Annotated in this window: 48 protein-coding genes and 7 tRNA genes (1 of these 55 running past the window's edge); 31 read left to right on the top strand and 24 right to left on the bottom strand. The window is 67.0% G+C overall.

Annotated elements, in window-relative coordinates; genetic code table 11:
- Positions 1 to 11 precede the first annotated feature (11 nt).
- The 6 genes from dld to AC5P9F_RS08635 all read right to left on the bottom strand — a co-directional run bounded on the left by dld (position 12) and on the right by AC5P9F_RS08635 (position 6,890).
- A complete protein-coding gene (gene dld, locus AC5P9F_RS08610) occupies positions 12 to 1,712 on the bottom strand; it encodes a D-lactate dehydrogenase (RefSeq protein ID WP_049442216.1) in 1,701 nt (566 codons plus the stop codon).
- Positions 1,709 to 2,848 (bottom strand): FMN-dependent L-lactate dehydrogenase LldD, encoded by a 1,140-nt coding sequence (gene lldD / locus AC5P9F_RS08615; RefSeq protein WP_099527644.1) that lies wholly within the window; start codon positions 2,846 to 2,848, stop codon positions 1,709 to 1,711. Before lldD ends, dld begins: the two co-directional genes overlap by 4 nt.
- 4 nt (positions 2,849 to 2,852) lie before the next feature.
- Positions 2,853 to 3,617, bottom strand: coding sequence for a transcriptional regulator LldR (lldR, locus tag AC5P9F_RS08620; RefSeq protein WP_012480578.1), 765 nt, complete (start codon positions 3,615 to 3,617; stop codon positions 2,853 to 2,855).
- 53 nt (positions 3,618 to 3,670) lie between these two features.
- On the bottom strand, positions 3,671 to 5,329 hold the full coding sequence (gene lldP / locus AC5P9F_RS08625; protein ID WP_164225419.1) for an L-lactate permease: 1,659 nt from the start codon (positions 5,327 to 5,329) through the stop codon (positions 3,671 to 3,673).
- Between the two features lie 223 nt (positions 5,330 to 5,552).
- Positions 5,553 to 6,005, bottom strand: coding sequence for an MgtC/SapB family protein (locus tag AC5P9F_RS08630; protein WP_005413774.1), 453 nt, complete (start codon positions 6,003 to 6,005; stop codon positions 5,553 to 5,555).
- 126 nt (positions 6,006 to 6,131) lie between these two features.
- Positions 6,132 to 6,890, bottom strand: a complete 759-nt coding sequence (locus AC5P9F_RS08635; RefSeq protein ID WP_164225418.1) for an SDR family NAD(P)-dependent oxidoreductase — start codon at positions 6,888 to 6,890, stop codon at positions 6,132 to 6,134.
- A 447-nt stretch (positions 6,891 to 7,337) separates the two neighbouring features.
- Between AC5P9F_RS08635 and AC5P9F_RS08640 the strand changes: the two genes are divergently transcribed.
- Complete coding sequence (locus AC5P9F_RS08640; protein WP_005413776.1) at positions 7,338 to 8,291, top strand: helix-turn-helix transcriptional regulator; 954 nt, start codon at positions 7,338 to 7,340, stop codon at positions 8,289 to 8,291.
- Between the two features lie 218 nt (positions 8,292 to 8,509).
- On the opposite strand, the gene AC5P9F_RS08645 is transcribed toward AC5P9F_RS08640, so the two are convergent.
- From AC5P9F_RS08645 to AC5P9F_RS08655, 3 genes are all read right to left on the bottom strand, one after another.
- On the bottom strand, positions 8,510 to 10,420 hold the full coding sequence (locus AC5P9F_RS08645) for a CocE/NonD family hydrolase (RefSeq protein ID WP_062607261.1): 1,911 nt from the start codon (positions 10,418 to 10,420) through the stop codon (positions 8,510 to 8,512).
- A gap of 221 nt (positions 10,421 to 10,641) precedes the next feature.
- Positions 10,642 to 11,028 (bottom strand): DUF4440 domain-containing protein, encoded by a 387-nt coding sequence (locus tag AC5P9F_RS08650; protein ID WP_060380261.1) that lies wholly within the window; start codon positions 11,026 to 11,028, stop codon positions 10,642 to 10,644.
- Positions 11,028 to 12,386, bottom strand: a complete 1,359-nt coding sequence (locus AC5P9F_RS08655) for an MFS transporter (protein ID WP_099524390.1) — start codon at positions 12,384 to 12,386, stop codon at positions 11,028 to 11,030. The genes AC5P9F_RS08650 and AC5P9F_RS08655 overlap by 1 nt, the downstream gene beginning before the upstream one ends.
- A gap of 105 nt (positions 12,387 to 12,491) precedes the next feature.
- Between AC5P9F_RS08655 and AC5P9F_RS08660 the strand changes: the two genes are divergently transcribed.
- Positions 12,492 to 13,388: a LysR family transcriptional regulator gene (locus tag AC5P9F_RS08660; protein WP_005410042.1), complete on the top strand. Its 897-nt coding sequence runs from the start codon at positions 12,492 to 12,494 to the stop codon at positions 13,386 to 13,388.
- A 101-nt stretch (positions 13,389 to 13,489) separates the two neighbouring features.
- Here AC5P9F_RS08660 and AC5P9F_RS08665 read toward each other — a convergent pair whose 3' ends face one another.
- Complete coding sequence (locus AC5P9F_RS08665) at positions 13,490 to 16,285, bottom strand: beta-glucosidase family protein (RefSeq protein ID WP_099562638.1); 2,796 nt, start codon at positions 16,283 to 16,285, stop codon at positions 13,490 to 13,492.
- Positions 16,286 to 16,622: 337 nt separating this feature from the next.
- On the opposite strand from AC5P9F_RS08665, the gene AC5P9F_RS08670 reads away from it, so the two are divergent.
- Both AC5P9F_RS08670 and AC5P9F_RS08675 read left to right on the top strand, forming a co-directional pair.
- The gene (locus tag AC5P9F_RS08670; RefSeq protein ID WP_005410044.1) at positions 16,623 to 17,057 is read left to right on the top strand and encodes a VOC family protein; all 435 of its coding nucleotides are present in this window, start codon (positions 16,623 to 16,625) and stop codon (positions 17,055 to 17,057) included.
- A gap of 287 nt (positions 17,058 to 17,344) precedes the next feature.
- Positions 17,345 to 18,049 (top strand): AraC family transcriptional regulator, encoded by a 705-nt coding sequence (locus AC5P9F_RS08675; protein WP_114619058.1) that lies wholly within the window; start codon positions 17,345 to 17,347, stop codon positions 18,047 to 18,049.
- Positions 18,050 to 18,058: 9 nt separating this feature from the next.
- Here AC5P9F_RS08675 and AC5P9F_RS08680 read toward each other — a convergent pair whose 3' ends face one another.
- The gene (locus tag AC5P9F_RS08680; RefSeq protein ID WP_224481911.1) at positions 18,059 to 18,937 is read right to left on the bottom strand and encodes a sterol desaturase family protein; all 879 of its coding nucleotides are present in this window, start codon (positions 18,935 to 18,937) and stop codon (positions 18,059 to 18,061) included.
- A gap of 142 nt (positions 18,938 to 19,079) precedes the next feature.
- Here AC5P9F_RS08680 and AC5P9F_RS08685 point away from each other — a divergent pair, with 142 nt between their 5' ends.
- The 7 genes from AC5P9F_RS08685 (at position 19,080) to AC5P9F_RS08715 (ending at position 27,884) form a co-directional block, all read left to right on the top strand.
- Positions 19,080 to 20,030: a LysR family transcriptional regulator gene (locus AC5P9F_RS08685; protein WP_181453421.1), complete on the top strand. Its 951-nt coding sequence runs from the start codon at positions 19,080 to 19,082 to the stop codon at positions 20,028 to 20,030.
- 92 nt (positions 20,031 to 20,122) lie between these two features.
- Positions 20,123 to 20,773, top strand: a complete 651-nt coding sequence (locus tag AC5P9F_RS08690; protein WP_012480588.1) for a DsbA family oxidoreductase — start codon at positions 20,123 to 20,125, stop codon at positions 20,771 to 20,773.
- A 35-nt stretch (positions 20,774 to 20,808) separates the two neighbouring features.
- The gene (locus AC5P9F_RS08695) at positions 20,809 to 21,816 is read left to right on the top strand and encodes a cyclase family protein (protein WP_100438621.1); all 1,008 of its coding nucleotides are present in this window, start codon (positions 20,809 to 20,811) and stop codon (positions 21,814 to 21,816) included.
- 219 nt (positions 21,817 to 22,035) lie between these two features.
- Complete coding sequence (gene imuA / locus AC5P9F_RS08700; RefSeq protein WP_005413787.1) at positions 22,036 to 22,650, top strand: translesion DNA synthesis-associated protein ImuA; 615 nt, start codon at positions 22,036 to 22,038, stop codon at positions 22,648 to 22,650.
- 9 nt (positions 22,651 to 22,659) lie between these two features.
- Positions 22,660 to 24,069: a Y-family DNA polymerase gene (locus tag AC5P9F_RS08705; protein WP_099480120.1), complete on the top strand. Its 1,410-nt coding sequence runs from the start codon at positions 22,660 to 22,662 to the stop codon at positions 24,067 to 24,069.
- 6 nt (positions 24,070 to 24,075) lie between these two features.
- Positions 24,076 to 27,186: an error-prone DNA polymerase gene (locus AC5P9F_RS08710; protein ID WP_043035199.1), complete on the top strand. Its 3,111-nt coding sequence runs from the start codon at positions 24,076 to 24,078 to the stop codon at positions 27,184 to 27,186.
- Positions 27,187 to 27,377: 191 nt separating this feature from the next.
- Positions 27,378 to 27,884 carry a hypothetical protein gene (locus tag AC5P9F_RS08715; RefSeq protein ID WP_005410054.1) on the top strand — a complete coding sequence of 169 codons (507 nt, stop codon included), beginning with the start codon at positions 27,378 to 27,380 and terminating at the stop codon, positions 27,882 to 27,884.
- Between the two features lie 32 nt (positions 27,885 to 27,916).
- Here AC5P9F_RS08715 and ptsJ read toward each other — a convergent pair whose 3' ends face one another.
- Positions 27,917 to 29,203 carry a MocR-like B6 salvage transcription factor PtsJ gene (ptsJ, locus tag AC5P9F_RS08720; RefSeq protein WP_005413790.1) on the bottom strand — a complete coding sequence of 429 codons (1,287 nt, stop codon included), beginning with the start codon at positions 29,201 to 29,203 and terminating at the stop codon, positions 27,917 to 27,919.
- Positions 29,204 to 29,279: 76 nt separating this feature from the next.
- On the opposite strand from ptsJ, the gene AC5P9F_RS08725 reads away from it, so the two are divergent.
- The 9 genes from AC5P9F_RS08725 to AC5P9F_RS08765 all read left to right on the top strand — a co-directional run bounded on the left by AC5P9F_RS08725 (position 29,280) and on the right by AC5P9F_RS08765 (position 37,159).
- The gene (locus AC5P9F_RS08725) at positions 29,280 to 30,053 is read left to right on the top strand and encodes a YggS family pyridoxal phosphate-dependent enzyme (RefSeq protein WP_005410056.1); all 774 of its coding nucleotides are present in this window, start codon (positions 29,280 to 29,282) and stop codon (positions 30,051 to 30,053) included.
- A complete protein-coding gene (locus AC5P9F_RS08730) occupies positions 30,050 to 30,751 on the top strand; it encodes a glutamine amidotransferase (protein WP_005410057.1) in 702 nt (233 codons plus the stop codon). The genes AC5P9F_RS08725 and AC5P9F_RS08730 overlap by 4 nt, the downstream gene beginning before the upstream one ends.
- Entirely contained in the window at positions 30,748 to 30,972 is a 225-nt protein-coding gene (locus AC5P9F_RS08735) for a hypothetical protein (RefSeq protein ID WP_164225567.1), read from the top strand. Before AC5P9F_RS08730 ends, AC5P9F_RS08735 begins: the two co-directional genes overlap by 4 nt.
- Positions 30,973 to 31,066: 94 nt before the next feature.
- A complete protein-coding gene (locus tag AC5P9F_RS08740) occupies positions 31,067 to 31,573 on the top strand; it encodes a hypothetical protein (protein WP_059034713.1) in 507 nt (168 codons plus the stop codon).
- Positions 31,574 to 31,697: 124 nt separating this feature from the next.
- Positions 31,698 to 32,207: an RNA polymerase sigma factor gene (locus AC5P9F_RS08745; protein ID WP_164225568.1), complete on the top strand. Its 510-nt coding sequence runs from the start codon at positions 31,698 to 31,700 to the stop codon at positions 32,205 to 32,207.
- On the top strand, positions 32,204 to 33,130 hold the full coding sequence (locus AC5P9F_RS08750; protein WP_005413795.1) for a FecR family protein: 927 nt from the start codon (positions 32,204 to 32,206) through the stop codon (positions 33,128 to 33,130). Before AC5P9F_RS08745 ends, AC5P9F_RS08750 begins: the two co-directional genes overlap by 4 nt.
- 64 nt (positions 33,131 to 33,194) lie before the next feature.
- Positions 33,195 to 35,666, top strand: a complete 2,472-nt coding sequence (locus AC5P9F_RS08755) for a TonB-dependent receptor (RefSeq protein ID WP_164225569.1) — start codon at positions 33,195 to 33,197, stop codon at positions 35,664 to 35,666.
- The gene (locus tag AC5P9F_RS08760) at positions 35,653 to 36,453 is read left to right on the top strand and encodes a ChaN family lipoprotein (RefSeq protein ID WP_164225570.1); all 801 of its coding nucleotides are present in this window, start codon (positions 35,653 to 35,655) and stop codon (positions 36,451 to 36,453) included. The genes AC5P9F_RS08755 and AC5P9F_RS08760 overlap by 14 nt, the downstream gene beginning before the upstream one ends.
- A complete protein-coding gene (locus tag AC5P9F_RS08765; RefSeq protein WP_164225571.1) occupies positions 36,446 to 37,159 on the top strand; it encodes an energy transducer TonB family protein in 714 nt (237 codons plus the stop codon). Before AC5P9F_RS08760 ends, AC5P9F_RS08765 begins: the two co-directional genes overlap by 8 nt.
- On the opposite strand, the gene AC5P9F_RS08770 is transcribed toward AC5P9F_RS08765, so the two are convergent.
- The 8 genes from AC5P9F_RS08770 to AC5P9F_RS08805 form a co-directional block, all read right to left on the bottom strand.
- Entirely contained in the window at positions 37,156 to 37,590 is a 435-nt protein-coding gene (locus tag AC5P9F_RS08770; RefSeq protein WP_005410065.1) for a RidA family protein, read from the bottom strand. The two genes, AC5P9F_RS08765 and AC5P9F_RS08770, sit on opposite strands and share 4 nt — an antisense overlap.
- A gap of 180 nt (positions 37,591 to 37,770) precedes the next feature.
- Positions 37,771 to 38,673: a cation diffusion facilitator family transporter gene (locus AC5P9F_RS08775; protein ID WP_005413800.1), complete on the bottom strand. Its 903-nt coding sequence runs from the start codon at positions 38,671 to 38,673 to the stop codon at positions 37,771 to 37,773.
- Positions 38,674 to 38,701: 28 nt separating this feature from the next.
- Positions 38,702 to 40,990, bottom strand: coding sequence for an Orn/Lys/Arg family decarboxylase (locus tag AC5P9F_RS08780; protein ID WP_164225572.1), 2,289 nt, complete (start codon positions 40,988 to 40,990; stop codon positions 38,702 to 38,704).
- Positions 40,991 to 41,010: 20 nt separating this feature from the next.
- The gene (gene adiC / locus AC5P9F_RS08785) at positions 41,011 to 42,363 is read right to left on the bottom strand and encodes an arginine/agmatine antiporter (RefSeq protein ID WP_005410068.1); all 1,353 of its coding nucleotides are present in this window, start codon (positions 42,361 to 42,363) and stop codon (positions 41,011 to 41,013) included.
- A gap of 76 nt (positions 42,364 to 42,439) precedes the next feature.
- Positions 42,440 to 43,873: a DcaP family trimeric outer membrane transporter gene (locus AC5P9F_RS08790; protein ID WP_043034673.1), complete on the bottom strand. Its 1,434-nt coding sequence runs from the start codon at positions 43,871 to 43,873 to the stop codon at positions 42,440 to 42,442.
- Between the two features lie 512 nt (positions 43,874 to 44,385).
- Positions 44,386 to 45,228 (bottom strand): thiol:disulfide interchange protein DsbG, encoded by an 843-nt coding sequence (gene dsbG / locus AC5P9F_RS08795; protein WP_005410070.1) that lies wholly within the window; start codon positions 45,226 to 45,228, stop codon positions 44,386 to 44,388.
- A 30-nt stretch (positions 45,229 to 45,258) separates the two neighbouring features.
- Positions 45,259 to 46,062, bottom strand: coding sequence for a TlpA disulfide reductase family protein (locus AC5P9F_RS08800; protein WP_043034672.1), 804 nt, complete (start codon positions 46,060 to 46,062; stop codon positions 45,259 to 45,261).
- Between the two features lie 80 nt (positions 46,063 to 46,142).
- Entirely contained in the window at positions 46,143 to 47,210 is a 1,068-nt protein-coding gene (locus AC5P9F_RS08805) for a GlxA family transcriptional regulator (protein ID WP_005410072.1), read from the bottom strand.
- A gap of 187 nt (positions 47,211 to 47,397) precedes the next feature.
- Here AC5P9F_RS08805 and AC5P9F_RS08810 point away from each other — a divergent pair, with 187 nt between their 5' ends.
- The 7 genes from AC5P9F_RS08810 (at position 47,398) to AC5P9F_RS08840 (ending at position 48,732) form a co-directional block, all read left to right on the top strand.
- Positions 47,398 to 47,808 carry a heavy metal-responsive transcriptional regulator gene (locus tag AC5P9F_RS08810; protein ID WP_005410073.1) on the top strand — a complete coding sequence of 137 codons (411 nt, stop codon included), beginning with the start codon at positions 47,398 to 47,400 and terminating at the stop codon, positions 47,806 to 47,808.
- Between the two features lie 89 nt (positions 47,809 to 47,897).
- Positions 47,898 to 47,973, top strand: a tRNA-Ala gene (locus AC5P9F_RS08815).
- Between the two features lie 54 nt (positions 47,974 to 48,027).
- Positions 48,028 to 48,103 (top strand) — tRNA-Glu (locus AC5P9F_RS08820).
- Between the two features lie 184 nt (positions 48,104 to 48,287).
- Positions 48,288 to 48,363: transfer RNA gene (locus AC5P9F_RS08825), tRNA-Ala, on the top strand.
- 49 nt (positions 48,364 to 48,412) lie between these two features.
- A tRNA-Glu gene (locus tag AC5P9F_RS08830) sits at positions 48,413 to 48,488 on the top strand.
- 45 nt (positions 48,489 to 48,533) lie between these two features.
- Positions 48,534 to 48,609 (top strand) — tRNA-Ala (locus AC5P9F_RS08835).
- Between the two features lie 47 nt (positions 48,610 to 48,656).
- Positions 48,657 to 48,732 (top strand) — tRNA-Glu (locus AC5P9F_RS08840).
- Between the two features lie 165 nt (positions 48,733 to 48,897).
- On the opposite strand, the gene AC5P9F_RS08845 is transcribed toward AC5P9F_RS08840, so the two are convergent.
- On the bottom strand, positions 48,898 to 49,314 hold the full coding sequence (locus AC5P9F_RS08845; protein ID WP_005410074.1) for a GNAT family N-acetyltransferase: 417 nt from the start codon (positions 49,312 to 49,314) through the stop codon (positions 48,898 to 48,900).
- 77 nt (positions 49,315 to 49,391) lie between these two features.
- Here AC5P9F_RS08845 and AC5P9F_RS08850 point away from each other — a divergent pair, with 77 nt between their 5' ends.
- Complete coding sequence (locus tag AC5P9F_RS08850) at positions 49,392 to 50,348, top strand: SOS response-associated peptidase family protein (protein WP_033833934.1); 957 nt, start codon at positions 49,392 to 49,394, stop codon at positions 50,346 to 50,348.
- Positions 50,349 to 50,358: 10 nt separating this feature from the next.
- Here AC5P9F_RS08850 and AC5P9F_RS08855 read toward each other — a convergent pair whose 3' ends face one another.
- Complete coding sequence (locus AC5P9F_RS08855; RefSeq protein WP_005410076.1) at positions 50,359 to 50,739, bottom strand: response regulator; 381 nt, start codon at positions 50,737 to 50,739, stop codon at positions 50,359 to 50,361.
- A 132-nt stretch (positions 50,740 to 50,871) separates the two neighbouring features.
- Between AC5P9F_RS08855 and AC5P9F_RS08860 the strand changes: the two genes are divergently transcribed.
- Both AC5P9F_RS08860 and AC5P9F_RS08865 read left to right on the top strand, forming a co-directional pair.
- A tRNA-Leu gene (locus AC5P9F_RS08860) sits at positions 50,872 to 50,957 on the top strand.
- 200 nt (positions 50,958 to 51,157) lie between these two features.
- On the top strand, positions 51,158 to 52,591 hold the full coding sequence (locus AC5P9F_RS08865) for a GGDEF domain-containing protein (protein WP_308678792.1): 1,434 nt from the start codon (positions 51,158 to 51,160) through the stop codon (positions 52,589 to 52,591).
- On the opposite strand, the gene AC5P9F_RS08870 is transcribed toward AC5P9F_RS08865, so the two are convergent.
- The gene (locus tag AC5P9F_RS08870) at positions 52,588 to 54,414 is read right to left on the bottom strand and encodes a methyl-accepting chemotaxis protein (protein WP_099474607.1); all 1,827 of its coding nucleotides are present in this window, start codon (positions 54,412 to 54,414) and stop codon (positions 52,588 to 52,590) included. The genes AC5P9F_RS08865 and AC5P9F_RS08870 overlap by 4 nt on opposite strands.
- A 254-nt stretch (positions 54,415 to 54,668) precedes the next feature.
- A complete protein-coding gene (locus AC5P9F_RS08875; protein WP_181453360.1) occupies positions 54,669 to 55,214 on the bottom strand; it encodes a GNAT family N-acetyltransferase in 546 nt (181 codons plus the stop codon).
- A gap of 152 nt (positions 55,215 to 55,366) precedes the next feature.
- On the opposite strand from AC5P9F_RS08875, the gene AC5P9F_RS08880 reads away from it, so the two are divergent.
- Positions 55,367 to 56,204: the 5' portion of a DUF5694 domain-containing protein gene (locus AC5P9F_RS08880; protein ID WP_087803652.1), read on the top strand. It continues 251 nt past the right edge of the window; the window shows 838 of its 1,089 coding nt (coding positions 1-838); its start codon is at positions 55,367 to 55,369; its stop codon lies beyond the right edge, outside the window.

Here is a 56,204-nt window from a genome sequence, read left to right on the forward strand (position 1 = left end):
GCGGCTCTACATCATCCGCAATCGCAGCCACCCCAGCCCTTGGCCTTCGAGGTCTGGCCGATACCGGGATTGAACGTGTTGCTCGGGTCCAGCTGCCTGTAGAACCCGGCCAGCGCCGGCTTGGCCGGGTACAGGTGACCGACATTGTGCTCGGCCGGGTACTCGGCACCGCGCTGGTCCAGCAGCGCCCACATCGCGTGCTCGATCGCCATCGGGTCTTCACCCTTGCGCGCGATGTAGTCCTGGTGGAACACGTGGCACAGGAAGTGCCCGTAATACAGCTTGTGCAGCAGGCGGCCGTCGACATCGGCCGGCAACTGCTCGAACCAGTCGGCATCATCTCGGCGCAGGGCAATGTCCAGCGCCACGATGTCCTGCACCTGCCCGCGATGCACTTCGCGGTAGCGCACCGCGGCACCGGCCACGGCGAAGCGATGCAGGAACGCCTTGCGCCCCTCCTCGGCCGTGCAGTGGAAAAAGCCGCCTTCGTGCCCGGCGAAGAAGGCGCGCAACCAGGCCTCGGTTTCCGCAGCGTCCTGGGCAGAGACCTTCAGCAACAGGTGATGCTCGTAGCGCTGGCGGAACTCGCCCATGCGCTTGGGCAGGTGCGAGGGCAGCAGGCCGGTCAGAACCTGCATCACCCGGTCAGTCACCCCACGCAGGCCCAGCCGTTCGAACCAGCCGTCGACGCGGCTCTTCAATGCGAACGCGGCAGGTACACGTGCGGTGCCGAGGCGATCGATCAGCAGGAAGCTGTCCTTGCCGTAGCGCTCGCCGATGTCATAGGCATCGCGGTGGATGTACTCACCGGCAATCGGCAGGCGCTCGAAGCCGGTCAGCAGCTGGCGCCGGATCGCCGTGAGGCTGTCGGTGCGGTTGCTGCCGATGTAGAAGACTTCGGCGGCCTCCTTTTCGAAGGTATCCAGGCGCACCGCGAACACCGCCAGCTTGCCGGCCGAACCGGCAGCCTCGTAGTGGCGGCTGGGATCAGCATTGAAGCGCGCCGGGGTATCGGCGTCGACCTTGCGCACTTCGTCGGCGTAGCGCGGATCGGAGGCCGCGCGGCCGTCGCCGTCCCCCACATCCGACGCACTGTAGTCGCCGGCCTGCAGGCGCTGCAGGATCTGCTCGGGCGTATCGCCCAGCGCGATGCCGAGATGGTTGACCAGCTGTAGTTGGCCCTGCGCATCGACCCGCGCGTACAGCGCCAGCTCGGTGTAGGCCGGGCCACGGCGCACCAGCGCGCCGCCGGAGTTGTTGCAGATGCCGCCCAGCACCGAGGCGCCGATGCAGGACGAGCCGATCACCGAATGCGGTTCACGGCCCAGCGGTGCCAGCGTCTGCTCCAGGCGGTCGAGCGTGGCACCGGGCAGGCACAGCACCTGGCGGCCTTCGTTCAACAGCTGGATGCCGGTCAGGCGCAGCGTGCTGACCAGCACGATCGGCCGGCCGTAGTCATCGCCGTCCGGGGTCGAGCCACCGGTCAGCCCGGTATTGGCCGCCTGCAGGATGACCGCCGCCCCACCCTGCACCGCTGCCTGCAGCACGCGCCACAGTTCCAGCAAGGTACCCGGGCGCACCACTGCCAGTACCGGGCCATCGCCGAAGCGGTAGCCGCGACGGAAGCGGCGCGTGGCCTTGTCGCCGGTCAGTACATGGCGGCTGCCGACCGCGTCGCGCAACTGTGCCAGCACGGCATCGTGGCCATTCATGGCAGGCTGACCAGCGAATCGCGGCCGATGTCAGCGATGCGACGCGCACCGGTCAGTGTCATCGCCACGCGCATCTCCTTGGCGATCAGGTCCAGCAGGTTGGCCACGCCGGCCTCGCCCTGCGCGGCCAGCGCATAGACGAAGGCGCGCCCCAGCAGCACGGTATCGGCACCGAGCGCCAGCATGCGCACCACGTCCAGGCCGGTACGGATGCCCGAATCGGCGAGAATCTTCAGATCGCCCTGTACTGCGTCGGCAATCGCCGGCAGTGCGCGTGCGGTGGACAGCACGCCGTCCAGCTGGCGGCCACCGTGGTTGGAGACCACGATGCCATCGGCACCGAACCTGACCGCATCACGCGCGTCATCCGGGTCAAGGATGCCCTTGATCACCATCGGGCCCTTCCAGAATTCGCGGATCCACTCCAGGTCCTTCCAGGAAATGGAGGGATCGAAGTTGCTGCCCAGCCAGCCGATGTAATCCTCCAGCCCGGTCGGGTTGCCACGGTAGGTGGAGATGTTGCCCAGGTCATGCGGGCGGCCGAACAGTCCCACGTCCCACGCCCAGTGCGGATGGGTGATGGCCTGGCCGATACGGCGCAGCGAGGCGTTCGGGCCGCTCATGCCGGAGTGGGCATCGCGGTAGCGCGCACCCGGCACCGGCATGTCCACGGTGAACACCAGCGTGGTCACGCCAGCGGCCTGCGCCCGCTCCAGTGCGTTGCGCATGAAGCCACGGTCGCGCAGCACGTACAGCTGGAACCACATCGGCCGCTGGATGGCCGGTGCCACTTCCTCGATCGGGCACACCGATACGGTCGACAGCGTGAACGGGATGCCGCGGCTGTCGGCCGCGCGCGCCGCCTGCACTTCACCGCGCCGGGCATACATGCCGGTCAGGCCGACCGGCGCCAGCGCCACCGGCATTGCCAGCGTTTCGCCGAACAGCTCGGTTTCCAGGCTCAGGTCGGACATGTTGCGCAGGATGCGCTGGCGCAGCGCGATGTCGGACAGGTCGGAAACGTTGCGCTTCAGCGTGTGCTCGGCATACGCGCCGCCATCGATGTAGTTGAACAGGAACGGCGGCAGCCGCCGTTCGGCAGCAGCACGGTAATCGGTGGAGGCGGAGATGATCATGGGGTCAACCGTGTGGGGAAGGTAGACGCGAGGCCCGCGCACGCCGGGCTTCGTTGTCATCGAGCGTGCGCAGCGTGGTGTGCACGAACTCGAGGTGGGCATGCGCGGCGGCGCGCGCGCGTTCGGGGTCGCCGGCCAGCACCGCGTCCATCATCTCGCGATGCTGGTCGGACAGCGGCGAGAAGGTCCTCGCCGAGGTGTAGAGCTTCTCGCGGCTCTGCGAGATGTTGGTCTGCAGCAGTTCGAACAGGCCGCGCATCACCTGCAGCAGCACCAGGTTGTGCGAGGCCTCGGCGATGGACAGGTGGAAGGCCGCGTCAGCCTCCGCTTCACCGGTGGGGTCGTCCTTGCCGTGCGCGTCCATCATGGTCTGGAAGGCCTGCGCGATGCGCGTGCGGTCCTCGTCGGTGGCACGCAGCGCCGCATGCCAGGCGGTGGCGCCTTCCAGCGCATGGCGGATCTCCAGTACGTCGAAGCGGTATTCCGGGTCGCCCTGGAACAGCGGCAGGTACGGCGCCAGCGGTTCATCCAGCGCCTGCCGCGCGCGCGCCGCCGGTTCGGCCACGTAGGTGCCGCCACCGACCCGTGCGGTCAGCAGGCCCTGGCTGGCCAGCTGCGCGATGGCCTCGCGCAACGCCGTGCGCGAGACCCCCAGCTGCACCGCCAGCGTGCGTTCGGCCGGCAGCCGATCGCCCGGCTGCAGCCGCTGTTCCTGCACCAGGCCGCGCAGCTGCGCGGCCACCTTGTCCGAGATACGTTGCGTGCTCATGGCGCCATTGTGGCCCGAAGCGCGCAGCGGGTGGTCGGCCAGCCGTGCATGGCTCAGGGGATCATCCAGGTCAGCCAGTAGGCCTGGGCCAGGGTGATCAGGCCGACCATGGTGGTGAAGACCAGGCTGTGCTTGACCGTGAAACGGAACAGGTCCGATTCCTTGCCGGCCAGGCCAACCGCCGCGCAGGCAATGGCGATCGACTGCGGCGAGATCATCTTGCCGGTGACACCGCCGGTGGTGTTGGCCGCCACCAGCAGCACGTCGGACACGCCGATCTGCTGTGCGGTGGTCGCCTGCAGCGCCGAGAACAGCGCATTGGACGATGTGTCCGAGCCGGTCAGGAACACGCCCAGCCAGCCCAGGAACGGCGAGAAGAACGGGAACGCGTCTCCGGTGTGCGCCAGTGCCAGCGCCAGCGTTGCCGACAGGCCCGAATAGTTGGCGATGAAGGCGAAGGCCAGCACCATGCCGATCGAATAGATCGGCATGCGCAGCTCACGCACGGTTTCACCGAAGGTCTGCAGCGCCGACCGGGCTGGCATGCGCAGCGCGATGATCGCGATCACCGCCGCGAGGATGATCGAGGTGCCGGTGGCCGAGAACCAGTCGAACTTGTAGACCGCCTCATAGCTGAGCGGCGCGTCCACGATCGGTGGCATCTTCTGCACCCTCTGGTCGAGGCCCGGCACCGGGAGCTTCAGCACCCAGCCTTCCAGCGGGCCGCCTGCCGCGAACAGCGACTTGAACGGCTTGATGCTCCACAGCGTGACCATCGCGGTGAGGATCAGGAACGGCGACCACGCCTTGGCGATCTGGCCGACGCTGTAGCGCGGCGCCTCCAGTGCCTCTGCGGCCGCCTCGGCGCTGGTTTCGGTATCGAAGCGGAAGATCCGCACCGGCTTCCAGCGGCGCAGGAACAGGGTCAGGCAGACCAGCGACGCCAGCGAGGCGGTGATGTCCGGCAGTTCCGGACCGATGAAGTTGGAGGTCAGGTACTGCGCGATGGCGAAGGAGCCACCGGCCACCAGCACCGCCGGCCAGGTTTCCTTGATGCCACGCCAGCCATCCATGATCGCCATGATCCAGAACAGCACGATGACGGTCAGGAACGGCAGCTGGCGGCCCGCCATCTGGCCGATCTCGAAGGCATCCAGGCCGGTGACCTGCCCGGCCACGATGATCGGAATGCCCATTGCACCGAACGCCACCGGCGCGGTGTTGACGATCAGGCACAGGCCGGCGGCGTACAGCGGCTTGAAGCCCAGCCCGACCAGCAGCGCCGCAGTGATCGCCACTGGCGCACCGAAACCGGCCGCGCCTTCCAGGAAGGCACCGAAGGCGAAGCCGACCATCAGCATCTGCAGGCGCTGGTCTTCGGTCACCGACAGGATCGAAGCGCGGATGATGTCGAACTGACCGGTCTTGACCGAGACCTTGTAGAGGAACACCGCGCCGATGATGATCCAGGCAATAGGCCAAAGGCCGTAGACGAAGCCGAAGCCGGCCGCACCCAGCGCCTGGCTCAGCGGCATGCGGTAGAACAGCAGGGCCACGCCAAGCGCGATGGCCACGGTGATCGTGCCGGCCAGCCAGCCCTTCATGCGCAGCACGGCCAGGGCAACGAAGAAGAACGCGATCGGCAGCAGCGCGATCAGGCTCGACAACCACAGGTTGCCGGCGGGGTCGTACAGGTGTTGCCAGGGCTGCATGAAGACTCTCGACTGGATGCGGAAGGTGCCCCACCGCAGGCGGTGGATCGCCGTGGCTGTCGATTATTGGTCGTACCAATAATGATTTCGATCAGACCACTTGCAGCGGATTTAACCGCCACTCCGGCGAGGAACCTATTAGACCATAGGGCTAGATGCCATATTGGTCCGACCATTTAGTCCGCATGGTAGTGCCGGCCGCTGGCCGGCAATTCGAGATTCCCTACGAGATCCGTTTCTCCAGCCGCCGCATCACTGCCAGCACCAGCACGCACAGCACGCTCACGCCGATGGCAATCACGTACTTGCTGATCCCCACCGCAATCCCGATGGCCGCCGCCATGATCAACGAGCTGGCCGTGGTCAGGCCGCTGACCTGGTCCTCGCGTGACCCACGCAGGATGGTGCCAGCGGCAACGAAGCCGACACAGGCCACCACCGCTTCGATCAGGCGTACCGGATCAACCTGCAGCAGGTCGCGGTAGCGCTCCTGCTGGAAATGCTCGGCCACCGAGTCGCCAAGGCCGACGATCAACGCGGCGGCCCCTGCGATCAGCATGTGCGTACGCAGGCCAGCGGCGTGCTTGCCCATCTCGCGCTCGACGCCGAGCACGCCGCCGAACAGCATCGCTGCGGCAACGCGCAGCAGGATCGAGACATCCTGGGTAAGTTCCATGGGAAAGCTCCGGAATTTTCCCGGAGCGTCGCGCGGCGATCGTGGGACGGCGGTGAAGGCGATGGCACGCCTTCTTCACCGCACGCATTCCTCCACGCATGGCGTGGATCTACTGACCGCATTCGCTCACTGCGCCAGGTAGCCACCATCGATGGCGTAATACGCGCCGGTCGCGAACGAGGCATCGTCGCTGGCCAGCCAGGCCACCAGCGCCGCCACTTCCTCGGCCGTACCCAGCCGCTTCAAGGCGTGACGGCCTTCCAGCGTGGCGCGCACCTTCGGGTCCATCTTCTCCAGCAGCGGTGTGCTGATGAAGCCCGGGCCGACCGCGTTGACACGAATGCCGTCGGCGGCATGTTCCCACGCGGCGGTCTGGGTCAGCCCGACCACGCCGTGCTTGGCCGCCGCATAAGCGGTGGAACCGGCATACCCCACCTGGCCCAGGATCGAGGCCATGTTGATGATGCTGCCGCCGCTTCCAGCGGCTCGCATTGCCCGGATCTGCGCACGCTGGCACAGGAACACGCTGGTCAGGTTGACGTCGATGACCCGCTGCCAGCCATCGATCGGATAGTCACCGCTGCTGGCGGCCGGCCCGCCGATACCGGCGTTGTTGACCGCCACATGCAGGCCGTCGAGTTCCTTGATCGTGCGCTGCACCGCCGCCTCCACCGCTGCGTCGTCGGTGACGTCCAGCGCGATGCCAATCGCCTGTGCTCCGGCATTGCGCAACTGCGCCACGGTGGCATCCACCGCATCCTGCTTCAGGTCCCAGACCGAGATCCGCGCGCCGGACGCCGCCAGGGTCTGCGCCACGGCCAGACCAATGCCGGACACGCCGCCGGTCACGATCGCGGTCTTGCTGGTGAGTTGGTAATCAATCATCTGCGTTCTCCATCAGTGGGGGTATCGAAGTGGCCTGCAGCAGCCAACCACCCCACCCTACGCGCATTCCTGTGATGGCCTGGCTGACACCGCGTCTACGGGCGATCGTTCCAGCCATGAAACCTCAACTCAAGTTGATGTATGGAATTACGTACGGATATGCATGCAAAACGCCGGCGTATGCTCGGCGGCATTTCCACTTTGGCCGTAATCGTCAATCGTTTTGACCCTATGGGAATCAAAAGCGCGCGAATCGAGGCGACAATGGGAAACGTTTCCAGTTTCTTCGACACACTCCATTCAACCTGGCGTTTCCCCAGCCATCCAGAGTGCCCACGCCACTGCTTCCCAGCATGCCTGCGCGGGTAACGACCGGATCTGCATCTGCGTTGCAGAGCGCGTGGGCGAGGTCATGCCAGCGTCCACCTCCAAAGTACGTGCCGAGCGATGTCCCGATACTTCACTTTTGCCGATTACCGCCGCTTCGGCCACCGTCATGGCTTTGATTACCGCGCTGACCCGGAACACCTGCGCGACGACCAGTGGGCCGGCCATGGCGAGGTCAACGAGCAGTTCCTGCGCGGCGGCATGAGCCTGATCGCCTCCGACGTCCATAATCGCTTTCCTTATGTAGCGACCGCCCAGCAGAGTCCCGGCCTGGCCATCCGCGTGATGCTGCAGGGCCAGGTCGATGTGCGCATTCCGCGACGCGGTGGTTTCACCCTGCGCGCCGGCACGGCGATGACCGCGCACCACCGCGAGCAGGTCGAGATGACCGGTGCGCACCCCGGCGAAACGCGCATGCGCGGCGTCAGCGTCATGGTGCCCGGCCAGATCGATCCGGATCTGTTCCATCTGCCGCAGCTGGAGACCGCGCTCAACAGCCACCTGGAATGCCGCCACTGGGCCATTCCGCATACCCTGCTGCCGGTACTCGGCCAGTTGTTCGACAGCCCATGGGAAGATGGCATCGACGCCTTGTGGCGCGAGGGCGTTGCTCTGCAGCTGCTGGCCGTTGGCCTGAAGGCCGAGGATCTGCAGACCGACCCTGTACGAACGCTGCGGGCCGGCCAGCGCGAGCGCCTGGAGCGCGTGCGTGCCTACCTGCATGACGACCCCAGCCACGCCCACAGCCTGGTCGAGCTGGCCCAGCTGGCCTGCATGAGCCCCAGCTCGCTGCGCCGTCATTTCGCCCAGCAGTACGGCTGCTCGGTGTTCGACTACCTGCACGAGCAGCGCATGCGCCACGCCGAACAGGGCCTGCGCGAGGACGGCTGGACGGTCGAGCAGGCCGCCGCCGCCAGCGGCTACCGTCATCCCAGCAACTTCGCAGCGGCATTCCGCAAGCGTTTCGGCCTGGTCCCCAGCCGCTGGCGCACGGGCCCCTCGAAGGTGGGGTGAGGTGCCTTGGTAGGTGCCGACCTTGGTCGACACGCTCCCGCGCCATCGCGGATGCCGGCCAGCGGCCGGCACTACCGCAGCCGCCTGAATCGAAGTGCCATGGCCCAGCCTTGGTAGGTGTCGACCTTGGTCGACACGCTCCTGCGCCATCGCGGATGCCGGCCAGCGGCCGGCACTACACGTGCTGCCGGGCTATGCCCGGCGTCATCCTCTCCGCCTCAATACACCGGCAGATCGATGTAGCTCGCCTGCGCCGCGCTGTGCCAGACCCGCTGCGTGGCCTTCTGGTAATCGCCTGGCTTGGCCAGGTAGATGTTCGGCACGTAGGTCTGCGGGTTGCGGTCGTACAGCGGGAACAGGCTGGACTGCACCTGCACCATCACCCGGTGGCCCTTCTGGAACGTGTGGTTGGCATTGGGCAGGCCGAAGCGGTACGGCAGCACCTGGTTCGCCGCCAGCGGCTTCGGATCGCTGAAGCTTTCGCGGTAGCGGCCACGGAAGATCGCCAGCGACACAGGCAGCTCGTAGCCACCCATCTCCGGCGTCGACGCTTCCTGGTCCGGATACACGTCGATCAGCTTCACCACCCAGTCACTGTCGGTGCCACTGGTCGAGGCCTGCAGGTGCACTACCGGCGCGCCGCCGATGCGCAGCGGCGCGGTCAGCGGTTCGGTGATGAAGGTCAGCACGTCCGGGCGACCATCGACAAAGCGCTGGTCCTTGACCAGCCAGGTGGTCCACATGTCGCGGTCACCGAAGCGGACCGGACGCGGCACGAACGGCACCGGCTTGGCCGGGTCGGACACGTACTCCTCGAAGTCGCCCTCGCCCGCCGCCGGCGCCTGGAATGCCAGCTTGCCGCCGGCCCGCAGGTACAACGGCTTGCTGCTGGCAGCACAGCCCTTGTCGCAGCTGCGCGGCCAACCCTTCAGGCGATCCCAGTGGTTTTCGCCGGTGTTGTAGACCAGCACCGGCGGCGTGTCGGCCTTCGGCGCGCCATCCACCAGGTACTGGTCGAAGAACGGCTTGAGCACATCACGGCGGAACTGCAGCGCGGTATCGCCGTCGAACTTCAGCGCGCCCAGTTCGCTGCCGCTGTAGTTCACCTGGCTGTGCCGCCACGGCCCCATCACCAGGTAATTGCGGTTGTTGCCGCTGTCGCGCCCTTCCATTGCCTGGTAGGCGTGGTTGGCGCCCCACATGTCCTCTTGGTCCCACAGGCCCTGCAGCCACATGGTCGGCACCTTCAACGGTGTTTTCGCCATCACCGCGTCCAGCGCCTGACCCTGCCAGAAGCCGTCATAGGCCGGGTGCTCGACCAGCTTCTTCCACCAGGTCAGCTGGTCCACGCCGGTGAAGCGCGCGTAGTCGCCAGCCGAACCGATCCGCAGGAAAGTGCTGTAGTCGTCATAGCCGAGGCTGGGCAGCGGCGTACCCTTGCCGCGCTTCTCGGTCTGCATCGCGAAATAGTTGAAGTTGACCTGGCGGAACGCACCGTAGTTGAGCCAGTCGTCGCCCATCCAGCCATCGACCATCGGGCTCTGCGGTGCGGCCACCTTCAGCGCCGGATGCGGGTCGGTCAGCGCCATCACCACGGTGAAGCCCTCGTACGACGAGCCGAGCATGCCGACCTTGCCATTGCTCTCCGGCACGTTCTTCACCAGCCAGTCGATGGTGTCCCAGGCGTCGGTGGAGTGGTCGACTTTGGTGTTGTTCAACGGCCCGCGCAACGGCCGGGTCATCACGTAATCGCCTTCGGAGCCGTACTTGCCACGGATGTCCTGGAACACGCGGATGTAACCGCCGTCGACGAACACCTCGTCGCCCTGCGGCAGCAGGTCGCGCATGCGCGGCGAATCACTGCGGCTGGCGCGGCCAGCGGCATCGTAGGGCGTGCGGGTCAGCAGGATCGGGGCATTGCGGGCGCCCTTGGGCACCACGATCACCGTATACAGCTTGGTGCCATCACGCATCGGCACCATCACCACGCGCTTGTCGTAGTCACGACCGACATCGGGGGCAACGAAGGGCTTGCCGCTGATGTCCGGGGTCATCGGCGGGGTATCGGCGGCCAGCACGGTGCTGGACAGGCAAAGGGCAATGGCTACAGCGACGGCACGCACACGCATGGACAACCCCTCCCGGCAGGAAAGCTTCAAGCCTACTCCTGCCCCGAGCCGTGAAGTGTGTGCAGGCTTTGCATTCTGCGGTGGATGCAGGCAGGACTGATGGCACATGTGCCTGCGGTGCCGCCGCGCTCGCCAACGACCGGTAGTGCCGGCCGCTGGCCGGCAACTTCATGATCCTGGGGCGCGTTACGCGGTTGCCGGCCAGCGGCCGGCACTACCGGTCAGGCCATCGGCACTTCGTGCAGCGCCAACCAGCGCCAGCGACCCTGCTCCCGCCGCAGCACGGCCAACGATTCGCGCCATGTGAGCTGGCCGCTATCGAGCGAATGCCCTTCGCGATAACGCAGCACCGCCAGCGGTGATGGCGCTTCCACCGCCTGTACGGCGTCGATGGAAATCTGCAGTCCTGGACGCGCGCCATGACCGCCCGCGAACAGTGCCTGCACGGCTTGCCGATCCAATCGGCGACCAGCGATGCCGACCATGCTGAAGTCCGCGCTGAAGTGCGCCATCAGACCCTCCAGCGCATCGGCGCCGACATCGGCACGGAACCAGGCCTGCAGCTTGTCGTGCAGGTGGTGGATTTCATGCTCTGCGGTGGTATCCATCAGATGTTCTCCGGTTGCGAAAGGGTGAGCAACTGCGGCCGGCGCAGCAGCGCCATCGGCAGCAGGGTCAGTACCGCGGCCAGACCCAGCGCCATGCCGGTGGCGTGGGCCGGCAGCCATTGCATGGCCAATGCGAGCAACAGCGCAATGGCGGCAGTAGCAAGGCAGAAACTGAGCTGACGGTTGAGGTTCCAAAGGGCACTGGCATCGCCCAGCGCTTCACCCTCCACGCCGTGGAAAGCCAGCGTCTGCGCGGTGCTGCTGCACAGGCTGCCACCGGCGCCCATCAGCGCGAACAACAGCGCGGCCAACGCGAAGGCCGGCTGCGGCAGCAGCGCCATCAGCAGCAGGCCGCTGGCCTGCAGCAGCATACCGGCGCGCAGTACCGTGGCCGGGCCGAAGCGAGCCAGCAGGCGCTTGCTGGCCGTGATCGCAATGGCCGAGGCCAGCGCCCAGGGCAGCATCAACGCGCCGATGCGTGCCGCGCTGTAACCGGCCTGGTGCAGCTGCAGGGTACTGACCAGCTGACTGCCGATGAATACGCCCGGCACGGCCAGATACACCAGCATCGCCAGCCGCAGCCCACGGTGGGACAGCAGCGACCAGCGCAGCAGTGGCTGCACCTGCCGACGTGCATGCCGCAGGTGGGCCGCCGCCAGCAGCAGCGCGACCAGCAGCAACACGGCACCGGCACCGCGATGTCCGGACTCGCCCAGCCAGGTCAGCGCCAGCAGCAACGCGCCCAGCGCCAGCATCGCGGTAGACAGCGCATAGGCCTGCAGGCGCGGCGCACTGCGCGCGCCATCGGCCGGCATCCAGGCCAGCACTAGGCCAATTGCCATCACCGCCAACGGCAGGCTGGCCCAGAGCACGCCGCGCCAGGACAACCACTGCACCAACAGCCCGCCCAGCGCCGGCGCCAGTGCCGGCACCAGCAGGGCCACCAGCAGGATGCGGCGGGTCAGCGCGCCACGCTGGTCGGGCGTGCATTGTCGGTACGCTGCCGCCTGTGCCACCGGAATCAGCAGGCCACCGGCCAGCCCCTGCAGCAGGCGCCAGCCCAGCAGCCAGCCGATACCCGGTGCGGCGCCGGCCAGCACAGCGGCAACCGCGAACAACAGCAACGCCACCAGCAGCAGGCGACGCTCACCACAGCGCGCGGCCAACCAAGGCGCCAGCGGAATCACCACGCTCAGGCCCAGCATGTAGGCGGTGCCCACCCAGGCCAGGGTACCGACATCAGCGTGCAGTTCCGCTGCCAGTGCCGGATAGGCCACCGTGGCGATGAACATGTTGACCAGATCCAGGGCGAACGCCAGCAGGAAGATCGCCTCATGGCGCAGGCGGGGGGACGGCATCGGCGGCGCTCCAGCAGGGAAGCGGCCAGCATGCCGTGCGGGCCTTGTTGGAAAAACACGACAGCAACTGCAACACTGTCAAATCCACTTTGACAATGAATTGCCATGGTCAGCCTCGATCGCTTCGATATCTTCCGCGCCGTGGTCGAGGCCGGCAGCCTCACCGCAGCAGCTGATCGGCTCGGCCTCAGCCGCGCGGTGGTCAGCTTCAACCTGAAGCGGCTGGAGCAGGAGCTGGGCGTGACCCTGCTGTTGCGCAGTACCCGCCACCTGGCCCTGACCGAGGCCGGCGAACAGTTCCTGCAGCACTGCGTGCAGGCGTTGGACGCCGCACAGGCAGCGATCGATGCCGCGCGCCGCGACCAGCACCAGCTTCAGGGCGTGCTGCGCCTGACCACCACGCCGGAGTACGCCCAGCTACGCTTGATTCCTGCGCTGGAGGCGTTCCGTGCGCGGCACCCGGCGCTGCAGCTGCACCTGTCCACGTCTCCCGCGCCGGCGGACCTGATTCCCGAGCGCTTCGACCTGGCGATCCGTCTTGGCCGTCTGCCGGATTCGGGCCTGCACGCCAGCGAACTGGAACGCCATCCACTGTGCCCCGTGGCGGCTCCGTCCCTGCTGGCACGCCTGCCCTCTGCCGATGCTGCCGACGACCCCGTGCAGCTGGGCACCCTGCCCCGCCTCGGCTACCCGCGCCTGGCCGACGTGCCGGTGGTGGCGCCGGATGGCAGCGACGCCCTGTTTGCCACCAACCCGGGCAATGCGGTGGTGCGCGTAGATGGTGCCAGCAGCCTGCGTGCCTTCGCCGTGGCCGGCGCCGGGGTCACCGTGCTGCCACGCTGGCTGATCGAGGACGACCTGGCCCAGGACCGGCTGCGCCCGGTGCTGCGCCAGCACCGCTTCCCGCAGCAGAGCGTATACGCGGTCTACCCGCACAGCACGCAGCCCTCACCGAAGGTGCGGCAGCTGATCGATTTCCTGCGCGGGTGGTTTGGCAAATGAAAAAAGGGGACGGAGGGGATTAAGTCGTTTGTGCATAAACGACTTAATCCCCTCCGTCCCCTTTTTCAGACACGGCCCTGTGCGGGCCGTGTCTTCAGGCATCAGCGCAGCACCTGCTCCACCAGCTGCACGTCCACGCTCTGCAGCGGTTCGGCCGCATTGCGCGACAGCTGGACCTGGTAGGTGCCACCGTCGATCTTCCACTGGCGCGCCTGTGCATCGTAGTGGGCCAGGGTCTTCGGCTCGGCTTCGATGCGGATGCGGCGCTGTTCGCCCGGCTGCAGGTTCACCTTGTCATAGCCGATCAGGCGGATCGGCGTGGTGCTGCCAGCCGGAAGCTTCAGGTACAGCTGGGCCACGTCGGCACCGGCACGCTTGCCGGTGTTGCGGATGTCGACGCTGGCGACCAGGCGCGAGCCCTCCACGCTCACCTTCAGATTTTCATAGGTGAACGAGGTGTAGGACAGCCCGTGGCCGAAGGCGAAGGTCGGGGTCAGGCCCTTGGCCGCCATCCACTTGTAGCCGACGTTGGCGCCTTCGATATCGAAATCGAACACATCACCAAACGGCTTGGCCGGCTTGAAGCCGAGGCCGTCGATGTGCGGGCGTGGCAGCTGCGATTCGTCCGTCACCCAGGTCACCGGCAGGCGGCCCGACGGATTGACCTGGCCGGTCAGCAGCGCGGCGATGCCTTCGCCACCGCGGATGCCCGGGTACCAGGCCTGCAGCATCGCCGGCACCTGCGCCAGCCACGGCGTGCGCACCGGGCCATTGGTTTCCAGCACCAGCACGGTCTTCGGGTTGGCCTTGGCCACTGCCGAGATCAGGGCATCCTGGTTGTCCGGCAGCTGCATGTCCGGCAGGTCCACCGATTCGGCGGCCCACTGGGTGGCGAACACGATGGCCACGTCAGCCTGCGCGGCGGCCTTGGCCGCAGCGGCGGCATTGGTCCCGTCCACATACTCGATGGTCGCGTCCGGGCGCGCGGCGCGCAGCGATTCCAGCGGCGAGGACGGGTGGAAGATCACCGGGCCCGGCCAGGTGGTCGGCATCACGCCCGGCACCGCATTGGTGCCCTTTGCGGTCACGCCCACCATCGACGAACCACCGCCACCGATCACGCCCTTGTCGGCATGGCCGCCGATGATGACGATGCGCTTCACGCTGTCGGCCAGCGGTAGCAGGTTGCCCTCATTGCGCAGCAGCACGCTGCCTTCTTCCACCGTACGCTGGGCGACGGCGAAACCGGCCTCGGCATCCACCTTCTGGTGCTGCGGCGGGTTGTCGAAGTTGCCATGCAGGAACATCGTGCGCAGGATGCGCGCCACCATGTCGTTCAGGCGCGCCTGCGGCACTACGCCGCCGTGCACGGCCAGGCGCAGCGGTTCGTCGAAGAACACTGCCGCGTCGAACACTTCACCGGCCGACTGCTGATCGAGGCCAGCCAGCGCCGCCTTCGAGCCACTGTGCACGCCACCCCAGTCGGACATCACGAAACCGGGGAACTTCCATTCCTGCTTCAGCACCTGGTTCATCAGGTAGCCGTTCTCGCAGCCGTAGGTGCCGTTGATCTTGTTGTACGAGCACATCGCCACGCCCGGGCGACCGGCTTCCAGCGCGATCTCGAAGGCCAGCAGGTCCGACTCGTGCATGGCCTGTTCGCCGATGCGCACGTCGTGGAAGTTGCGGCGGGTCTCCATGTCGTTCAGCGCGAAGTGCTTCATCGAGGAGATCACGTGCTGGCTCTGCACGCCCTGGATCAGCGCGCCAACCATCGAGCCGGCCAGCAGCGGATCTTCACCGGCATATTCGAAGTTGCGGCCGTTGCGCGGGTCGCGCTGCAGGTTGACGCTGCCCGACAGCAGGATGTTGAAGCGCTGCTGCCATGCCTCGCGGCCCATCGTGGCGCCACCGGCGAAGGCGACTTCACGGTTCCAGCTCGATGCGGTGGACGGGCCCGACGGCATCGCCGTGGCGAAATCGCCCGGGCGGATGCCACCCGGATTGGTCACGCCAACGCCGGCATCGGCCGACTGCTGCGACGGAATGCCCAGCCGCGCCACGCCCGGCACGAAACCGGCCGAACCGACTGCGCCTTCCGGCAGCGGGCCACCGTCCTTGCCCAGCCCGAAGTAGCTGTGCAGCATCTGGAACTTCTCATCCTCGGTCATCGCCTTCAGCAGCAGCGCAGCGCGCGCGTCGGCGTTGAGGGTGGTGTCCATCCACGGCCTGTCGCCATGCGTGTCGTCGGCGTAGGCCAGGGTCAGCAGGGTGGCGCGCAGGGTACTGCCTTCCACCTTGAACGGCGCACTGCTGGCGGCCTGGAAGCCATCGCTGAAATAGCTGGCATCGGCTTCCAGCGCGACACGCGCCGGATCGAAGCCTGCGGCCTTGGCCGATTCACCGGCCACCGCGCCGAGCAGCACCGCCGGTGCACCCAGCCGCGAACGGGTGACCAGCGCCGGCAGCTGCGCCGCACCTGCACCGGCATCGGTATAGACCGCCACGGTGTGGCGGCCGTCGTCCAGGCGCAGGTAGTTCAGGCCCGGCTGGTCGGGGCCGGATTCAGCAGCGATCGGCAGCCGGGTCAGCACGGCCTGGCCGCGCTGGGTCTGGCCATCATCCTTGCCGGCAGCAATGAAGCGGTACGCGTAGCCCAGGCCATCGGCCAGCACCTGCAGCGGATCGACCTGGCCGATGCCGCGCTGCACCTGGCGCACGCTCACCGCGTCCACCTGCAGGGTCTTCAGCTGGGCGGCCAGGGCCGGCATCGCCTCGGCGGTCGGGGCCTGTTCCAGGGTCAGCACAGTGAACGCGGCAGGGTCGGCCCAGGCCGGGGCGGCCAGTGCGGCAGACAGGGCCAGGGACAGTGCAAGCGGCTTTGTAAACGTTTTCATCGGCAGGCGTAATTCCGTTGCCAAGGCAATCGGTCCAGGGAAAGTGCCGCCGAAGGGTGCAGCGTTCATGCCGCGCAGGGGTTGCCAGGCAACGTCCCGCAGGCCGATGGACGAGCCGGTCTGCGCGCGGGACCCTCCTCCCGGCGTGACAACCTGCCTGCCCGGGCCGCGCAGGGCGACCCAATCCTGTGAAGATTGTGCGAGGGCGTTCACACCTGTCAACAGGACCTAAGTCACAGGGGCAACCCGGCCAGCGGTTATCAGGCCATCACCGGCGGTCATCAGCGCGCCGCGCGAGGCTGCCGATAATGAGGGTCCCTGGCCACGAACCGAGCCCATGACCGTCCATCGCGACTTCGACCATCTCTGGCGCGACCGCTGTGACACCTCCAGCCAGCGCGCGCCGCGCGTGCTGATCCGGGTGTTCGTGGCACCCGGTGAGCTGGAACGCAGTGTGGCCTTCTACGAGCAGCTGCAGGGCGTGGTGGCCGATGCGGGGTTCCCGTTTCCGGAGGCCGGGCTGCGTCTGGCGATGGTCGGTGCGTTCCTGTTGATCGAGGGCAGCGAGACGGCGCTGGCGCCGTTCACTTCGACCACGGGAACGCTGCTGGTCGACGATGTTCGGCCCTATCACGACAAGCTGGTGGCGGCGGGCGCCGAGATCATTTTCCCGTTGCAGGTGGTACCCACTGGGGCGGCGTTCAACGCGGTGCATCCCGATGGCACGGTGGTCGAGTACGTGCATCACCGGCCGGATCCGCACGGCCGGTGAGGGTGCGCACGGCCGGGCTGCGCCCGGCACCCGCAGAGGCAACGGCCAATGCAACAGCAGAAGCAAAAGCTGGGCTCCTGTGGGGTGGCGGGGTAGGTCCGGTTGCGGGGGACGGCGCAAGTACGTCCATGTAGCCTCGGTCGCGCCATCCATGGCGCTCACGCCCCCGCAACCGGACCCACCCCGCCTTCGACAATTCGCCGCAATCTGCAGTAGATCCACGCCATGCGTGGATGCTCTTCGATCAATCGTCGAATTAATCGATTTCGATGGAGATTCATCCATGTATGACGTGGATCTACAATCCCTCCATGTCCTCCCTCGCCCTGCCCTGGAATGGCACGCTGCTGCTGGATGCTCACGTGGCGGTGCTGCAGGGCCATGCCGGTGACAGCAGCGTACATGCGCACTACGCCCATCAACTGCTGCTGAGCGACGGTACGCCCTGGCAGGTCGAAGTCGATGGCGTACGGCAGCAGGGCCAACGGCTGTGGCTGCCGTCCTTCCAGCCGCACGCGATCCTGTCGGCGCCGGAAGCGGGCTGTACGGTGTTCCTTGAGCCGGCGCATGCCGACCTCGAACAGATCCAGCAGCACCTGCACTCGCTGCCCGGCACTGCGATGGAACTGCACGACTGGCTGCCACGGTTGAGCCGCCCACAGCCGCTGGACCGCCGCGTGCAGGCGGCGTTGGCCCGTATTGCCCAGCACCTGCCCGGCCCGGTGCCGGCTGCCGACATTGCCGAAGCCGCGCACCTCTCGACCAGCCAGCTGCACCGGCGTTTCCAGTCCGAGCTGGCGGTGACCCTGCGCGGCTGGGTGCTGTGGCAACGGTTGCGCCGCGCGCTGATGCATCATCTGAGCGGTCACAACCTGACCGACAGTGCGCATGCCGCTGGATTCGCCGATCTGGCCCATCTCTCGCGCAGCCTGCGCCGCATGTTCGGCATCGGTGCCGCGCAGCTGCAGGGCCTGCAGCTGCACGCGGCCTGACATGTTCAATCATTCGCGCCTGCGCAGGCCTTCCGGCAACTCCGGCACCTCGCCATGCGGCAGTTCGCGGAACGGCGCCAGCAGCTGCCCGGGATAATCGCGCGGATAGTCCGGCTGGCTGCCGATGCCAAGGTCGCGTTGCTGCAGCCGATAACCCGGCGCATTGAAGGCGGTCCCCAGCAGATGGTCCCAGACGGTCAGGAACAGGCCGAAGTTGACGTCGCCCGCGGTGCCGTAACGCATGTGGTGGAAGCGGTGCAGCGGCGCCCAGGCCATCACCCGGCCGAGCACGCCGGGACGCATGTCCACGTTGGAGTGCTGCAGCAGCAGCTGGATGGCAATGGCGAAAGCCAGCACCGCAGCCACCGGCATCGGCAGGCCCAACAGCAGCAGCGGCAGCACGCCGCCCACCGCTTCGGCCGCCTGATGCAGCGGGTGTTTCATCAGCCCGTTGAAGCCGTACATGCGGGTGACGCTGTGGTGCACCGCATGCAGCCGCCACAACCAGCCGATGCGATGGCTGGCGTAGTGCACCAGGGTGATGCCCAGATCAGCGCAGACGATGGCCAGCAGCACCTGCAGCGCGAATGGCCACTGCACCGGCCACAACTGCCACGGAATGATTGCCGCCAGCAGCGGCACCGCCGCGATCGACAGCAGGTTCAGGCTTTCGTTGACCAGTGCATGCAGGCTGTCACGCAGGCTGTCGCCGTGGTCGTGGTTGAACGCGGGGTCGTACGGCCAGGCACGCTCGGCGGCGAACGAGACCGCGATGGCGGCCGCCAGCAAGGCCAGCAGCCACAACGGATCACCGTGGCAATGGCCGACCCAGACGACGGCAGTGGCAACGAAGCCCAGCAGGAACAGCGGGGCATACAGGCGGAGCATCCAGTGCTTCATGGGCAACCCGGAAAGTGAGGGGCCTGCATGCTGGCGCCGCGTATGGGGTGCTGGCTTGAACAAACAGCGCAACCCGCACGCACCGGGTAGACGCCGACCTTGGTCGGCGCCGCGTTTCCCACATCCACGCATGGCGCGGCTCTACAATGGCGCCCTCATCGCGCCCGGGGCCGGCATGGATTCCTTCAACCTGATGCGTGCCTTCCGCCGCATCGTCGAACGCGGCGGGCTGGCCCGCGCTGCCGAAGACCTCGGCATGTCGCCGGCCGGGCTGAGCAAGCAGTTGCGCACGCTGGAAGCGCATCTGGGCGTGGTACTGCTGCAGCGGACCACGCGGCGCATGAGCCTGACCGAGACCGGCCACGCCTATTACCGTGAATGCTGCCGCCTGCTCGACGAGCTGGACGCATTGGAACGTGGCATCGCCGAACAGCGCGGCGACGTAGCCGGACGCCTGCGCGTCAATGCGCCGCAGTCGTTCGCGCTGAGCACGCTGTCGCCGCTGCTGCCGCGCTTCCTGCAGCAGCATCCACAGTTGTCGCTGGACCTGGTGATGGAAGACCGCCTGCTCGACGCGGTCGGCGAAGGTTTCGATGTGTCGCTGCGGCTGCGTGCCGAGCTGGATGATTCACGCCTGGTGGCACGCCGGCTGGCCTCGCTGCAGCAGGTGCTGTGCGCGGCCCCGTCCTATCTGCGGCAGCATCCGGCACCGCAGGCGGTGGACGATCTGCAGGCGCACAGCGTGCTGGCCTACAGCCTGTCCGACTCACCGGGCAGCTGGCCGCTGCTCGGCCCCGATGGCCAGGTGACGATCACCCTGCCAGCGCGCGTCACCGTCAACAACAGCCTGCTGCTGCGCGACCTGCTGGTGGCCGGCATGGGCATCGGCGCCCTGCCCTCGTTCCTGGCGGCACCCGCACTGGCCCGTGGCGAACTGCAGCAGGTGCTGCCCGACCACCGCTATCCGCCGCGCTTCGTGCATGCGGTCTACCCGACCTCGCGCCACCTGCAGCCCAAGGTGCGTGCCTTCATCGATTTCCTGCACGCCGAGCTGCCCGGCTGCGCCGGCCTGGATTCGTAACCGCCAGCGAAAACTGAGCTGCCCGCGGCGTGCTGTTTCGGCCACGCCGCGCTGCCTAATCTGCCGCCTCCCCTCTCACCGATGGCAGGCAGATGTCTTCCGTTCCTTCCCCCGCCACCGCCGCGCCGGTGGTCGATTTCTTCCACGACGTGGTCTGCGGCTGGTGCTTCGTGCTGGCCCCGCGCCTGCAGCAGGTCTCGGCCGAACTCGGCATCCAGGTGCGCCACCGCAGCTTCGTGCTGCAGGACTCGCGCGCGCAGATGGTCGAGGTGTTCGGCTCGATGGAGCGCGCCAAGGCGATCATCCTGCGCCACTGGACCGACTGCGCCGCGCATGAAGACACCGCGCGCATCGATATCGAAGGCATGCGCGCACAGGACTTCGAGTATCCGTCCGGCTGGCTCGGCGCACTGGCCTGCCAGGCCGCCGGCATGCTCGGTGGCAACGACGCCCATGGCGCGATGTTTGATGCCGTGCAATGGGCGCACCTGCACCAGCACCGCAACATCGGCGACGCCGAAGTACTGCTGGATATCGCCGAATCGCTGGGCCATCCACGTGGCGCCTTCGCTGACCACATGCGCAGCGACGCAGTACGCCAGCGCGTGCAGGCCGATCGTGCCGAAGCCGCTGCCCTCGGCATCCGTTCCATACCCACCGTGATCGGCGGCAACGGCCTGCGCCTGCAGACCCTGCCGCTGCCACACCTGCGCCAGGCCCTGGCGCCCCTGGTCGCGGCCTGAGCCGCACCCTCCCCCACCCTGCAAGGAGATTCCCCATGACCCCACATACCCTGGGCACCGCGCTGGCCCTGCTGCTGGCCGGCACCGCCGCGTCCACCACCGTGTCCGCACACGAACGCGTACCCTCCGGCCAGCAGGTCGGCACCAGCCCCTGGGGGCCGAAGGACGAGATCGGCCGCCTCAACCTGATCACCGAAGCCTCGCGTGCGGCGATCCTGTCACGGGTCAGCGGCGGCAAAGCCTATGACCTGGCCACCGAATACTACGTCGGCATGCCCAGCTGGCAGGATGCCGGCGACCCGCACTACCAGTTCTGGATGACCCACACCCCGCGCGGCACGGTGATGGACGACCCGATGGGCGTGGGCGAGACCATGAACCTCACCCGCAGCTACACCGGCACCGCATTCTCGATGTACAGCCACACCGGCACCCACATCGATGCGCTGAACCACTTCGGCATCCACGGGAAGATCTGGAACGGCTTCGAGGCCGACAAGCACCTCGGCGACCGTGGCTGGAATGTCACCGGCATCGAGAAGTTCCCGCCGCTGATCGCGCGTGGCGTGCTGATCGACGTGGCCGCTGCCAAGGGCGTGGACATGCTGCCTGACAGCTACCGCGTCACCCGCCAGGACCTGAAGGATGCGCTGGCACGCCAGAAGGTGAAACTGCAGCAGGGCGACGTGGTGCTGATCCGCACCGGCCGCATGCGCCTGTTCGAGCAGCCCAGGGCCTACATGGCCAACCCGCCGGGCATGGGCCTGGACGCGGCGCGCTTCCTGGTCGAGGACAGCGGCGCGATGATCGTCGGTGCCGACAACCTCAGCTTCGAGACCTTCCCCTCGGAGGTGTCCGACGACTACGTGCCGCTGCACACCTACCTGCTGGCCCAGCAGGGCGCGCCGATCATCGAGCTGGTGGCGCTGGACGAACTGGCCCGCGACAAGGTCTACGAGTTCGCCTTCATCGGCGGCCCGCTGAAGATCCGCGGCGGCGATGCCGCGCCGCTGCGCCCGGTGGCGCTGCCGGTGCGCCCGTAACCAGGGCCTGTGGGTGCCGACCTTGGTCGGCACTCCTTTACCCCTTCAGCAACCTGAAACCGGACCCTCCGATTTCATTAGTAATTCTACTCACAAGGCGAGTAGCATGTCTGGTCTCAGCCCCTGATACCGGCCCGTCGATACTCGCGCCATGCCCGCCGTTTCCGCCCGTTCCTGCCGTTTCCAGCCCGCCCGGCGCCTCCCTTGGAGGGCCGGCTGATGGGTGCCGTCGTCGCCCTCGACCGGCTGCTGGACGGGCGCCAGCTGTGGCGCGGCCCGGCCCGCCAGGGGCCGGCCAGCGACCACCTGGCCAGCGGGCACCCGGCATTGGACGCACGCCTGCCCGGCGGTGGCTGGCCCACCAGCGGGCTGTGCGAGGTACTGCAAGCGGCGCCCGGGGTGGGTGAGCTGGCGCTGGTCTGGCCGGCGCTGGCCAAGCTGAGCCTGCGTGACCGCCCGATCGTGCTGGTCGCCCCGCCCTATCGCCCGCATGCCCCGGCCTGGGCGGCAGCCGGGCTGGACCTGGCCCAGCTGCAGATCATCCACGCAGCGCCGAAACAGGCGCTCTGGGCCACCGAGCAGTGCCTGCGCTCTGCCGCCTGCGCGGCGGTGCTGTGCTGGCCACACCAGGCCGACGATCGCGCCCTGCGCCGGCTGCAGGTCGCCGCCGACAGCGGCCAGTGCCTGGGCTTCGTGTTCCGCGAGGCGCAGGCGGCGCGCAATCCCTCTCCGGCCAGCCTGCGCCTGCAGCTCGACCACGGCCAGGTGCGGGTGCTGAAGTGCCGAGGCGGCCTGCCGCCGGCGCAGCCGTTGCCGCTGGCCATCGCCCACTGAGGCCGCGCCATGCACTGGGCCTGCCTGTTGTTGCCGCAGCTGGCGCTGGACAGCGTGCTGCGCCTGCAGCCGGATCCGCAGCGCCCACTGGTGCTGCTGCAGGGGCCGGCACAGCGTCGCGTACTGCGTGCGGTCAGCCCGTCGGCACGCGCAGCCGGGCTGCGCCCGGGCATGCTGCTGTCGGCTGCGCAGGTGCTGGTGCAGGACATGCACCTGCACGATTACGATCCCAACGCCGAACAGCACACCCGGCAGCTGCTGGCCAGCTGGGCCTACGCCTACAGCTCGCAGGTCAGCCTCGATTTCCCGCATGCACTGGTGCTGGAGATCGGCGCCAGCCGCGCCCTGTTCGGTGACTGGCTGACGATCCAGCAGCGGCTGCGCAACGAACTGCACGAACTCGGCTTCCGTCACCGTCTGGTGGCCGCACCTACCCCACATGCCGCGCGCGTGCTGGCCAACGTCCACGACGGCCTCGGCATCGATGCACAGCAACTGCCGGCGGCGCTGGCGCAGTTGCCCCTGCCGCGCTGCGGCCTGCCCAACGAGGCGGTGACGGTGCTCGGCCGCTCCGGCCTGCGCACGCTGGGCACAGTGCTCGATCTGCCGCGCGACAGCCTGGCCCGGCGCTTTGCCCCCGAGGTCCTGCAGCAGCTGGATGCACTGCGTGGGCTACCCACCGCGCCACTGCGCTACTACCAGCCACCGGACCGTTTCGATGCACGCATCGAATTCGAGTACGAGATCGAATCCAGCCAGGCCCTGTTGTTCCCGCTGCGTCGCCTGCTGCTGGACCTGGCCGCGTTCCTGTGTTCGCGCGATGGCGGCGTGCAGCGCTTCGACCTGCATTTCGAGCACGATCTGCTGCCGGCCAGCGTGCTGACCATCGGCCTGCTGGCACCGGAACGCGATCCCGCGTTGCTGTTCGAGATCGCGCGCAACCGCATGGAAGCGTTCGCCCTGCCGGCCGGCAGCCGCGCACTGCGCCTGCAGGCCGAACAGCTGCCACCGTTCGTGCCCGCCGCGCGCGACCTGTTCGATACCCGCCCGGCACAGGCGATGCCCTGGAACCAGCTGCGCGAGCGCCTGCGCGCGCGGCTGGGCGATGACGCCGTGCAGCCGCTGGCGGTGCAGGCCGATCATCGCCCCGAACGCGCCAGCGGCAGCCAGCCCGCGGCCAAGCCTCCGTCGTACTGGCCGCTGCGCCCTGGCTGGTTGCTGGACACCCCGCAACCGCTGCGTGATCCGCGGCTGCGCATCGTCACCGGGCCGGAGCGGATCGAATCGGGCTGGTGGGACCAGGCCGACGCGCGCCGCGACTACTACGTGGTGGAAACCGCACACGGCCAGCGCGGCTGGGCTTTCCGTGAGCGCAACGATCCGCATGCGCCGTGGATGCTGCACGGCTGGTTCGGCTGAGCCGCCATGCACAGCGAACTGCCCGGCTACGCCGAACTGCACTGCCTGTCGGCCTTCAGTTTCCAGCGTGGTGCTTCGATCGCCGAAGAGCTGTTCGCGCGCGCCGCCGGCCAGGGCTACCGCGCGTTGGCGATCACCGACGAATGCTCGCTGGCCGGCATCGTGCGTGCCTGGCAGGCGGCCAAGGCGCATGGCGTGGCGCTGATCGTCGGCGCCGAATTCCAGGTCGAGGACGGACCCAAGCTGGCCCTGCTGTGCACCGACCAGGCCGCCTATGCCGGGCTCTGCCAGTTGATCACTACCTGTCGGCGGCGCGCGGCCAAAGGCGAGTACCGTTGCCTGCGCGAGGACCTGCTCGGCCTGCCCGACGGCCTGCTGTGCCTGTGGCTGGACCGGCAACCGGCCGCCACCGACCTGGAACTGCTGCGCGCCGGCTTCAATGATCGGCTGTGGCTGGCGGTGGAACTGCACCACGAGCACGACGACGCACGCCGCCTGCAGCAGCTGCAGGCCTTCGGCGAACGCCACCGCCTGCCGCTGGTCGCCAGTGGCGATGTGCACATGCACGTGCGACGCCGCCGCGCCCTGCAGGACACGCTGACCGCGATCCGCCATCGTTGCAGCGTGGCCGAAGCCGGCTGGCGCCTGTTTCCCAACGGCGAGCGCCACCTGCGTCCGCGCACCGCGCTGGCCCAGCTGTATCCCGCCGAACTGCTGGCCGAGACCCTGCGCATCGCCGAACGCTGCCACTTCACCCTGGAACAGCTGCAGTACACCTATCCACGCGAGCTGGTGCCGGAGGGGCATGACCCGGACAGCTGGCTGCGCGAGCTGGTCGAAGAAAAGATTCCCTGGCGTTGGCCAGAAGGCATCAAGGACGCACAGCGCAAGCAGATCGAACATGAGCTGGCGTTGATCCGGGAGAAAAACTACGCCTCCTACTTCCTTACCGTGCATGACATCGTGCGCTTCGCCCGCAGCCAGGACATCCTCTGCCAAGGGCGTGGCTCGGCGGCCAATTCGACGGTGTGCTTTGTGCTGGGCGTGACCGAGATCGATCCTGCGCGCAGCAATCTGTTGTTTGAACGCTTCATCTCCGCCGAGCGCAATGAGCCGCCGGACATCGACATCGACTTCGAGCACGAGCGCCGCGAGGAAGTGCTGCAGTACGTGTTCAAGCGCTATGGCCGCGAGCGCGCCGCACTGACCGCAGTAGCAATCAGCTACCGTGGCCGCAGCGCGATCCGCGACGTCGCCCGTGCGCTCGGCCTGCCGATGGACCAGGTCAACGAACTCGGCGCGGCGATGGACCACTGGGGTGGCAGCATCCCGCTGCCGGAAACCCTGCGCGAGCGCGGCTTCGACCCGGACACGCCCTTGATGCGGCGGCTGCTGGCATTGACCGCCGAGCTGATCGACTTCCCACGCCACCTGTCTCAGCATCCGGGTGGTTTCGTCATCTCCGAGCATCCGCTGTCGACCCTGGTGCCGGTAGAAAACGCGGCGATGGCCGACCGCACCGTCATCCAGTGGGACAAGGACGATCTGGATGCCACCGGCCTGATGAAGGTCGACTGCCTGGCGCTGGGCATGCTCACCGCCATCCGCAAATGCCTGGCGATGTTGAAGCAGCACGGCCTGCATGAAGGACGCATGGATGCGATCCCGCCCAAGGATGCAAAGACCTTCGACATGATCTGCGCCGCCGACACCATCGGCGTGTTCCAGATCGAATCGCGCGCCCAGATGGCGATGCTGCCGCGCATGCAGCCACGCACGTTCTATGACCTGGTGATCGAGGTGGCGATCGTGCGCCCCGGCCCGATCCAGGGCGACATGGTGCACCCCTATCTGGAGCGGCGCCGGATCCTGCGCGAAAAGGGACCGGACGCGTTGAACGACCCGGACAACCCGCTCTACCCACCGCAGCTGGAACGCGTGTTCGCACGCACGCTGGGCGTGCCGCTGTTCCAGGAACAGGTGATGCAGCTGGCGGTAGAAGCGGCCGGCTACACGCCGGGCCAGGCCGATGCCCTGCGCCGCTCGATGGCGGCGTGGAAGCGCCGTGGCGGCCTGGAACCGCATCGCGAGAAGCTGCTGGCCGGCATGCTCAAGAACGGTTTCAGCCGCGAATACGGCGAGCACCTGTTCGAGCAGATCAAGGGCTTCGGTGATTACGGTTTCCCGGAAAGCCACGCCGCCAGCTTCGCCCTGCTGACCTATAACAGCTGCTGGCTGAAATGCCATCACCCCGCCGCGTTCACCGCCAGCCTGATCAACAGCCAGCCGCTGGGCTTCTACAGCCCCGACCAGCTGCTGCAGGACGCGCGCCGGCATGGCATCCGCGTGCTGCCGGTGGACGTGCGCCACAGCGACTGGGACTGCACCCTGGATTTCAGCAAGGGGCCGGCGGCGATCCGGCTCGGCCTGCGCCTGGTCGATGGCTGCAATGAACCCGCCGTGCAGGCCATCATGCGCGAACGTGCGCGGCGCCCGTTCGACGATGTCGGCGACCTGTGCCAGCGCACCGCCCTGGACCGCCGCCAGCAGGGCCTGCTGGCCGATGCCGGTGCGTTGCGTGGGCTCAGTGGCCATCGCCATCGTGCACGCTGGGATATCTCCGGCGTGGAAAACCGGCTGCCGCTCTTCGACCAGGCCCGCGCCACCGCCGAAGCCCGCGTGCCGTTGCCGCTGCCCAGCGCCTGGGAGGACATGCAGGCCGATTACCGCAGCACCGGCACCACCCTCGGCCGCCATCCGATCTCATTCCTGCGTGCGCAGCTGCGCAGCCGTGGCTGCCTGGATGCCGCGCAACTGGCGGGCCATGGCCATGGCCGTCGCGTGCGCATCGCCGGCCTGGTACGCATGCGCCAGCGCCCACAGACCGCCAGCGGTGTCACCTTCCTCACGCTCGAGGATGAGACCGGCATGGTCAACGCCGTGGTCTGGCGGCACCTGGCCGATCGCCAGCACCGGGTGCTGGTCGATACCCAGCTGATGCAGGTCGATGGCCGCCTGGAACGCGTCGATGGCGTCCAGCACGTCATCGTGCAACGCATGCACTGCCTGGATGAACTGCTGCAGGGACTGCGCAGCCACAGCCGCGATTTCCACTGACGCCGGGAATCACCGCGTAACGGCCACTGGGTGATGTCGAGCAGGTAGAGGTAGAGTCGACTGTCAGTCGACTTGCGCGCGCCAGCGCGGGAATCTCCGTGATCTGATCGAACAGCGGTCGACTGACAGTCGACTCTATCCATCCCCTTTTGCATCCGCTATCGTCGGCACATCCAAGGAAGGACCACCCGATGCCCCGTGCGCTGCTGCTGACCACACTGGTGGTCTCCACCCTCGCCCTGCTTGTTTCCGGCTGGACCGCCTGGAACCTGCATCGCAGCCAATCGCCACAGCGCATCATCGAAGCACGCGGCCTGGTCATCCACGATGCAAGCGGCCAGCCGCGGGTGATCCTCGGCGCACCGGTCCCCGACCCGCTCAGCCAGGGCCGCACCCAGGGGCCGCGCGCCACCGCCCTGTCTGGCCTGATCCTGCTTGGCCCCGACGGTTCCGAGCGTGGTGGTTATGGCACCAGCGACCGCGGCGGCGAAGCCCTGCTCACCCTCGACGATGCCACCGGCACTACCGAAGTATTCAAGGTCGTCGCCAACCCGGATCGCGGCGCCAGCCTGATGGTCAAGCACCAGAACAACACCGGCGCCATGCTCACCTCCTGGCAGGGCAAGCCGGAGCTGATGTTCGTCGATGACAGCGGCCAGTCCTACTACGTGCGCCCTGGCGCCAACGCCGCGCCCTGATCGGCTTCTGTAGCGTCGAGCCATGCTCGACGCTACACCCCGCACACGGCCGCCAGGTCATCGGCCAGCTGCCGCAGCTGCGTCGTCCCCAGCGCCGCACAGGTGATGCGCAGACCATGTCCCGGCGCCGCCACCGCGAACACTTCGCCCGCCCGCACATGCCATCCGCGCGAAGCCAGTGCCAGCACCTGAGGATGGCTGTCAGCCGACAACGGCAGCCACAGGTTCAATCCCTCCATTGGCAGCGGCGTCGGCATGCCACGCGCGCGCAGCAACTCCTGCAGCGACTGCAGGCGCTGCTGGTAACGCTCACCTGCCGAGGCGATCTTCGCCCGCTGCGTTGCCGACGCCAGCACCGACGTCGCCGCATCCTGCAGCAGATGACTGACCCAGCCGGTGCCGGACGCCAATCGCAGCCGCAACCGCATCGCGGTTTCTTCATCGCAGGCCAACCAGGCCAGGCGCAGGTCGGGGCCGAGCGGTTTGGACAACGAACGCAACAGCGCCCAGCGCCGGCCATCCAGCGGCAGTACCGAGTGGTAGGCCTGCTGCGAAAGCAGCGCGTAATGATCGTCGACCAGCACCGCCACCTGCGGGTAGGCCGCCAGCAGCTGGCGCAACGCCCGTGCCCGCTTCGCATCCAGGCTGGCCCCGGTCGGGTTGTGCGCACGCGGGGTCAGCAGCACCGCGCGTGCACCGGCCTCCAGCGCCTGCCGAAGTGATTCGACCTGCATGCCATGCGCGTCCACCGCCACCGGCAACGGCGCGTGGCCCACGGCATTGAGCACATTGAGGCTGCCGAGGAAGCACGGATCCTCCACCGCGATGCGATCCCCCGGCAGCAGCCAGGCCGCCAGCAGGCGTTCAATGCCATCGACCGCGCCATGGGTCAGCTCCAGCGCATAACCCGCCGGGCAGTCCGCATCCAGCGAGGCGCGCGCCAGCGCCTGCAACCTCGGGTCGACCGTGCCCACGCCATACAGCCGCGGTGCGGCCGGGGCAAGGCGCAGGTTCGGCAGCAGGCGCGGATCCGGATTGCCACCGGCCAGGTCCTGCAGCGCCAGCCCGGGCGTACTGCCCTCGCGCGCCAGCGGCGGCGGCAGGCCACGCACCACCGTGCCGCGGCGGCCCGCCGTGCTGGCCAGGCCCGCCGCATCCAGGCGCTTGTAGGCAGCGGCCACGGTGTTGCGGTTCACGCCCAACTGCTCGGCCAGTTCACGCACCGGCGGCAGCACGCTGCCGGCCGGCAAGCGGCCCTCGCCGATGCCCTCACGGATGCTGTCGAAGATCGACTCGGCACTGTGCCCGGTGATTTTCATTTTGTCCTATGCCAAAATATCTCTTGTCCTGTGCCAGTGTATCCCACCCTGGCCGCCCTGCATTGGAGGTGCCCGCATGCCCCTTGCCGCCGCCGACTGGCCCGTCGCCCAGTCCGTTGAACAGATCGCCACCAACCTGGTCACGGTGCGCCAACGCATCGCCGATGCCTGCGCCCGCGTCGGCCGGGACCCGGCCAGCGTGCGCCTGCTGCCGGTCAGCAAGACCGTCGATGAAGCCCGCATCCGCATGGCGGTGGCCGCAGGCTGCCACGAACTTGGCGAGAACAAGGTGCAGGAGGCACAACGCAAGGCCGAAGCGATGGCCGACCTGGGCGTGCACTGGTCGGTGATCGGCCATCTGCAGACCAACAAGGCGCGCTACGTGGCGCGCTTTGCCAGCGAGTTCCAGGCGCTGGACAGCCTGCGCGTAGCCGAGGCCCTGCAGCAGCGCCTGCAACTGGAAGAGCGCACCCTGGATGTGTTCGTGCAGGTCAACACCTCGGCCGAACCCAGCAAGTACGGACTGGAACCCGACGCGGTCGAGGCCTTCGTGCAACAGCTGCCAGCCTTCGATCGCCTGCGCGTGCGCGGCCTGATGACCCTGGCCATCTTCACCCCCGACGTCGAGCGCGTGCGCGCCTGCTTCGTGCGCCTGCGCGAACTGCGCGACCAGCTGCAACGCACCGCCCCGCCCGACCTGGACCTGTCGCAGCTGTCGATGGGCATGTCCGGTGATTTCGAAGTGGCCATCGAGGAAGGTGCCACCGTGGTCCGCGTCGGCCAGGCCATTTTCGGCGCCCGCGCCACCCCGGACAGCTTCTACTGGCCGAACAGCGGAGCCCCGGCATGAAGCACGCGGTTGTCCTGCAGCACGTTGGCTTTGAAGACCTCGGCACCCTGCAGCCACTGCTGTTGGCGCAAGGCTGGCAGCTGCAGCTGCTGCAGGCCGGCGTCGATGCGCTCGATGACGCCGAAACCGCCGACCTGCTGGTCGTGCTGGGCGGTCCCATCAGTGCCAATGACACAGGGACTTACCCCTTCGTCAACGACAGCATTGCCCTGCTGCAGCGCCGGCTGCAGCGGCAGCGGCCGACCCTCGGCATCTGCCTGGGTGCACAGCTGATGGCGCGCGCACTCGGTGCCAGTGTCGCTCCCAGTGGTGGCAAGGAAATCGGCTTTGCGCCACTGCTGCTGACCGATGAAGGCCAGCGTTCTCCGCTGCAGTCCCTGCAGGGCATTCCGGTACTGCATTGGCATGGTGAGGCGTTCGAACTTCCGGCCGGTGCACGCCGCCTGGCCAGCACGCCGGCCTGCCGTCACCAGGCCTTCGCCATCGGCAGCCACGCACTGGCCCTGCAATGCCATCCGGAACTGGACGCCCGCCAGTTCGAGCGCTGGCTGATCGGCCACACGCTGGAGCTGGCCCAGGCCGGCATCGATCCCAACGACCTGCGCGCACAGGCGCGTCGCTATGGCGCACCGCTGGCAGCGGCCGCCACCGCGATGTTCGACCATTGGCTGCAGGACCTGCCGGAGACACCGCAATGAACTACCGATTGCAGATCCACCGCGATGGCGCCCACTGGGGCCACTTCGACTGCAGCGGCCCCAATGCCCTGCAACGCATGGACGCCATTGCCGCACAGCTGCCTGCCGATCAGGGCTTCCAGCTGAAACGGCAGAGAGGTGTCGGCGAAGAGCGCATCCTGTCCAGCAATGCCGATGGCCTGCGGGTACTGGCTTCGCAGATCCAGTACCGCGACATCTGACCCGATGGTAGTGCCGGCCGCTGGCCGGCATCCGGATCTTCCGGCCAGCGGCCGGCACTACCGCGGCTGTTCGCCCGCGTGCGAAGCTTCACGCATGTTGACCCTGCATCGCGGCAACCACCACGGACTGCTCATCGCCCCGCGCTGGCCCTCCACCCGCATCCAACTGGAAGAAGAGGTACTGCAACGCCTGCTCGACGCGCAGGCGATGCTGCCTGCCGGGTTGCGCCTGCTGCTCACCCGTGGCTTCGAACCCGGCCACAGCCGTCTCGGCGGCTTCCGCCGCGCGGTACGACGGCTCGGCATCGCAGCATTCCGCACCTGCTACCCGCAACGCCGCGATGAGATCGATGCCATCTTCGGTGCCAACGGGCACGACATCGATGGCCGTCATGTCGATGTCTCACTGGTACTGCACGGCAAGCGGCTGCGGCTGCTGCCCCTGGGCGTGTTCACCCCACTGCGCTGGCAGGATCGTCGCGTTGCCCGTCATTCCGAAGCCGTCGTGCAGGTGAAGCGCAGCCTGCAGCAGTGCGGCTTCGAGCTGCATCACAACGCCACCGAAGCCCTGCAGATCCACTGCGACTATCGTCCGCGCTGACGCCGCGGTGACCCATGCGTGCCGTGCCTCGCGCCATTGATGCAAATGATTCTCTTTTGCTGTAAGGTGCAGCCGCTGCCCTTGCCGCCGCGGGCTGTTCCCTTTCCCAGTTGTCGCCCGCCCCGTGTCCACGCCTGTCGAACCGACGGATGTCGCGCAGCTGTGCGCGGCCCATTACCGGCCGCTGCACGCCCATGTCCGCCGCAAACTCCCGCAACGCAGCGACGCCGATGACGTCGTCCAGGAAACCTGGCTGCGTGTCGTCAAAGTCGCCGCCAGCGGCCTGCTGAGCAATGGCCGCGCGTACCTGTACCGCGTTGCCCACAACCTGATCGCGGATCACTTCCGGCAACGTCAGCGCCGTCGTGAGGAAGCGCTGGATGAAGCGCAGCTGCACGCCCTCGTCGATCCTGCACCACTGCCCGAGCAGCGACTGCTCGACGCCGAACAGCTGCGTCATCTCGATGCGATCATCGCCGCGCTGCCACCGCGCTCGCGCCAGGTGTTCCTGCTGGCGCGGGTTGAACAATTGGCGCTGGCCGAGATCGGGCGCCAGCTCGGCATCAGCCGGCAGACTGCGCACGGCCATCTGCTGCGCGCCCTCGTCGCCCTGCAGCAGGTGCCCGGCGCATGAGCCAGGACGCGATCGCGCGCGAAGCCGCACGCTGGTGGCTGGATGGACACGATGGCACCCGCGACGAGAACGCGTTCGACCAGTGGTGCCAGGCCGATTCGCGCCATGTTGCGCAGTACCAGCATCTGCAGCAGCTGTGGCAGGCCGGTGCCACCTTGCCCAGTCTTCAACGGCAACAGCAACGGCGGCAGCGGCGGCGCCTGGGCGAGGCCGGCATTGCGGTACTGCTGCTGTGCGCGCTCGGCCTGTACAGCCGCACCGCCTCGCCACCCGCTGCGCAGGTACTGCGCACTGCTGCAGGCGAGATCCGTGATGAAGCCCTGCCAGACGGTTCGCACGTCCTGCTGTCACCGGGCAGCGAAGTGCATGTGCGCGTCGATGCACAGCGCCGCCAGTTGCAGCTGCAGCAGGGGCAAGCCTGGTTCAAGGTCGCCGCCGATGCCGACCGGCCATTCCAGGTACACACTCCACAGGGCACGGTCACTGCGCTGGGAACCGCGTTTGATCTGGCCGTGCAGGGCGACAACAGCGTGGTCACGGTCACCGAGCACAGCGTCCGTGTAGAAAGCGGTACCGCCAGCGTGCAGGCCAGTGAGGGGCAGCAGATACGCTTCAACGGACAAGCGACTGCTGCAGCACATCCGGCAGACGACAGCACCCTGGCCTGGCGCGAACGGCGCCTGCATTGGGTTTCGGCGCCGCTTGCCGACGTCACCCAGGGGCTGGACCGTTGGCATGGCGGACATACCTGGATCGTCGGTGCACGGCTTCGCCAACGGCCGGTCACCCTACTGGGCAATGCAGATGGTGCCGCCAGCAACCGCGACCAGCTCGCCGCGCAGCTGCATGTGCGTGTACTGCGTATCGGCGCGGGCATGCAGGTGTGGTTGCCGCCGCGCGAGGAGCAGCGCGATGCACCCTGACATTGGGCCCATCACCGCGTCTACCCAGGATGACGACGCTCTGCGTCAGCCCCTGGAGCCCCCGATGCTGTGCCCCCGCCCCCTTGTCCTCGCCCTGTCGCTGGCCTGCGCCAGCACCGTTCCACTGCTGCCAGACAGCGCCCACGCGCAGGCCGCCACTCGAAGCTACGATCTGCCCGCCCAGCCACTGGCGGCCGCGCTGGACGCCTACAGCCGGCTGACCGGTGTCGATCTGGTGATCGGCGCGGCGCTTCCCGCTGGCCATGCCGCGCCCGCCCTTCGCGGCGACTTCGACGATGCGCAGGCCCTGACGCGCCTGCTGGCGGGCAGCGGCCTGCGCCCGCGCTTCATCGATGCGCGCCGCGCCACTCTGGAGCCGGCGCCGGCCGAGCGCGGCGATGGCAGCCGCCGCACCGGGCCCTTGCGGGTGCAGGGCAATACCGCGCACGGCCATTCCCCCGGTGCAGGTGCCAGCCAGTATGTACCAGCCACCCGCGATGGCTTTGCGCCTTCGATCGGCAGCGAGCGCGTGGCGATGGCTGAACGCCAGGAAGGCAACAGCCTGCTGCGCTCGATGCCTGGCACCCACAGCTTCCATTCGCGCAGCCAGCCGGGCCTGCAGGTCAACATCCGCGGCATGACCGGTGCTGGCCGGGTCAACACCATGATCGACGGTGTCACCCAGACCTTCCGCAACAATGCCGGGCATGGCTCGGGTGGTCCGTTCGCCTATGTCGATCCTTTCCTGCTGGCCGGCGTGGACGTGCAACGCGGTGCGGACGCCGGTGGTGATGGTGCGGGTACGCTGGCCGGCAGTGCCAACTTCCGCACGCTGGATATCGACGATCTGCTTGGTGAGGGCCGTGACTGGGGCCTACGTGCAGGCTATCGCCACGGCAACAACGGCTACGGCAGCGGCCGTACCTTCGCCGGTGCCTGGCGCCACAGTGAAGAGGGTGGCGACCGCCAGTTCGGCCTGCTGGCGGCTGCCAGCAGCAGCCGCAGCAGCGAATACGCAACCGCGCGTGGGCAGAAGAACAACGCCGACCCGGGCAGCCAGCAGCCCAGCAGCTGGCTGTTGAAAGCACGCCTGCAGCCCAGCGACCAGCACCGGCTGAACCTGAGCCACATGCGTTACGAAAACGACTTCTACCACAACTATCCGTGGCAGATTTCCGCGCGCAACCAGCGCGCCAGCTACCACTACACACCCTATTCGCCGTGGATCGACCTGCGTGCAACCTTCGCCGGCAACAAGACCCGGCTGTTCTATCCGCCAGTGGAGGATTCCAGCTACATCGGTCGCCGCACCCACAGCAGCCTGAGCAGCTGGACCGTGGACAACACCAGCCGCTTCGACATCGGGGCACTGCAGGCGCGCTGGAACACCGGCATCAAGCACCAATCGGACATCTATGTGGCCGACACCCCCGTCCTGCGCGGTGCCAACCCGCAAGGTCGCAGCCAGCTGGACAGCGTGTTCAGCACTCTGGAGCTGCAGTACGACATCTACGCGCTGACCGCCGGCCTGCGCCAGGACCGCTTCGGCATCCGTGGCCACATCCCGGTGTGCTCGGATGTGCCCGGCCAGTGCGCGGAGATCAATGGCGGCGGCATCGACGTGCGTCGCACCGAGCGCGCACTCAGCCCCAGCCTGGCGGTATCGTGGCAGCCCACCGACTGGCTGCACCTGTTCGCAGAAGCCTCGCGTACTTCCCGCCCGCCGCGGGTGCAGGAGATGTTCTTCGAGAAGATCCCGCTGGAAGGCATGAGCGATGCCGATGGCGTGGGCGCCAACCCGTTCCTGCGCCGCGAGCGCTCGCGCAACCTGCAGTTCGGTGCCAACCTCAGCACCGACTCGCTGCTGGTCGACGGTGACCTGGCACAGCTGGGGATCACCCGCTTCGACAACCGCATCCGCGACTACATCAAGCCGCAGTATCTGCTGATCGTGCATCCGCCGGAAGTGGAACCGTTCGTGGTGCCGATCGACAGCGATCCGCAACTCACTGCCTGGACCGATGCGCTGGACGTGGACGACTTCAGCACCACCACGCGCTGGATGAACCACCCCGGCGTGGTGCGCATGCGCGGTATCGAACTGGAAGCGCATTACGCCAGCGAGCACTACCACGCCACGCTGAGCTGGACCCGCTCGCACACCAGTGCACCGGCCATCGAGTTCGTCAACCTGGAAGACATCACCGCCCTGCCCGACCGCTACTGGACGCTGGACGTGGGCGGCCGCTGGTGGCAGCAGCGCGTGCAGGCCGGCCTGCGCGCCGAGTACTCCGGGCCGACCGAGGAAGGCTACGACTTCTTCCAGACCCGCAAGACCGGCGGCACCGGCGTGCTGCTCGACTTCTACGCCAGCTTCAAGCCCCAGGCCAACACCACGCTGTGGCTGAACATCGAAAACCTGCAGAACAAGGCCTATGACAACAATGCCTCGATCGACAGCATCTTCAGCCCGATCCTGGACCGCGGCAACGGCCGTGGCCGTACCGTCTCGATGGGCGTCAATGTGGCGTTCTAGCCGTCGCTGGCTGCCCGTATGCCTGCTCGCGCTGGCGACCGTGGTCAGCGCGCAGCCGATGCCTGGCTCAGTGATCGACCTGGCCAACGGCCGGCACCTGGACGAAGCCGCGTTCGTGGCGCGTGCGGCGGACGCCCGGAGGCTGCTGCTGGGTGAGCGCCATGACCTCGCCGGAGACCACGCCGCCCAGCGCTGGCTGCTGCAGGCGCTGCAGCGGCGGCGCCCGCAGGGTTCGCTGGTGCTGGAAATGATCGCCAGCGAGCGCCAGCCACGCCTGCAGCGGGTGCAGCGCTGGCTGGCCAAGGGCAACCAGGCCGAAGGTGCACGCCTGCAGGAACTGCTGGACTGGGATACGCGTTGGCCGTGGGCCGCGTATGGCGGGCTGGTACAGGATGCTGCCGATGCAGGCACGCCGCTGTTCGGCGGCAACCTGTCGCGTGCCGAGGTCAACGCGCTGCTCGCGTCCACCGAGGGCGTGCGGTTCCCGGTGGCCGCTGCCCGCCAGCGCCTGTCGGCGGTGGTGCTGGCCCAGCACGCAGACGCAGCACCGATGCTGGAAGGGATGCTGGCCGTGCAACAGGCCCGCGACACACGCATGGCACAGGTGCTGCTCGATGCGCCCGCGCCGGCGCTGCTGGTAGCGGGGCGCTGGCATGTACTGCGCGGTACCGGGGTACCGGGCTACCTGTCACCGGCTACGCCTGCGCTGGTGATCGCATTGGCTCCGCCGGGTGAAACCGTGGATGCGGCGGATGCCGATCTGCTGTGGGTGCTGGACGATGAGTGAGCGCGGCCAACACTGGCAGGCGATCGCGATCACCGCCGTCCTGCACCTGCTGCCCCTGCTGCTGTTGGTGCACTGGGTGGCAGCGCCGCCGATGCTGCCGCCGCCGGAGCAGGACGTGCGCATCAGCCTGCGCCTGCTGGCGCCGGCCACGCCGCCACAGCCCGTAGAGGAGCGCCAGGCCGACACCCCCAGCCAGGCGCAGCAGGCGCGCGCATCGCAACCGGCAAAGTCGCCCCCGCCACCGAAACCCACCGCCGCGCGCGAGGGCGAGTTGGCCGCCAGCGAAACGGGCGGGACGGGTCGAACGCCGCTGCCGGTCGCCCCGCCGGCGGCCGCGACCGATGCCAGTCCCGCACCGGCATCGATCACGGCCGCTCCGCCCGCTCCAGACGCGCCACCGGCGGACTTCCAGGCCGGCGCCGCCAGCGACCAGTGGGAAGCCCGCCTGATGGCGCGGCTGGAGCGTTACCGCTATTACCCTGCCGCCGCACGCTCGCGCCGGCAGCAGGGCACTGCCTGGGTCAGGGTCAGCATCGACCGCGAAGGCCGCCTGCTGGCACTGCGGCTGGAACAGTCCAGTGGCCAGCCGATGCTCGATGACGCTGCGCTGCAGACCTTCCGTCGCGCGCAGCCGCTGCCGCCCATTCCCGGTGAACTGAAGGCACCACAGGAACTGGTGGTGCCGGTGGAGTACTACCTGCGCTAGGCGGCGTAGGCCTCCGCCTCGATCTCGAACAGCATGCCGTCCAGCGCCAGCCGGGGCACCGGGATCAGCGTGCAGGTGGGCGCCGCGCGGTTCGGCCAGCGCCGCCGCACCTGATGGGCGATGATGCCCAGCCGGTCCTCATCGTGGCCGACCACCAGGATGCGCAACCGCGCCACATCAACCAGGCTTGCCTGCGCCGAGCGCAGCGCGGTCTGCAGGTTGTCCAGCGCCTGCCCGACCTGGTCTTCGAAGCTGGGCGAGAGACGGCCCTGCGCATCTTCACCGCCCTGCCCGGCCACGTGGATCACCCGTGCCGGCAGGCGCACCACCGCCACGTGTGAGTAGCCGTTGGCCGAAGGATCGTAGAGGCCCGGTGGATTGAACAGCTCCAGCAGGCCATGGCTGAAGTCCGGTGTGGTCAGCAGGTTCATGCCGCGCGCCTCGTGGGGGTTGCCGGCAGTCTGTGACCTCAACCCCGGTTGAGGTCAAACGGATCCGGTGCAACAGACCGGTCTGCCACGCGCAACGATCACGCGATCCCGTGGAATCGAGCCTGCTCGACTTCCGCTGACGAAAAGCAGTCGAGCTATCTCGACTCTACAGAAGCGTGGTCACGTCCACGCCGGATCTGCGGTGAAATCGATGGTCAGCCAGAACGTGCTGCCCCGAGCATCCAGCCTGACCGCGATCTCATCACGCATCGCATCGACCTCGCCCACCGAGCCCAAGGGCGTAGCCGGATCGGCCAGCACATGGATCTCGATGAAGCGCATCCGCCCCATCTTCGCCACGTGGCTGGTGAAACCGGCATAGCCACGCTCGGCCACGAATGCCTGCATGACCTGCTGCACGCGCCGGTCCAGATCATCCGGCGCCACCTGCAGTACTTCGCGCATGGCCTTCCACGCACTGCGCGCCGGTACCGGCAGTACCGCCAGGCTGATCAATGCCAGCACGATCGAATCCAGGTACGGCACCCAGTGGTGCCACTCACCGCCATGCAGGACCAAGGCCAGTACGAAGGCCAGCACTACCGCCAGGCTCATCAACCCACCCAGCAGCCAGCCCCGTACATCCAGCCACAACAGCGCCGAGCGCAGGCGCCGCGCCCGCTGGGCGACGAACGCCGCCATCGCCAGGTTGCTGGCACTCAGCAGCGCCGCCCACCACAGCGCGGGCCCGAATTTCACCTCGTGTCCGCCCGTGGTCAAACCGATCACCGCGTTGGCCAGCGCATACACGCAGGCCAGCGACAGGATCACACCACCCAGCGCCTCGACCATCGGCTCCAGGTGCCAGTAGCCGTACTGGAAGCGCGGGCTCTGTTCCCGCGCCACCAGCCGCAGCACCGACAACGACACCAGGGTCAGGGCAACGTCGACCAGGCTGTACACACCGTCGAACAGGATGGCCTGCGATCCCACCAGCAGGCCACCGCTGAAGCCGACCACGCTGACCGCGATGGTGACCCCGATCGAGAACTTCAGGATGCGTTGCTCGCGCGCGGTATCCATCGTTCGCCGAAGGGCCGACCGTCGCCGGTCAGGCCTTCAGTACCTCCACCTTGTACGAGGTCACATCGCCGTCGTTCTCGGTGATGAGCCCGTGCACGTCCGACTCGAAGCCCGGGAAGCGGGCATTCTGCTCACGGGCGATGCGCAGCGACTGGATGATCGGCTCATCGCTGTCGCCAAAGCGCTCGCCCGGCATGATGGTCGGAATGCCCGGCGGGTACGGCACCAGCATGGTCGCGGCGATGCGACCACTGACCTGCTCGATGTCGACCCGCTCGATCTCGCCCTTCACCAGGTGGTTGTAGGCATCGGCCGGGGTCATCACCGGCGTCGGCAGATCCACGTACATCTCGCGCATCACCTTGGCCACCGCGAACTCCTGGTTGAACGCATGCAGCGCGTCGCACAGGTCACGCAGGCCCCAACCGGCGTAGGCATTCGGATAGTCGGCGGCCAGCGTCGGCAGTGCCTGGCTGAGCGGCGCATTGCGGTCGTACAGTTCCTTGAACGCCATCAGTTCAGTGACAAGGGTGCTCCACTTGCCCTTGGTGATGCCCATCGAGAACAGGAACAGCACCGAGTACAGGTTGGTCTTCTCCACGGTGATGCCGCGGCCCCACAGGAACTTGCTCAGCACCGCCGCCGGAATGCCCAGCTTGCCCATGCTGCCGTCCATCGCCAGGCCCGGGGTCAGCAGGGTCACCTTGATCGGGTCGATCAGAACATAGTCATCCACCAGGTTCTCGAAGCCGTGCCAGTGCGCATCCGGCTGCAGGTACCACTCCTCGCGCTTGGCCACCATCGGTGCCGGCGTATCGCCCTTGTCCAGACTGCGCTCGACCTGGGTCGGCTGCCACACGCTGAACCACCAGTCGTCGCGGCCGAGATCATCGCGGACGTGCAGCATCGCGCGGCGGAAGGCGATCGCCTCGTCGTGCATTTCCTGTACCAGCGAACGGCCGGCATCGCCTTCCATCATCTTCGACGCCACGTCGCAGGCCGCAATCACCCCGTAGTGCGGGCTGGTCGAGGTGTGCATCATGAACGACTCGTTGAAGCGCTCGGCATCCAGATTGCGCTGCGCCGAGTTGCGCACGTGGATCATCGAGGCCTGCGAGAACGCGGCCAGCAGCTTGTGCGTGGAATGCGTGGTGAAGATGATCGCATCCTGCTCGCGCGGCTTGCCCTTGGCCATGCCGTAGTGGTTCTCGTAGAACGGATGGAACGCAGCGTAGGCGTACCAGGCTTCGTCGAAATGCAGGAAGTCCACCGCGCTGCCGATCTCGTCGGCGATCTTCTCGGCGTTGTAGCACAGGCCATCGTAGGTGGAGTTGGTCACCACTGCGATGCGCGGTTTGGAGCCGGCCTTGTAGGCCTTGCTGGCCAGCGGGTTGGCGGCGATACGCTGCTGCAGCGACTCGGGCGTGAACTGGTCCAGGCTGATCGGGCCGATGATGCCATGCGCGTTGCGGCTGGGGGTGAAGTACACCGGCACCGCGCCGGTCATGATCAGCGCGTGCAGCAGCGACTTGTGGCAGTTGCGGTCGACGAATACCACGTCGCCGCGGGCCACTGTGCCGTGCCAGACGATCTTGTTGGCGGTGGAGGTGCCGTTGGTGACGAAGAAGGTATGGTCGGCACCGAAGTTGCGTGCCGCCTCGTTCTCGGCGTCCTTGATCGGACCAGTATGGTCAAGCAGCGAACCCAGTTCCGGCACCGAGATCGACAGATCGCTGCGCAGCGTGTTCTCGCCATAGAACTGATGGAACGCGCGGCCGACCGGCGATTTGGTGAACGCCACGCCGCCGGCATGGCCAGGCGTATGCCAGGAATAGTTCGACTCGGCCGCGTGATGGATCAGCGCCTTGAAGAACGGCGGCAGCAGGTTCTTCATGTAGTCTTCGGCCGCGCGCATCACCTGCCGCGAGATGAAGCTCTTGGTGTCTTCGAACAGGAAGATGAAGCCGTGAATGTACTTGAGCAGCTTGCTCGGCACCTTCTCGATGGTGCGGCGCTCGCCGTACAGGAACACCGGCAGGTTGGCGCGGCGCGCGCTCTGCTCGCGCAGGAAGGCGGTCAGGCGCTGGAACTCGCCATCCACCTCTTCGCTGCCATCGATCGAGATCAGCACCGCCGACGCCGCCACGTAGGTGCGGGCACCGGCACGGGCATCATCCAGGTTCAGGCCGCACAGCACGCGCTGGTCGTTGCTGCGCAGCTCTTCCACCAGGGCGCGGATCAGGATGCCGCCGATGCGCGGCGACTCGTAGTCGTTGTCGATGACAATGACCGGGTAGTCCAGGGACTTGAAGTACACGTTGATTCTCCTTGTCTAACTCAGGAACGCTGGGCGCCGGCGCTGATCGCCGAGGCCTCGCGGGCGCGCTGCCGCTGCTGGCGGCGCTCCTCGCTGAAGAAGGGATAGAACACGGTGATGAACAGCACGAACAGGAACGCGTACTGCACGATGGTTCCCGACGAGCCGTAGATCGCCCACAGGCAGTAAACGACGGTCAGGCTGGTCAGGGTCCAGAACGCACCGGTGTGGACCAGGGTGTGCGAGCGCTCGACCACGAAGTAGCAGGCCACGCACGAGTAGATGTAGGGCAGCAGGGTCAGCACCACCGCCGCCGATGTGATCACGTCGAACTGTGCCGACGCGGTTTCCGAGGTGGAGGTGACCAGCACCGCCAGGGTCATCAGCACGGCCACGATCAGCACGCCCTTGACCGGCACGTCGTCCTTGTTGGTCTTGCTGAAGATGCTCGGGAACAGGCCGTCATCGGAGGCCGCCTTGGCGCTCTGTGCGGTCAGCAGGATCCAGCCGCCTAGGGAACCGGCAGCGCCGATGAAGGCACACAGGCTGACCAGCGCACCGCCCCAGCCACCGACGGCCTTGGCCGCAGCCAGTGCGAACGGCGCATCGGAGGTCTGAAGTTCGCCATTGGGCACCATGCCCATGATCACCGAGGAGCTGGCGATATAGGCGATGGCAGCCAGGAACACGCCGGCCAGGGTGGCACGGGCCACGTTCTTTTCGGGGTTCTCGACCACACCAGCGGTGACCGAGGCCGACTCGACGCCAATGAAGGCCCACAGCGTCAGCGCCGCGGCGCTGGAGATCGCGCCGAAGTTCGATTCGCCGGACACGTTGTAGGCGCCCTTGAAAATGTCGGCATCGAAGAAGAACCAGCCGAAGATGGCGATGCCCAGGATCGGCACCAGCGCAAAACTGGTGGTGACGGTCTGCACCCGGCTGACGAACGCCGGACCGATCACGTTGGCGAAACTCAGCGCCCACACCAGGATCAGCACCGCGATGCAGCGCACCAGCGGCTCGGACAGGATCGGGAAGAAGTAGCTGAAATAGCCCACTGCGGCGATCGGAATGGCGACGTTGCCGATCCAGTTGGCGAACCAGTAGATGGTGTTGGTCTGGAAGCCCATGTACGGCCCGAACCAGTCGCGCGCATAGGCGTACGGGCCGCCCGCCTTGGGTGCCAGCTTGCCCAGCTTGGCGAACACGAAGGCCAGCAACAGCGCACCGGCGGTGGTGATCAGCCAGCCCCAGATCGAGGCGGTACCAATCTTGGCCAGGCTCGATGGCAGCAGGAACACGCCTGAGCCCATCATGTTGCCGGCGACGAGGAAGGTGGCTCCGACCACCCCGATTTTCTTTGCTTCTGCCATGACGATCTCCGGTACTGGCATGAGCCCGGCAGCACCGGGCGTGGGGACGGTTGCGCTGGCGTACGACCGCTGGCGCCTATTTGATGAAGTTGTATTGAAGGCTGCCCTGCACCCGGACCGTGTCGCCGCGTGCGCCGCCCTGCTGTTCCAGGCGGCCGTACAGCAGCTCCATGCCCATCGTCCACGACGGCGCGGGGCTCCAGATCAGGTTGAATACGCCGTACCGGCTCTGTCGGAAGGCATCGGCCGCCAGTGCAGCGTTCCGCTCCAGGGTCAGCTGGCCGAAGATCAGGTTCGATCGCCACAACTCGGACCAATAGTGGGTATAGCCGACGAAGCCGCCGTGCAGGTCCAACGCGTCGAGGCGGCCATCGGCACCGACCACCGCGTCCAGCCCGGAGCCGGTCAGGTCGGCGGTATAGCGGCTGAGGCCGCGTCCTCCCAGCGCACCGAACAGCAGCAGGTCGCGCTCGCCCACCGAGGCCGAGCCACTCAGCTGCAGGCCGCCGGCCATTCGCCGGTCGCGCTCGCCATCGCCGTCATAGGCCAGGCTGCGCGCCACCGCGCCCACCTGAAGGTGGCCCCAGTCGCGCTCCATGCGCGCGGTCACGGTTACGTCCGGCAGACGGTTCACCGCAGCCCGCTCATCACTGGCACCGGCAAGTTCAGTCTTCGGGTCTTCGGCCGCCACGGTCAGCGTGCTGCCCTTGCCCATCGTGAAGCTGTGGTGGATGCCGGCCACCAGCAGATAGCCGGCGCCACCCGGCCCGGCGAAGTCCAGCGTGTCGGGCAGGCTGTCCGGGTCCATGAAGCTGGAGTAGCCATAGCCGGCATAGGTATTGCCGAGCTGTCCATACGCATGCCGCAGGCGGAACTCGTAGCCATCGCTGCTGCCGAAGAAGTCGTTCTCCAGATAGAAGCGCAGGTTGCCGTGCGTGGTTGGACGCCGCGCCTCGAAGCTGAAGCGGGTCTGCTTGGCGTGGATGTTGAAGTTGGAGACATCGCGGTGGCTGCCGCCCACCGGCATCGACGAGGGAATGAACTGATCCTCGTCGCCGGCCGCGCGCGAATCGGCGATGGCATCCAGCTTGGCGTAACCGCCGATGCGGATCACCGTATCAGTGCCGGGTATGGCAAAGAACCCCTTCAGATCCGGGTCGGTCGGGCCCGCCGCACTGTCCGGTCGCGATGCCGCAGTGGACGGATCAGCGACCGAATCGCGCTGCGGCAGTACCGGCTGCGCCACACCCGGCACCTGGGTGCGATGGATCACGTCGGAAGGGGCGGCAGAGGCCATCGGCGCCATTGCAGGCGCGGCTGTTGCCTGCGCAGGCGCAGCATCGCGCTGCTCAAGCCGGTCCAGCCGTTGCTGCATGCCTTCCAGCGCCTGGCGCATGGCGGCCATCTCGCGCCGCAATGCCTGCGCATCCTCTGCATCACCCTGTTGAGCGTACGCCGGCGTGATCGCCAGTGCCCCCAGGCATGCCAGACTCAGTACGGCCAAACGCATTGCATCCTCCCCTGACGAACACTCGCATCACGGTTCCGGAGCGCATGCATGCGCCGCCCTGGCTTCGCGTTGCCGTTGCTGGAAATGCGGGTACTGCGTCGACGACATCGGCCAGCCTGCGCACGGCAGGCAACAGGACGATGACACTGCCCCGCCTGCACCCATGTCGACTCCATCAAGGCCGCGCTGCCAGAGAGGTGGCGACCGCAGCGGTCTGGGTAACAAGCACAGAGTGAGAGTGTCGTGAATGGCTGTGCCGGCCGACCCTGATCAGGGCGTGGCGAGCGCGGCATCCATCGCGCATTGACGCTGTATTCCATGCGTCAAAGGCTAGTCCGTTTGTCGCTTTTGGCCTTGATTGGAATCAAGGCACGATGCTTGATCTCAGTCACGATTCAGACGTGACGACGAACAGACAATGCGCAAGCGGTTGTGTTCGCCTGGGGCAGGAACGCAACAGGCCCGCATGTCACCATGCGGGCCTGTGGTCTACATCATCATGCAGGCGTGGATCAGCGCGGACCAAGCACCGTCTGCAGGTCGTCGCCCTGCGGCAATCCGGCCCGGCGCTGCACCTGGCCCTGTGCATCCTGGAACAGGATGCCCGGGGTGCCCTGGAACCCCATCTCCAGCATCAACACCTGGTTGGCGTCAAGCTTGCCGGCGATCTCGCGGCTGATGTTCGGCAGCGCTTTGATGCCGCCACGGTCGAACTGGTGTTCGTTCTCCAGCAGCGCCGCGCTCGGATCACGTGCGGAGAGGATGGCTGCGGCCTTGGCCGGACTGTCCTCGCGGATCACACCCACCATGATGTGGCGCAGCTGTACCTTGCCGGCGTCGACCCACGGACGGGCCGCCTCCCAGAACTTGTGGCAATACGGGCAGTTGGCATCGCTGAAGGTATAGACCACGCGGGGCGCGTCGGCCTTGCCATCACGCACCCAGGCGCTGGCTTCGAGCTTGGTCCACATTTTGGCCGACATCGGTGCGGCAACCAGCTTCTCGACCGCTTCGGCAGCCACATCATTACCTTCGGCATCGAACAGGCTGCCCACCAGTACGTGCTTGCCATCGGCCGTGACATAGGCCGCTGCAGGCTGCTGCCCTCCCACCACGCCAGCAAAACCGCGCAGGCCGTCCGGCGCATCGAATTCGGCAACGACCTCGAAGCCGTGCTTCTCGATGCCCTTCAGCACGGCTGGACGGTCGCCCTTGGCGGCAGATGCCGGAGCAGTCGTCGCCGAAGCCGTAGCGGCCTTGCCCGGCGGCGTCTGTGCCTGGCTGCAGGCGGCCAATGCCAGCATGACCGGCAGCAGGAGCACCGCCGGGGCGGTGCGCAGGGAAATCGACAACATGGGAACTCCGTAGTGAGATGCCCGCGCAGGCTACCGCAGCCGGCGCAGTTTGTGTTCAAGGCCGGCCGCAGTCAGTTCGCCCAGGTGCAGTTCACGCAGGCGCCCATCGGCGTCGAAAAAGAGCGTGGAAGGATATGCCTGAACGCCGAGCACGGTGGAAGCAGCAGCGTCATCATCCAGCAGCACGTTGCCCAGCATCAGTCGTTCGCCGGCCAGGAAACCCTGGACCTCATCCAGGGTTTCAGCCTGGTTGAGGAATACGAACTGCACGTCATCATGTGCCTGTTGTGCCGTCGCCAGCACCGGCATCTCACGCCGGCAGGGCCCGCACCATGTGGCCCACAGATTCAGCACCAGCGGCTTGCCGCGGAACTGCTGCAGATCGATACGATCGCCTTGAAGGTCCGCCACCTGCAGCGCCGGCAACGGCATCTGCCGCTCCTGCCATGCCGACAGCAACTGGCCACCAGCGACCCAGAACAACACGCCTACCAGTGCGCTCGTCAGCACCGGTGCACGCAACTGACGCCACGGCCGCAGACGCCATAATCCCCACGACAGCCCGGCCACCAGCACCACCATCAGGTGATAGCCACCATCGGTGACCTGCAGAATGCTCCAGGGCTCCGAACGATAGAGCGCGAAATTCAGCACAACAAAACTGACACGACCACACAGCAGGCCGATCAGCAGCATGTCCAGCACGATGCCTGCTGCCGACGGCAGCGGCATTCCCACTGCCCTGCGCGGCCAAAGACGGGCAACGGTCATGGCCAGCAACGTGCACATCAGGATCAACACCACCGGCATCGGTACCGGTCCAACACTCGACATCAGCCCACCTGTTCAAGTTCCACTGCCTGCATGGTCAAAGCGTCACGCCCAGGTTGCAAGCGCTCGCCCGCCCCCCATGGTCAGGCCGCACTGCGCCCCAACTGCATTCCGGGGGACGCCTGCAGGCCGCGCAGACTTCCGGCCACCGACGGCATCAACGGTCGCTCCCGCCGCTTGCAGTTGACGTGGCGGCGATAGTTGGCCGGTGTCATGCCCACGATGCGGAGGAACAGTCGCCGGAATGCGCTCTGATCAGCGTAGCCCACCCCCCAGGCCACCTCCTCGATGCCTGCGCCCTGCTGCAGCAGGGTCTGCGCCTTGGCAATGCGCAGCCGTTGGCAGTATTCGATCGGCCGCAGACCGGTCGCTCGGAGGAAGCGCCGCTGCAGGGTGCGCGGTTCCAATCCGGAAACCTCGCAGATTGCGGCCAGAGTGGCTCCTCGTGCGGCAGTGGTATGCAGCCAGCGCTGGGCCTTCAGTACATCGCGGTCACCGTGGGCGAAGTTGGCACTGAAACGCTCAAGATCCTGCTGGATCCCTGCGGGCACGACGATCCCGAGCTGTTGCGCGACCGCGCTCGCCACGCCCTGCCCGTGCAGCCGGTACAGCAAACGCAGCCCGAGGAAACGCCAAGCCTGCGATCCGCCAACCGTCAGCAGATCGCCATCGTCGACCAGCGCCCGCTCACTGGGCACCCAGCTCACCGCCTGCGCCTGCAACCCTGGATGTCGCCCCAGATCGGGGCCGCTGACCGTTCTTCCGGCCAGCAGTCCCGCACGGGCCAGTACACCGACCCCGTCGCTGGCAGCAGCCAGCAGGCTGCCCCCGTCGTAGTGGGCCCGCAACCAGTCCAGCAGGACCTCTTCGGCGCGCAGACAGGCTCCGGGGCTGATCTGGCCGGGAACCGCGATCACCGCGGGAATGGCGGCGTCGAGCATTTCAGCACCCGCGATGCGGTGTACACCGGTCTGGCTGGCGGGAACGATCCAGCGGGTGACAAGCACACGCTTGAAGGGTCGGCGCTGCTGTTGGGCCAGGCGGTTGGCGACGTGGGCCATTTCGGCCAGCACAGAGGCGGCGGAGGGGTCCCCTCCCGGATATTCGACCACCGCAACCTCTACGAATGCTTCGTTCCTGACTCCCTCCACAGACCACCTCCTCGGTTCGTTGCAGGCCATCGAACGGCCGGTTCAGGCGAAGGGTAGGAACAGGCCCATCTGCGGGGCTATGAAGAAAGTTGCAAAGTGGGCTGAATGCGCGCACCGAGCTGAAGCCTTGACTCTCGACCAGACTCCAGGCTTCACAATGGCCGGCAGGATCCGCAGGAAAGCTGCCATGAACATTGGACAACTGGCCCGTCAGGCGGGCGTGCCGATCGATACGGTCCGCTATTACGAACGGCAGCAGCTGCTGCCGACGGCGGCGCGCTCGGCCGGGGGTTACCGCATCTTCGGCGAGCCGGATCTGCGCCGGCTGCGCTTCATCCGCCGCGCCAAGGCACTGGGCTTCAGCCTGGAGGAAATCGGAGAACTGCTCGCGCTCAGTGATCACCACCAGCAGGACATGGGCAGCGTGCGTGACACCGCGCAGGCCCGCCTGCAGGACATCGCACAACGGATGGCCGAACTGCAGCGCATGCACATCGCGCTGTCGCAGCTGGTCGACGCCTGCCCCGGCCATGGCGCGCTGGACCAGTGCCCGATCCTGGCCGCTCTGACCGACGACACCACGGCCGCAGGCGACTGACATCGGCTTCGCAACACGCGTGAAGAAAAGTGCAACAAATGCTTGCCAACCCCCTGGGGCAAGGCTATTATTTCGCTCCTCAGCGACGTGGGGCCATAGCTCAGCTGGGAGAGCGCCTGCATGGCATGCAGGAGGTCAGCGGTTCGATCCCGCTTGGCTCCACCAATCTTTCGGCATTAGGCCGTCGAAAGGTCGCTAAAGAACATTGATGAGAATTGCGTCCCCATCGTCTAGAGGCCTAGGACATCACCCTTTCACGGTGGCGACCGGGGTTCGAATCCCCGTGGGGACGCCACTCATCACGAACAACGAGGACCCGGCCGATAACCGGGTCTTTTTTGTTCACCGCCTACCGGTATTCAGGGTGTGGCGTTGCGGTTCCCCTGCCCTCGTGGCTGCGGTTGAACCGGAACGAAAAAAGTTCAAAAAAGACTTCCACAAACGTGAACACGCAGGTATGATAGGCGGCTCGGTAACACGGGGCCATAGCTCAGCTGGGAGAGCGCCTGCATGGCATGCAGGAGGTCAGCGGTTCGATCCCGCTTGGCTCCACCACTTTCGACATTAGGCCGTCGAAGGTTCTACAACTTGAAGTTTTTCGTGCGTCCCCATCGTCTAGAGGCCTAGGACATCACCCTTTCACGGTGGCGACCGGGGTTCGAATCCCCGTGGGGACGCCAGTTTCAAAACGGACTCTGCTCCCGGCAGATCATCCGGAGTTTCATGGGGCCATAGCTCAGCTGGGAGAGCGCCTGCATGGCATGCAGGAGGTCAGCGGTTCGATCCCGCTTGGCTCCACCACTTCGACATTAGGCCGTCGAAGGATCTACAACTTGAAGTTTTCGTGCGTCCCCATCGTCTAGAGGCCTAGGACATCACCCTTTCACGGTGGCGACCGGGGTTCGAATCCCCGTGGGGACGCCAATTCTTGAAAACCCTGGCTTCGGCCGGGGTTTTTCTTTGCCTGAGATTCCCGGGAAAGCCCTGTCCACGCATGGCGTGGATCTACTGCAGGGCCGGGATGGATCCGGCGGCCGGTTGGCCCAGTAGATCCATGCCACGCATGGATGGCCTCAGCCTGAACACACCTCAGAACCGGCGATACATCCCGATCGATGCAGGTGCGGTGGGTGCGAAACCAAACTGCGCGTACAACCGGTGCGCTTCACCATCGGCCAGAAGGCTGACGTATGCAGACGGCGGCAGGTTCGCCTGCATCCAGCCATCCAGGCGACGCATCACTTCCTTGCCCAGGCCCTGCCCCTGCAGGCGCGGCAGCACGGCGATATCACAGACCTGCAGGTGGCACCCACCATCGCCGACGATGCGGCCCATCGCTACCAGCTCATTGCCCTGGTAGGCGCACACGCCATACAGGGTATTGGGCAGCGCGCGTGCCGCCGCCTCCTGGCTCTTGGCACTGAGGCCCGCCAGCACACGCAGCTGGCAATAGTCTTCGACCGTGGGGACAGCCTCGCGGAACTGGCAGCTGACGGAATCATTCATGCGGTATCTCCCTGTAGGTCGGGCTATCCTGCCGCATCCACGTCGCAACGACTGCGACCCAGGCCTGCAGAGTTCCCATGTGCTATTCCGCCCTGATCCGCGCTGACTACGCCAAGCTGGTCCGCGAGTTCGGTGCCATCCTGTCGCTGGAGGAGTTCGCCGAACTGTACGCGCACGATCCCGGCAAGAAGCGGCCGAAAACCCCCAAGGCCATGGACGACGGCTTTGCCGGCGCGCGCACCGAACAGGGTCGCGACATCGTCGCGAAGATCCAGCAGTGGCATGCGCAGGAACGCCAGGCTCTGGAGGCGGAGCTGGCCCGCCAACGCGAGCGCCGCGATATCGCCCACGCGACGCTCGCCACCCGCCCCACCCAGAAGGCACGCAACGACCTGCGCGTGGCCGGCAACCGCATCGAGCGCGCCCAGGCCCGGCTTGAGGACCTGCACCGGGTACAACTACTGCCGCGCGACAACCGCATTTTTCCCGGCACCTACGCGCCGGTGATGGTCAGCGAGAGCGGCCGACGGGTGATCAAGCCGATGCGCTACCAATGCCGGCTGCCGGACAAGCCGGCACGCAACGACGTGCTCTACCCCGGCACCTACAACGCACGACGCGACAGCCTGGAAGGCTATTGGCGCGGCGCGTTCGGCCTTCGCCACGGCGTTGTCGTGGTGCAGGCGTTCTATGAGCACGTACCACGCCACGCGATCGCAGGGCGCGCGCTTGGCGCCAGTGAAAAGGAACAGGATGTGGTGCTGGAGTTTCGCCCGGACCCGCCCCGCGACCTGCTTCTGGCCTGCCTTTGGGCGGAATGGGAGGGACCGGAAGGACGCCTGCTCTCATTCGCCACGATCACCGACACCCCGCCACGCGATGTCGCCGCGGCAGGTCACGATCGAGGCGTGATACCGATCCGCAGGGAGCATCTCGATGCGTGGCTCAACCCCGATCCGGACAACCTGGCCGGGCAGTACAGCATCCTCGACGACCGCGAGGACATCCGTTACCTGTACGAAGAGGCCGGCTGAAGCGCCGTTCTCACGCCGTTGCGCTGGAACGGCCCACCGCACGGCTCAGCGCCCGGGTCAGGTCCGCCGACAGATACGGCTTGACCAGCAGTACTCCGGACAGCATAGACTCGGGCAGCTGCTCAGCCAGCATTCCGGTGGCAAGCACGAACGGTACGCCTCGCGCCGACAATGCTGCCGCCACCGGCTCGCTGGTCTCGTTGCGGGCCAGGCGATAGTCCAGCAGGGCCACATCGGGAACCGAGTCTTCCAGCACGCGCAATGCTTCAGCCACGCTCGCCGCCAACCCGACCACGGTCGCGCCGGCATGCACCAGCTGCATCTGCAGCAAGGCTGCGCTCATCTCGTCGTTCTCGACCACCAGCACCCTCAGGTCCTGCAACACTGTCATCGGCTATGGCTCCTGGAGGCATTCAAGCCGGCGCAGTATAGCCATCGCAGAGCCGATGCCGACAGGAAACGCCTCGATCTGCCTTGCCCCTATGAAAGCCCTGCCCTCCTCGGTTACACTCACACGCTGCCTGCCGGTGTGGCGGAATGGTATACGCAGCTGACTCAAAATCAGCCGGGGGTGACCCCATGAAGGTTCGAGTCCTTTCACCGGCACCACAGCATCAAAGGCCAGGTCCATGACCTGGCCTTTTGCTTTTCAGGCGATGCAGGCCCATGTAGCCGCTCCGGTGTCACTGTGCTGACGCAAAACTGCGACCGTTGACAGGGTTGCCGCAAGACGTAGTGCACACTTTTCTTGCCAGCCTCACGTACATCTGCCTATCGTGATCCCGCCGGATCCGGGGGTGGGGGACTGCATGACGTTGCGTGCTGCACTGTTTTTTCTCGTCACGCACGCGCTCGTCATTGCCTTTGTCGGCCCGCAGGACCCGGTCGGCTCCTACCTGATGCTGATCACCGCCCCGCTGCTGGCTGCACTGGCCTGCGTACGGCGTGCACGTGTCAGCCAGGCGGCCTGCCAGTGGCGACTGCTCGGCGCGGCCGTCGGCCTGTTCTCTCTCGCGCTGCTGGCCCTGCTGTACCGCAATGTGGCCGGCCTCGCCCCTGCGCAGATGACCGCCTCAACACTGATCCTGTACGTGTTCTACCGGATCCCCCTGACCTACGTCGCTGCAAGCCCGGGCGGCGGGAACCGCTACATCCGTGCGGTGGACCTCGGGATCATTGCCCTGCTTTGGCTGCTGTACTACCTGCATGCGCGGGCGATGGCGCCGCTGAACACCGCCTTGTGGACGCAGTGCCTGAACACCATGAGCGGCGTGCAGAACAGCCTGGTGTTCTGCTTCGCACTGATCCGTTTCCTGGCCGAGGACGATCCGGACCGCCGCGATTTTTTCCGGACGCTGACGATCTACGCGCTGGGCTACTTCCTGCTGGCCTTCTACATCAATACCTATCAGCCGCAGGTGCCCGACGGCAATTGGGGCGACCTGCTGATCAGTGGACTGTTCGTGCTGCTGGCCACCCTGGCGGGCAGCCATCGTCGCTGCCCGGCAGTGGAGGTATCCCGCAGCCTGCGGCGCATCGTCGATGCCGGCGTACCACTGATGCTGCCCTTGCTGCTGATGCTGGTGGCGCTTCTGGTCGCGCGCCTGCAGCCGACCCTGGCCACGGTCGGCTTCATCGGCTCCCTGCTCGGCTATGCGCTGCGCAGCGTGCTGAGCCAGATCGAGATCCAGCGCCAGCGCGATGAACTGGAAACGCTGGCGCGGCGCGATCCGCTGACCGGACTGGGCAACCGGCGCAGCTTCGATGAATCGCTGGATCGGGCCCACCGCCGCGCGCGCCGCCAGGGCCAGGGCCTGGCGGTACTGATGATCGACATCGACCACTTCAAACGGCTGAACGACACCTACGGCCACCCGGAAGGTGATCGGCGCCTGCGTGCCGTCGCCGGCATCCTCGATGGCTGCCTGCAACGGGGCGACGATCTGCTGGCCCGCTATGGCGGCGAAGAGTTCATCGCCGCCCTGCCCTCGCCCGATGCCACCCACGCCCTGGGCCTGGGCGAACGGCTGCGCGCTTCGGTCGAAGCCGCAGCCCTGCCCGCCCCCGTTTCCAGCGTCACCATCAGCATCGGCGTGGCCTGGCAGGCACCCGGCGAAGACGGCGATCCGCGCGGCCTGGTCGAACGCGCCGACCAGGCCCTGTATCGCGCCAAGCATGCCGGTCGCAACTGCGTACGCGGCGACACCGAAACCAAGGAAGAACAGTCCGGTCGCCGCGCCTAGACCGCATGCAGCGCCGCCGCTCCGTGCCGGTGCCCGGCGCCGCCCTGCAAGCGGAAGCTGGCCACCGTCTGCAGCAGCTGCGCCGACTGCTCTTCCATGCTGCGTGCCGCCGCCGACGCCTCCTCGACCAGGGCCGCGTTCTGCTGGGTGCCCTGGTCGATCAGATCGACGGCCTGGTTCATCTGCTGGATGTCGTCGCTCTGCTGCTGCGAGGCAGTGCTGATTTCGGTCATCAGGTCGCTCACCCGGCGCACGTTGGTCACGATCTCGTCCATGGTGCGGCCCGCGCTCTCAACCTGCGCCGTACCGGCACCCACATTGGCAACCGACTCATCGATCAGGTGCTTGATCTCCTTCGCTGCGCTGGCCGAACGCTGCGACAGCTCGCGGATCTCGGTGGCAACCACGGCAAATCCACGGCCGTGTTCACCGGCACGCGCCGCCTCCACCGCTGCGTTCAGCGCGAGAATGTTGGTCTGGAAGGCGATGCCGTCGATCACCCCGATGATGTCGACGATGCGCCGCGACGAGGCATTGATCACCGCCATCGTTTCGACCACCTCATGCACCACACTGCCGCCGCGCGCAGCGACATCGGCGGCTCCACCGGCCAGCTGGCTCGCCTGGCGCGCGTTGGTGGCGGTGCGCTGCACGGTTTCGGCCAGGCCCTTCATCGACACCGCGGTTTCCTCGAGCGAAGCCGCCTGCTGCTCGGTGCGCTGCGAGAGGTCGCTGTTGCCCTGTGCGATTTCAGTCGCGCCGACTGCGATGGTGTCCGCGGCGAACTTGATCTGGCCGATGATCGCGGCCATCGCCTCGACCAGCGAATTCACGCCTTCGCACAGTTCGGCGATCGAGCCATTCTTGTCGGCGGTGGCCACACGCTGGGTCAGATCGCCCTGCTTGGCCGCGGCCACCACCTCGCGGGTCTGCGCCACCGCGCGCTGCATGGCCTGGTTTTCATGCACCTGCGCGGTGATGTCGGTGGCGTACTTGACGACCTTGAACGGCTTGCCATTGAGGTCCAGGATCGGGTTGTAGGATGCCTGGATCCAGACCTCACGCCCGCCTTTGCCAAGGCGCCGATACTGGCCGGCGTCATATTCGCCGCGCCCCAGTTTCTCCCAGAACCGGCGATATTCGATGCTGCTGCGATGCTCGGGCTCGACAAACAACGAATGGTGCTGCCCGCGCACTTCGTCCAGGCTGTAGCCGGTGGCGGCCAGGAAATTGTCGTTGGCCGACAGGATGCGGCCATCCATGCTGAACTCGATCACCGCCTGCGACTTGGTGATCGCGGCCAGTTGCCCCGCCGAGTCGGCCGCCTGCAGCTTCTGCGCGGTGATGTCGGTCGCGAACTTGACCACCTTGTACGGCCGCCCCTGGCGGTCCAGTACCGGGTTGTACGAGGCCTGGATCCAGATCTCGCGCTGGCCCTTGCCGAAGCGGCGGTACTGTCCGGCGTCGTATTCGCCGCGCCCCAAGCGCGCCCAGAAGTCGCGGTATTCGGCGCTGCGCGCCAGCTCGGGGTCGACGAACAGGGAATGATGCTTGCCCTGGATCTCCTCCAGCCGGTAGCCCATCGCCTGCAGGAAATTGTCATTGGCCTGCAGGATGGTGCCGTCGAGCGCGAACTCGATGACGGCCTGCACGCGATGCAGCGCGGCCACCTGCGCTTCCAGCTCGGTGCGCTCGGTCATCGCCTTCTCTGTGCCGGTGCGTTGCTGCGGCGCCAGTGCGCCAAGCAGCGCACGCCACGGCGACCAACGGGTGTGCAGCTCGGCCGGCGCCTGCGCGCCTGCCGTGAAGCCTGGAATGAGCATTGTCTGATCCTCGGTGTCCGGTAAGCGGTTGTGACCCGACGGGCGGGATGCCCGGCGGCAACATCAGTTGCCAGGGACTACAGGTGCCAACGGCACCTCTCGAGCGACTGCCAAGAACGTCTGCTGCGGGTGCGATCGGCATCTGGGAGCGGCGGAACACACTGCGCGGACCGCCCATCGGGGGCAGCCTGGGGTCCTGCGGCGGGTGACTGGAGCGGGATCCAGAGGGAGTATCGGCGATGCCGTCAGCCGCTTTAGCGGGATTCCGCGACGTCCGTCGCAACTCCGTGCATTGCAGCCGGAATGCGGTAGACGATTGCCGTGCACTTCACGCCCTGCTCACGTGCTACAGGCAGTCCCCCGAGGGACTCAGCGAGGGAACGGCTGGACCGGTTCTGCTCGGCCACCGGATAGCGGAACGCAGCACAGCGCAGGCGCCCTGAGGCGGCCGACCACACCGCCGCCACGGCTTCGCGACCATAGCCGTGCCCATGCATCATTTCTGCGATCCAGATGCCCAGTTCGGGTTCTGCATCACGGGCTCGATGCAGGCCTGCCAGGCCAAGGAATACACCATCCTCGCGCCTGCGGATCACGAACGTGATGTCGGTCCCGTCGGCGATGGTGGGCAGCCACGTTCGCCAGACAGCAGCAAACGCCTCCTTCGACGGCGGCGGCTCGAAGGACATGTAGCGGGTCAGCCCGGGGGTGATTCCCGCAAATGCCTCGTCGGCGTCAACGGGCGTGAATGGCCGGAGGTGCAGCCGCGGACTGTCGATGGTCCAGTCGTCGGACGTCATGTTCTGCATTGCCTGAGCGCTGGGTACAGCATCGCTCAGCAGAAGGATGCAGCTCAAGGCAAAAAGGTTTACATGACCAATGCGGGATTCCGCGGCAGGAGAATATGACCAGCATGAAGGTCCCGCAGGATGCTCATCGACATGGAGATCGCATGTTCCCTCGCTTTGCCAGCCTTCTCTTCCTGGCCGTGTGCAGCAGCAGCGCGCTGGCCAACGACACCGCCTATCGACCGGCCTTCCACCCGGACCAGCTGAAGGGACCGCCCGCAGGGCGCCCGAACGAAGTGCTGGTGCTGGGCAGCCCGCACCTGTCCAGCCTGCCGGAGACCTTCACGCCGGCGATGCTGGAACCTCTGCTGCAGCGTCTGGAAGCCTGGCGGCCCACCGCGATCGCAGTGGAGAACCTGTCCGGCCTGCAGTGTGACTTCATGCGCCGCAATCCGGCCCGATACGCCGACAGCGTAGCGGACTACTGCGTCGATCCGGCACCGGCGCAGGCCGCCACCGGCTTGGACGTGCCCAGCGCCAACGTGGAGATGGAACGCCTGCTTGCGGATTGGCCGAAGGCGCCAACCGCTGCCCAGCGACGCCGATTGGCCGCAGTGTTCCTGGCTGCGGGCGAGAGCAGCTCGGCAGTCGTCCAATGGCTGCGGCTGCCCAGCGAAGAGCGACGTGCCTCGGACAGCCTGACACCGGAGCTGGTGCAGTTCCTCGACACGCGCATGGCACGCCGCAACGAGGCCGGCCTGGTGGCCGGCGTCCTCGCCGCGCGCCTGGGGCTGGAGCGGCTGTGGGCGGTCGACGACCACACTGCGGATTCGCCTACACCGGAATCGCAGCAGAAGGCCTACGCTGCCGCCATACGCGGTGCCTGGGACAATTCCTTCGCCAAAGCGCGCAGGGCGGCCGATGAACGACTGGAAGCCAATCTTGCTCAACCGGATGGGTTGCTCGCGATGTATCGCGCCTACAACGCACCCGAGGCCGCGA

This window comes from Stenotrophomonas sp. YJH_SMC_4 (assembly GCF_059371575.1).

Bases quoted from the DNA above. Each gene is read 5' to 3' on its own strand.
- dld (WP_049442216.1), bottom strand. From the start codon at position 1,712: ATGAATGGCCACGATGCCGTGCTGGCACAGTTGCGCGACGCGGTCGGC.
- lldD (WP_099527644.1), bottom strand. From the start codon at position 2,848: ATGATCATCTCCGCCTCCACCGATTACCGTGCTGCTGCCGAACGGCGG.
- lldR (WP_012480578.1), bottom strand. From the start codon at position 3,617: ATGAGCACGCAACGTATCTCGGACAAGGTGGCCGCGCAGCTGCGCGGC.
- lldP (WP_164225419.1), bottom strand. From the start codon at position 5,329: ATGCAGCCCTGGCAACACCTGTACGACCCCGCCGGCAACCTGTGGTTG.
- AC5P9F_RS08630 (WP_005413774.1), bottom strand. From the start codon at position 6,005: ATGGAACTTACCCAGGATGTCTCGATCCTGCTGCGCGTTGCCGCAGCG.
- AC5P9F_RS08635 (WP_164225418.1), bottom strand. From the start codon at position 6,890: ATGATTGATTACCAACTCACCAGCAAGACCGCGATCGTGACCGGCGGC.
- AC5P9F_RS08640 (WP_005413776.1), top strand. From the start codon at position 7,338: ATGTCCCGATACTTCACTTTTGCCGATTACCGCCGCTTCGGCCACCGT.
- AC5P9F_RS08645 (WP_062607261.1), bottom strand. From the start codon at position 10,420: ATGCGTGTGCGTGCCGTCGCTGTAGCCATTGCCCTTTGCCTGTCCAGC.
- AC5P9F_RS08650 (WP_060380261.1), bottom strand. From the start codon at position 11,028: ATGGATACCACCGCAGAGCATGAAATCCACCACCTGCACGACAAGCTG.
- AC5P9F_RS08655 (WP_099524390.1), bottom strand. From the start codon at position 12,386: ATGCCGTCCCCCCGCCTGCGCCATGAGGCGATCTTCCTGCTGGCGTTC.
- AC5P9F_RS08660 (WP_005410042.1), top strand. From the start codon at position 12,492: ATGGTCAGCCTCGATCGCTTCGATATCTTCCGCGCCGTGGTCGAGGCC.
- AC5P9F_RS08665 (WP_099562638.1), bottom strand. From the start codon at position 16,285: ATGAAAACGTTTACAAAGCCGCTTGCACTGTCCCTGGCCCTGTCTGCC.
- AC5P9F_RS08670 (WP_005410044.1), top strand. From the start codon at position 16,623: ATGACCGTCCATCGCGACTTCGACCATCTCTGGCGCGACCGCTGTGAC.
- AC5P9F_RS08675 (WP_114619058.1), top strand. From the start codon at position 17,345: ATGACGTGGATCTACAATCCCTCCATGTCCTCCCTCGCCCTGCCCTGG.
- AC5P9F_RS08680 (WP_224481911.1), bottom strand. From the start codon at position 18,937: ATGCTCCGCCTGTATGCCCCGCTGTTCCTGCTGGGCTTCGTTGCCACT.
- AC5P9F_RS08685 (WP_181453421.1), top strand. From the start codon at position 19,080: ATGGCGCGGCTCTACAATGGCGCCCTCATCGCGCCCGGGGCCGGCATG.
- AC5P9F_RS08690 (WP_012480588.1), top strand. From the start codon at position 20,123: ATGTCTTCCGTTCCTTCCCCCGCCACCGCCGCGCCGGTGGTCGATTTC.
- AC5P9F_RS08695 (WP_100438621.1), top strand. From the start codon at position 20,809: ATGACCCCACATACCCTGGGCACCGCGCTGGCCCTGCTGCTGGCCGGC.
- imuA (WP_005413787.1), top strand. From the start codon at position 22,036: ATGGGTGCCGTCGTCGCCCTCGACCGGCTGCTGGACGGGCGCCAGCTG.
- AC5P9F_RS08705 (WP_099480120.1), top strand. From the start codon at position 22,660: ATGCACTGGGCCTGCCTGTTGTTGCCGCAGCTGGCGCTGGACAGCGTG.
- AC5P9F_RS08710 (WP_043035199.1), top strand. From the start codon at position 24,076: ATGCACAGCGAACTGCCCGGCTACGCCGAACTGCACTGCCTGTCGGCC.
- AC5P9F_RS08715 (WP_005410054.1), top strand. From the start codon at position 27,378: ATGCCCCGTGCGCTGCTGCTGACCACACTGGTGGTCTCCACCCTCGCC.
- ptsJ (WP_005413790.1), bottom strand. From the start codon at position 29,203: ATGAAAATCACCGGGCACAGTGCCGAGTCGATCTTCGACAGCATCCGT.
- AC5P9F_RS08725 (WP_005410056.1), top strand. From the start codon at position 29,280: ATGCCCCTTGCCGCCGCCGACTGGCCCGTCGCCCAGTCCGTTGAACAG.
- AC5P9F_RS08730 (WP_005410057.1), top strand. From the start codon at position 30,050: ATGAAGCACGCGGTTGTCCTGCAGCACGTTGGCTTTGAAGACCTCGGC.
- AC5P9F_RS08735 (WP_164225567.1), top strand. From the start codon at position 30,748: ATGAACTACCGATTGCAGATCCACCGCGATGGCGCCCACTGGGGCCAC.
- AC5P9F_RS08740 (WP_059034713.1), top strand. From the start codon at position 31,067: ATGTTGACCCTGCATCGCGGCAACCACCACGGACTGCTCATCGCCCCG.
- AC5P9F_RS08750 (WP_005413795.1), top strand. From the start codon at position 32,204: ATGAGCCAGGACGCGATCGCGCGCGAAGCCGCACGCTGGTGGCTGGAT.
- AC5P9F_RS08755 (WP_164225569.1), top strand. From the start codon at position 33,195: ATGCTGTGCCCCCGCCCCCTTGTCCTCGCCCTGTCGCTGGCCTGCGCC.
- AC5P9F_RS08760 (WP_164225570.1), top strand. From the start codon at position 35,653: ATGTGGCGTTCTAGCCGTCGCTGGCTGCCCGTATGCCTGCTCGCGCTG.
- AC5P9F_RS08765 (WP_164225571.1), top strand. From the start codon at position 36,446: ATGAGTGAGCGCGGCCAACACTGGCAGGCGATCGCGATCACCGCCGTC.
- AC5P9F_RS08770 (WP_005410065.1), bottom strand. From the start codon at position 37,590: ATGAACCTGCTGACCACACCGGACTTCAGCCATGGCCTGCTGGAGCTG.
- AC5P9F_RS08775 (WP_005413800.1), bottom strand. From the start codon at position 38,673: ATGGATACCGCGCGCGAGCAACGCATCCTGAAGTTCTCGATCGGGGTC.
- adiC (WP_005410068.1), bottom strand. From the start codon at position 42,363: ATGGCAGAAGCAAAGAAAATCGGGGTGGTCGGAGCCACCTTCCTCGTC.
- AC5P9F_RS08790 (WP_043034673.1), bottom strand. From the start codon at position 43,873: ATGCGTTTGGCCGTACTGAGTCTGGCATGCCTGGGGGCACTGGCGATC.
- dsbG (WP_005410070.1), bottom strand. From the start codon at position 45,228: ATGTTGTCGATTTCCCTGCGCACCGCCCCGGCGGTGCTCCTGCTGCCG.
- AC5P9F_RS08800 (WP_043034672.1), bottom strand. From the start codon at position 46,062: ATGTCGAGTGTTGGACCGGTACCGATGCCGGTGGTGTTGATCCTGATG.
- AC5P9F_RS08810 (WP_005410073.1), top strand. From the start codon at position 47,398: ATGAACATTGGACAACTGGCCCGTCAGGCGGGCGTGCCGATCGATACG.
- AC5P9F_RS08845 (WP_005410074.1), bottom strand. From the start codon at position 49,314: ATGAATGATTCCGTCAGCTGCCAGTTCCGCGAGGCTGTCCCCACGGTC.
- AC5P9F_RS08850 (WP_033833934.1), top strand. From the start codon at position 49,392: ATGTGCTATTCCGCCCTGATCCGCGCTGACTACGCCAAGCTGGTCCGC.
- AC5P9F_RS08855 (WP_005410076.1), bottom strand. From the start codon at position 50,739: ATGACAGTGTTGCAGGACCTGAGGGTGCTGGTGGTCGAGAACGACGAG.
- AC5P9F_RS08865 (WP_308678792.1), top strand. From the start codon at position 51,158: ATGACGTTGCGTGCTGCACTGTTTTTTCTCGTCACGCACGCGCTCGTC.
- AC5P9F_RS08870 (WP_099474607.1), bottom strand. From the start codon at position 54,414: ATGCTCATTCCAGGCTTCACGGCAGGCGCGCAGGCGCCGGCCGAGCTG.
- AC5P9F_RS08875 (WP_181453360.1), bottom strand. From the start codon at position 55,214: ATGACGTCCGACGACTGGACCATCGACAGTCCGCGGCTGCACCTCCGG.